The sequence below is a fragment of the uncultured Psychroserpens sp. genome (assembly GCF_947494225.1).
Lineage (GTDB): Bacteria > Bacteroidota > Bacteroidia > Flavobacteriales > Flavobacteriaceae > Psychroserpens.
On sequence record NZ_CANLUG010000006.1, the window covers coordinates 173014 to 230684 of the forward strand.

General features: G+C 34.9%; 50 protein-coding genes (2 of these 50 only partly in view). 32 read left to right on the forward strand and 18 right to left on the reverse strand.

The window, feature by feature from the left end; translation table 11 throughout:
• The 15 genes from Q0893_RS14290 to Q0893_RS14360 all read left to right on the forward strand — a co-directional run.
• Nucleotides 1-866: the final stretch of a LuxR C-terminal-related transcriptional regulator gene (locus Q0893_RS14290; protein ID WP_299276862.1), read on the forward strand. 1936 nt of this gene lie to the left of the window's left edge; 866 of the gene's 2802 nt are visible here — the last part of the coding sequence; the start codon falls outside the window, past its left edge; its stop codon occupies nucleotides 864-866.
• Nucleotides 867-1192: 326 nt separating this feature from the next.
• Nucleotides 1193-4375: a glycosidase gene (locus Q0893_RS14295; RefSeq protein ID WP_299277087.1), complete on the forward strand. Its 3183-nt coding sequence runs from the start codon at nucleotides 1193-1195 to the stop codon at nucleotides 4373-4375.
• Between the two features lie 11 nt (nucleotides 4376-4386).
• Entirely contained in the window at nucleotides 4387-6306 is a 1920-nt protein-coding gene (locus Q0893_RS14300; RefSeq protein ID WP_299276865.1) for a carbohydrate-binding protein, read from the forward strand.
• Nucleotides 6307-6350: 44 nt separating this feature from the next.
• A complete protein-coding gene (locus Q0893_RS14305; protein ID WP_298902886.1) occupies nucleotides 6351-7166 on the forward strand; it encodes a glycoside hydrolase family 16 protein in 816 nt (271 codons plus the stop codon).
• A 113-nt stretch (nucleotides 7167-7279) separates the two neighbouring features.
• A complete protein-coding gene (locus Q0893_RS14310) occupies nucleotides 7280-10750 on the forward strand; it encodes a hypothetical protein (protein WP_299276869.1) in 3471 nt (1156 codons plus the stop codon).
• 11 nt (nucleotides 10751-10761) lie between these two features.
• On the forward strand, nucleotides 10762-12048 hold the full coding sequence (locus Q0893_RS14315) for a glycosyl hydrolase family 17 protein (protein ID WP_299276872.1): 1287 nt from the start codon (nucleotides 10762-10764) through the stop codon (nucleotides 12046-12048).
• 24 nt (nucleotides 12049-12072) lie between these two features.
• Nucleotides 12073-13578 (forward strand): glycoside hydrolase family 30 protein, encoded by a 1506-nt coding sequence (locus tag Q0893_RS14320; protein WP_298902883.1) that lies wholly within the window; start codon nucleotides 12073-12075, stop codon nucleotides 13576-13578.
• A 30-nt stretch (nucleotides 13579-13608) separates the two neighbouring features.
• Nucleotides 13609-15249, forward strand: coding sequence for an MFS transporter (locus Q0893_RS14325; protein ID WP_298902881.1), 1641 nt, complete (start codon nucleotides 13609-13611; stop codon nucleotides 15247-15249).
• Between the two features lie 20 nt (nucleotides 15250-15269).
• Nucleotides 15270-16178 carry a glycosyl hydrolase family 17 protein gene (locus Q0893_RS14330; protein WP_299276877.1) on the forward strand — a complete coding sequence of 303 codons (909 nt, stop codon included), beginning with the start codon at nucleotides 15270-15272 and terminating at the stop codon, nucleotides 16176-16178.
• 334 nt (nucleotides 16179-16512) lie between these two features.
• A complete protein-coding gene (locus Q0893_RS14335; protein WP_299276881.1) occupies nucleotides 16513-18015 on the forward strand; it encodes a T9SS type A sorting domain-containing protein in 1503 nt (500 codons plus the stop codon).
• A 165-nt stretch (nucleotides 18016-18180) separates the two neighbouring features.
• Nucleotides 18181-19188: a LacI family DNA-binding transcriptional regulator gene (locus Q0893_RS14340; RefSeq protein WP_367180670.1), complete on the forward strand. Its 1008-nt coding sequence runs from the start codon at nucleotides 18181-18183 to the stop codon at nucleotides 19186-19188.
• A gap of 63 nt (nucleotides 19189-19251) precedes the next feature.
• On the forward strand, nucleotides 19252-20052 hold the full coding sequence (locus Q0893_RS14345) for a sulfite exporter TauE/SafE family protein (protein WP_298902877.1): 801 nt from the start codon (nucleotides 19252-19254) through the stop codon (nucleotides 20050-20052).
• A gap of 1 nt (nucleotide 20053) precedes the next feature.
• Nucleotides 20054-20638, forward strand: a complete 585-nt coding sequence (locus tag Q0893_RS14350) for a methyltransferase domain-containing protein (RefSeq protein ID WP_299276886.1) — start codon at nucleotides 20054-20056, stop codon at nucleotides 20636-20638.
• A gap of 91 nt (nucleotides 20639-20729) precedes the next feature.
• Nucleotides 20730-21065: a DUF4870 domain-containing protein gene (locus Q0893_RS14355; protein WP_298902875.1), complete on the forward strand. Its 336-nt coding sequence runs from the start codon at nucleotides 20730-20732 to the stop codon at nucleotides 21063-21065.
• 155 nt (nucleotides 21066-21220) lie between these two features.
• Nucleotides 21221-21991, forward strand: coding sequence for a hypothetical protein (locus Q0893_RS14360; RefSeq protein WP_298902873.1), 771 nt, complete (start codon nucleotides 21221-21223; stop codon nucleotides 21989-21991).
• Nucleotides 21992-22001: 10 nt separating this feature from the next.
• Here Q0893_RS14360 and Q0893_RS14365 read toward each other — a convergent pair whose 3' ends face one another.
• The 9 genes from Q0893_RS14365 to Q0893_RS14405 form a co-directional block, all read right to left on the reverse strand.
• On the reverse strand, nucleotides 22002-22367 hold the full coding sequence (locus Q0893_RS14365) for a nuclear transport factor 2 family protein (RefSeq protein ID WP_298902872.1): 366 nt from the start codon (nucleotides 22365-22367) through the stop codon (nucleotides 22002-22004).
• A gap of 70 nt (nucleotides 22368-22437) precedes the next feature.
• Nucleotides 22438-23556 carry a DNA polymerase III subunit beta gene (gene dnaN, locus Q0893_RS14370; protein ID WP_298902870.1) on the reverse strand — a complete coding sequence of 373 codons (1119 nt, stop codon included), beginning with the start codon at nucleotides 23554-23556 and terminating at the stop codon, nucleotides 22438-22440.
• A 117-nt stretch (nucleotides 23557-23673) separates the two neighbouring features.
• The gene (gene gldG, locus Q0893_RS14375) at nucleotides 23674-25347 is read right to left on the reverse strand and encodes a gliding motility-associated ABC transporter substrate-binding protein GldG (protein WP_298902869.1); all 1674 of its coding nucleotides are present in this window, start codon (nucleotides 25345-25347) and stop codon (nucleotides 23674-23676) included.
• Nucleotides 25334-25828, reverse strand: a complete 495-nt coding sequence (locus tag Q0893_RS14380; protein WP_299276893.1) for a hypothetical protein — start codon at nucleotides 25826-25828, stop codon at nucleotides 25334-25336. Before Q0893_RS14380 ends, gldG begins: the two co-directional genes overlap by 14 nt.
• A complete protein-coding gene (gldF, locus tag Q0893_RS14385; protein ID WP_298902866.1) occupies nucleotides 25825-26553 on the reverse strand; it encodes a gliding motility-associated ABC transporter permease subunit GldF in 729 nt (242 codons plus the stop codon). Before gldF ends, Q0893_RS14380 begins: the two co-directional genes overlap by 4 nt.
• Nucleotides 26554-26555: 2 nt before the next feature.
• A complete protein-coding gene (locus Q0893_RS14390) occupies nucleotides 26556-26966 on the reverse strand; it encodes a hypothetical protein (RefSeq protein ID WP_298902864.1) in 411 nt (136 codons plus the stop codon).
• A 7-nt stretch (nucleotides 26967-26973) separates the two neighbouring features.
• Nucleotides 26974-27603 (reverse strand): GldM family protein, encoded by a 630-nt coding sequence (locus tag Q0893_RS14395; RefSeq protein ID WP_299276898.1) that lies wholly within the window; start codon nucleotides 27601-27603, stop codon nucleotides 26974-26976.
• Nucleotides 27604-27613: 10 nt separating this feature from the next.
• Nucleotides 27614-27910 carry a putative quinol monooxygenase gene (locus Q0893_RS14400; protein WP_299276901.1) on the reverse strand — a complete coding sequence of 99 codons (297 nt, stop codon included), beginning with the start codon at nucleotides 27908-27910 and terminating at the stop codon, nucleotides 27614-27616.
• A gap of 3 nt (nucleotides 27911-27913) precedes the next feature.
• The gene (locus Q0893_RS14405) at nucleotides 27914-28750 is read right to left on the reverse strand and encodes an SAM-dependent chlorinase/fluorinase (RefSeq protein ID WP_299276904.1); all 837 of its coding nucleotides are present in this window, start codon (nucleotides 28748-28750) and stop codon (nucleotides 27914-27916) included.
• A gap of 209 nt (nucleotides 28751-28959) precedes the next feature.
• On the opposite strand from Q0893_RS14405, the gene Q0893_RS14410 reads away from it, so the two are divergent.
• The 3 genes from Q0893_RS14410 to Q0893_RS14420 are packed head-to-tail and all read left to right on the forward strand — an operon-like array spanning nucleotide 28960 to nucleotide 31634.
• Entirely contained in the window at nucleotides 28960-29913 is a 954-nt protein-coding gene (locus tag Q0893_RS14410) for a PhoH family protein (RefSeq protein ID WP_298902858.1), read from the forward strand.
• A 42-nt stretch (nucleotides 29914-29955) separates the two neighbouring features.
• Nucleotides 29956-30660, forward strand: a complete 705-nt coding sequence (locus Q0893_RS14415; RefSeq protein WP_299276908.1) for a hypothetical protein — start codon at nucleotides 29956-29958, stop codon at nucleotides 30658-30660.
• A 23-nt stretch (nucleotides 30661-30683) separates the two neighbouring features.
• Nucleotides 30684-31634, forward strand: coding sequence for a phosphoribosylaminoimidazolesuccinocarboxamide synthase (locus tag Q0893_RS14420; protein WP_299276911.1), 951 nt, complete (start codon nucleotides 30684-30686; stop codon nucleotides 31632-31634).
• A 6-nt stretch (nucleotides 31635-31640) separates the two neighbouring features.
• Here Q0893_RS14420 and Q0893_RS14425 read toward each other — a convergent pair whose 3' ends face one another.
• From Q0893_RS14425 to Q0893_RS14440, 4 genes are all read right to left on the reverse strand, one after another.
• Nucleotides 31641-32348 carry a hypothetical protein gene (locus Q0893_RS14425; RefSeq protein ID WP_299276915.1) on the reverse strand — a complete coding sequence of 236 codons (708 nt, stop codon included), beginning with the start codon at nucleotides 32346-32348 and terminating at the stop codon, nucleotides 31641-31643.
• A gap of 123 nt (nucleotides 32349-32471) precedes the next feature.
• Nucleotides 32472-34784: a proprotein convertase P-domain-containing protein gene (locus tag Q0893_RS14430; protein WP_298902854.1), complete on the reverse strand. Its 2313-nt coding sequence runs from the start codon at nucleotides 34782-34784 to the stop codon at nucleotides 32472-32474.
• Nucleotides 34785-34956: 172 nt separating this feature from the next.
• Nucleotides 34957-35334, reverse strand: coding sequence for a nuclear transport factor 2 family protein (locus Q0893_RS14435; protein ID WP_298902853.1), 378 nt, complete (start codon nucleotides 35332-35334; stop codon nucleotides 34957-34959).
• Nucleotides 35335-35337: 3 nt separating this feature from the next.
• Nucleotides 35338-36426 carry a heparan-alpha-glucosaminide N-acetyltransferase domain-containing protein gene (locus Q0893_RS14440; RefSeq protein WP_298902852.1) on the reverse strand — a complete coding sequence of 363 codons (1089 nt, stop codon included), beginning with the start codon at nucleotides 36424-36426 and terminating at the stop codon, nucleotides 35338-35340.
• An 89-nt stretch (nucleotides 36427-36515) separates the two neighbouring features.
• Between Q0893_RS14440 and Q0893_RS14445 the strand changes: the two genes are divergently transcribed.
• The 9 genes from Q0893_RS14445 (at nucleotide 36516) to Q0893_RS14485 (ending at nucleotide 48241) form a co-directional block, all read left to right on the forward strand.
• Complete coding sequence (locus Q0893_RS14445; RefSeq protein WP_299276920.1) at nucleotides 36516-37913, forward strand: sodium:alanine symporter family protein; 1398 nt, start codon at nucleotides 36516-36518, stop codon at nucleotides 37911-37913.
• Nucleotides 37903-38178, forward strand: coding sequence for a DUF4212 domain-containing protein (locus Q0893_RS14450; RefSeq protein ID WP_299276923.1), 276 nt, complete (start codon nucleotides 37903-37905; stop codon nucleotides 38176-38178). The genes Q0893_RS14445 and Q0893_RS14450 overlap by 11 nt, the downstream gene beginning before the upstream one ends.
• Entirely contained in the window at nucleotides 38168-39898 is a 1731-nt protein-coding gene (locus Q0893_RS14455) for a sodium:solute symporter family protein (RefSeq protein ID WP_298902847.1), read from the forward strand. The genes Q0893_RS14450 and Q0893_RS14455 overlap by 11 nt, the downstream gene beginning before the upstream one ends.
• A gap of 5 nt (nucleotides 39899-39903) precedes the next feature.
• Nucleotides 39904-41811: an acetate--CoA ligase gene (acs, locus tag Q0893_RS14460; RefSeq protein WP_298902846.1), complete on the forward strand. Its 1908-nt coding sequence runs from the start codon at nucleotides 39904-39906 to the stop codon at nucleotides 41809-41811.
• Nucleotides 41812-41858: 47 nt separating this feature from the next.
• A complete protein-coding gene (locus tag Q0893_RS14465; protein ID WP_298902845.1) occupies nucleotides 41859-42011 on the forward strand; it encodes a hypothetical protein in 153 nt (50 codons plus the stop codon).
• A gap of 56 nt (nucleotides 42012-42067) precedes the next feature.
• Nucleotides 42068-43771, forward strand: a complete 1704-nt coding sequence (locus Q0893_RS14470; RefSeq protein ID WP_299276928.1) for a DUF6794 domain-containing protein — start codon at nucleotides 42068-42070, stop codon at nucleotides 43769-43771.
• A 79-nt stretch (nucleotides 43772-43850) separates the two neighbouring features.
• The gene (locus tag Q0893_RS14475; RefSeq protein ID WP_298902842.1) at nucleotides 43851-45335 is read left to right on the forward strand and encodes a metallophosphoesterase; all 1485 of its coding nucleotides are present in this window, start codon (nucleotides 43851-43853) and stop codon (nucleotides 45333-45335) included.
• Between the two features lie 38 nt (nucleotides 45336-45373).
• Nucleotides 45374-45835, forward strand: coding sequence for a phage tail protein (locus tag Q0893_RS14480; protein WP_299276931.1), 462 nt, complete (start codon nucleotides 45374-45376; stop codon nucleotides 45833-45835).
• Nucleotides 45836-45850: 15 nt separating this feature from the next.
• A complete protein-coding gene (locus Q0893_RS14485) occupies nucleotides 45851-48241 on the forward strand; it encodes a hypothetical protein (RefSeq protein ID WP_299276934.1) in 2391 nt (796 codons plus the stop codon).
• A 2-nt stretch (nucleotides 48242-48243) separates the two neighbouring features.
• On the opposite strand, the gene Q0893_RS14490 is transcribed toward Q0893_RS14485, so the two are convergent.
• The gene (locus Q0893_RS14490; RefSeq protein WP_298902839.1) at nucleotides 48244-49449 is read right to left on the reverse strand and encodes a multidrug effflux MFS transporter; all 1206 of its coding nucleotides are present in this window, start codon (nucleotides 49447-49449) and stop codon (nucleotides 48244-48246) included.
• Between the two features lie 72 nt (nucleotides 49450-49521).
• On the opposite strand from Q0893_RS14490, the gene Q0893_RS14495 reads away from it, so the two are divergent.
• The 4 genes from Q0893_RS14495 to Q0893_RS14510 all read left to right on the forward strand — a co-directional run bounded on the left by Q0893_RS14495 (nucleotide 49522) and on the right by Q0893_RS14510 (nucleotide 52687).
• The gene (locus Q0893_RS14495; protein ID WP_298902837.1) at nucleotides 49522-49968 is read left to right on the forward strand and encodes a DUF1572 family protein; all 447 of its coding nucleotides are present in this window, start codon (nucleotides 49522-49524) and stop codon (nucleotides 49966-49968) included.
• A gap of 18 nt (nucleotides 49969-49986) precedes the next feature.
• Nucleotides 49987-50988: a S41 family peptidase gene (locus tag Q0893_RS14500; protein ID WP_299276939.1), complete on the forward strand. Its 1002-nt coding sequence runs from the start codon at nucleotides 49987-49989 to the stop codon at nucleotides 50986-50988.
• Nucleotides 50989-51026: 38 nt separating this feature from the next.
• Nucleotides 51027-51527, forward strand: a complete 501-nt coding sequence (locus Q0893_RS14505; protein ID WP_298902835.1) for a GNAT family protein — start codon at nucleotides 51027-51029, stop codon at nucleotides 51525-51527.
• 71 nt (nucleotides 51528-51598) lie between these two features.
• Nucleotides 51599-52687, forward strand: coding sequence for an amidohydrolase family protein (locus Q0893_RS14510; RefSeq protein ID WP_299276943.1), 1089 nt, complete (start codon nucleotides 51599-51601; stop codon nucleotides 52685-52687).
• A 5-nt stretch (nucleotides 52688-52692) separates the two neighbouring features.
• Here Q0893_RS14510 and Q0893_RS14515 read toward each other — a convergent pair whose 3' ends face one another.
• Together Q0893_RS14515 and Q0893_RS14520 are read right to left on the reverse strand one after the other, a co-directional pair.
• Entirely contained in the window at nucleotides 52693-53568 is an 876-nt protein-coding gene (locus tag Q0893_RS14515) for a VOC family protein (protein WP_299276946.1), read from the reverse strand.
• 20 nt (nucleotides 53569-53588) lie between these two features.
• Nucleotides 53589-54140, reverse strand: coding sequence for an SRPBCC family protein (locus Q0893_RS14520; RefSeq protein WP_299276949.1), 552 nt, complete (start codon nucleotides 54138-54140; stop codon nucleotides 53589-53591).
• Nucleotides 54141-54296: 156 nt separating this feature from the next.
• On the opposite strand from Q0893_RS14520, the gene Q0893_RS14525 reads away from it, so the two are divergent.
• Complete coding sequence (locus tag Q0893_RS14525) at nucleotides 54297-55406, forward strand: helix-turn-helix domain-containing protein (RefSeq protein ID WP_299276951.1); 1110 nt, start codon at nucleotides 54297-54299, stop codon at nucleotides 55404-55406.
• A 12-nt stretch (nucleotides 55407-55418) separates the two neighbouring features.
• Here the strand turns inward: Q0893_RS14525 and Q0893_RS14530 are convergent, their stop codons facing one another.
• Nucleotides 55419-56960: an acyl-CoA carboxylase subunit beta gene (locus Q0893_RS14530; protein ID WP_299276954.1), complete on the reverse strand. Its 1542-nt coding sequence runs from the start codon at nucleotides 56958-56960 to the stop codon at nucleotides 55419-55421.
• Between the two features lie 30 nt (nucleotides 56961-56990).
• On the reverse strand, nucleotides 56991-57671 hold the final stretch of the coding sequence (accC, locus tag Q0893_RS14535; protein WP_299276957.1) for an acetyl-CoA carboxylase biotin carboxylase subunit. It continues 762 nt past the right edge of the window; 681 of the gene's 1443 nt are visible here — the last part of the coding sequence; its start codon lies beyond the right edge, outside the window — the gene reads right to left on this strand; it ends in the stop codon at nucleotides 56991-56993.

Consider the following 57671-nt stretch of genomic DNA (forward strand, 5'->3'; position numbering starts at 1 on the left):
ATAAGGAATTTCATAATAAAAGCAACAATTTCGAATTCACTTATAGTATTGCGGAATTCGATAAATATTTAGAGTCTGAATATCAATACAAGCTAGACGGAGATTATGATAAATGGAGCTCATGGTCTAAGTCCTCATCAGAGCTGTTTAAGAATTTGCCTTTTGGAGATTACACGTTTTATGTTCGAGGTCGCGTTGGAAATCAAATAACCGAAAACACTGCCGAATATTCGTTCTCTATTAAAAAACCATGGTATTTGTCAAATCTATTGGTGCTTATTTATGCGTTGTCGCTGATAGCTTTCGCAATTATTACTCATAATATTTACAAAAGAAATTACAAGAAACAGAAAGATAAACTAATTATAGAGGCAGAACGTGAATTAGAACTTAAAGAATTAGAAAATGAACAACAGCTCATGTCGCTAAGAAACGAACAGTTAAAGCAAGATATTGATAATAAAAATAGAGAACTTGCAATTTCGACGATGAGCCTTATTAAAAAGAATGAATTCCTAAATAGCATTAAAGAAGAGCTCAAAGGTGTTAATAAAACGGAAGGTCTTAACTCGGTTATAAAAATTATTGATAAAAACCTAAACAATACAGACGATTGGAAGTTCTTTGAAGAGGCTTTCAATAATGCAGATAAGGATTTTCTTAAAAAAGTAAAGGCTAAACATCCGTCCTTAACACCAAACGATCTTAGACTTTGCGCTTATCTTAGACTAAATTTATCTTCAAAAGAGATTGCTCCATTGTTAAATATTTCCTCTCGTAGCGTCGAAGTGAAACGCTATAGACTTCGCAAAAAAATGGATTTACCACATGAATCTAGCTTAACAAATTATATTTTGGAAATTTAGACACTATACATGGGCTGTTTTTGCCTATACATTACCTATACACATTTCCTTTCTTGTCAATTTACATCGTTATAGTTAAATTGTTTAAGGTAGCTGTAATAAGCATTAAACAAACGAAAAACTGAGTATTTCTCAAAAAAAGAGCGTTTTTTTTGCGATGTATGTTTTTTGTTGAGGTCATTTTTGGCTTTTTCTTAATGTATAGGAGTAAATTTACCTATCAAGTATTCAAAATAGATTTTGGAGTTTTATTAAACTTAAATCTAAGTCATTAATTAAACTTAGAGGTTCCAACTCTTAATTACTAATTTAAAAACAACTAAATGATGAAGAACAACATTCTTGTAATCTTTCTTTTCTTCGCCACATTTTTAACTTTTTCACAGTCCAATAAGGTCTATGTAGATAGTGCCAGTGATGGGATGAGATTAAAAGTAGATGGGAAAGATTTTATGATCAATGGTATGAATTGGGATTATATTCCTATTGGTAATGATGTCGTAGATGCCAACTTATTTAAAAAGTCTGATGATATTATTAAATCTGCTCTTGATAGAGAAATGGCACTCTTAAAAAATATGGGTGTTAACGTAATACGTCAATATACTGGTGTGCCAGCCAAATGGATTCAGTATATCTATGAAAATTATGGTATTTATACGATGTTAAACCATTCTTTTGGACGATATGGCTTAACTATAGATGGTGTTTGGACTCCTGTAACAATATATGATGACGAAGCAACACAAACACTTTTAATGAATGAATTAACAAGTCTTGTAGAGGAGTATAAAGATACCCCTGGTTTATTAATGTATTTATTAGGTAACGAGAATAACTACGGTTTATTCTGGGCTGGTGCCGAGACAGAAGATTTTCCTGAAGGAGATGAACAAAAAAGAGCAGTGGGAGAAAATCGAGGAAGGCCAATGTATAGATTAATGAATGAAGTCACCAAAGCTATGAAGTCTATTGATGGTAATCACCCTGTAGCCATTTGTAACGGTGATGTCTTGTTTATTGATATCATTGCTGAGGAATGTCCAGATATTGACATCTATGGTACAAATACCTATAGAGGTGTTTCTTTCCGAGATATGTTTCAAACCGTAAAAGATGAATTAAACATTCCTGTAATGTTTACAGAATTTGGTGCAGACGCATTTAGTGCTAAAGATAATAAAGAGGATCAATACTCTCAAGCCTATTATATGGTAGGAAATTGGAAAGAGATTTACGAAAATGCCGCCGGATTAGGTGAAACTGGAAATTCAATTGGAGGTTTTACTTTTCAATTTAGTGATGGTTGGTGGAAATTTGGTTTTGACGACAGAAAAAATGCGGATGTACATGATAATAATGCATCTTGGGCAAATGGAGGATACTCCAGAGATCAAATTGCCGAAGGTGATAACAATATGAATGAAGAATGGTTCGGAATTTGTGCAAAAGGACCAACGGATCCAAGAGGGCTTTATGAATTATATCCAAGAGCCGCATATTATGCCTTGAAAGAGGCGCATCAGCTAAACCCATATGCCGAGGGGATGACAGCTGAGGCTGTACGCACATATTTTGATAATATTCAATTAATGGATGCTGTTTTGAGAGCTAGAGGTGATAAAGCTGCACTTGAAGGAGGAGGAGATCAGAAAATAAGGATTAGCAATTTACAAGCAAAGTTTACAACATTTAGCACTGGTGGTTCTTTGATTACAACACCAGATAATGAAGATCCAAATGTGAATGCATTTCCTAACCAATTAGGGTTTGACCATATGCAATCTTACTTTATTGGTGTTGAAGGGAATCCTGCTCCAAATATGAGGGCAAAGGTTAATCTTAATATATTAGGAAACGTAGCAGAAAATCCTATTGATGAAATATTCTATGAAAACGCAGGACGACCAATTACAGTTACTGGCGTCGATGGCGGAAATAATACAGATGTAGAAATTGCAGATTTTAATAGATTAAGAGTTTACCAAGCGGAATTCGAATGGAATGCTAAAGACTTCGATTTAAGAGGATTCTATCGTACGGGTCATTATCACTGGGGATATGAAGGTGATTTCTTTGGCTTGTATCCAGAGGCTAATTATGGGCCCAACTTAGATATTTATGGTGGTGAAATATTAGGGCTCGAAATAGATGGTAAGGGAGTAATAGATGGCCTTAAAGCGGCCTTCGGACCACAATTATGGTGGGGAGCTAACCCAACGACTTTATTAAAATACCAACGAAAAGTTGGACATTACGATATTACAGGAATCTATCATAGAGATCTTGATACCGACATTGAATTTGATCAAAACGGTCGACGTATTTTAGATGCTAATCAGGTGCGAAGTGGTGTAATTCCAGCATGGCCAACTGAGCGTGCTACACTTGTTGTTGAAAGAGAATTTGGTAAAGTTGATGTCACTCTAGGCGGTTTCTGGGGTGGAAGTCCGCTTAATGGTAGTTCTTTTCAAGCAATGAGAGGTGGTGTAGTTGTAGAAGATAAAATTGAAGGAAGAGATAATTGGGGAGGAAAAGCGAAGATTGCCTATGCAGGTGGCAGATTTAATTGGTATGCACAAGGTTCTGTAATGGGATTAGTTGCCAATGGAGGAGCCGACCAAACTTTAACATTTACTGGATGGAAACTAAAAGATTCTGGTAGTGGTAACATGTCCAATTTCCTTACAGGTTTCACGTACTCTGTTGGTGATTTTCAAATTGCGCCAAATTTTATGTGGCAAAAGCCTTTGATTGATGCAATGCCAGACGGTGTAGAAGCACCTGGTAGATTAAGAAATATTATAGATGATCCATTTGCTGTAAGGGGAGGTAATCGTGAAACAACGGCAGGTGAAATTTTAATCACCTATGACCCTGAACCAGGAACATGGTTCTATGAATGGAATAACGACCGAGCTGAAGATGCGAAATTTGCTATGAATTTAGGCTTTGTATTTCGCCATCTTCCAACAACACAAGATGCTCATATAGGTTTCTTAGCTAATCGTACATTTTTTGCTTTTCCAACATCTGTACCAGCAGAAGATTTATGGGAGTTGCACTCAAGAATGGTGTCAAAACTTGGACCTGATCTAGGGATCATTGGTAATTTTTATTATGGAAATGGGCAAGCTAATGGTGACAGTCAGAGAACAATTGATCGTTTCGGGGGAGATATCAGAATGATATATAAGAAAATGAAATTCGAGACTCACGTTAAAATTAATGATTGGGGACCATTTGATTACCACAGAGATTTTAACTTAACATTTCCGCTACAGTTAATGTTAGATGTGTCTACATCTTTAGGTAAACCAGATTGGTTTATTCTTCCTAGTACCACAGTTGGTATTAGAGGTACATGGAGATCTTTAGATCAATTCTCTCCAAGATATTTACCAAACCAAGCACCAGAATTTGGAGTACCTCCTGTTAGCCCAGTTGGATTCCCAGATGGTTCTGAATGGGAAATTAGAACATATGTACATATTAATATAGGAAAATAAAAATTAGAAAAATGAAAAATATAAAGTTTATTAATTCAAAGGTTTTACTATTGCTAGCGTGTATTTCGATGGCTATAGTAGGCTGTGATAGAGATATTTCTGATGATGCAATAGAAGCTGGATTTCCACAAAACGGAGATGTTTTTATTGATGGGTTTAGTGCAGGGTTAGATTACTTTCCTTTTGGAGATTCGTTTTTCGAAGCGTTTTCTGTTGATACCGAAACCACTTTCGGTGGTAGCGATGCTTCAATGCGATTTGATGTACCTAATGAAGGTAATCCTGATGGTGGTTATGCTGGTGCTATTTTCCGCACATCTTCTGGACGTGACTTATCAGAATTTGATGCCTTAACATTTTATGCAAAAGGTTCTGAAGCTAGAACGATAAATGATATTGGATTCGGACAAGATTTTGGTGAGAATAAGTTTCAAGCTGAAATTACAGGATCGCTTCAACTTACGACAAACTGGAAAAAATATATTATACCTATTCCAGACCCTTCAAAATTAACTGAAGAAAGAGGATTACTATGGTATGCCGAAGGACCTGAGGGTGGTACAGGATTCTCGTTTTGGCTAGATGATGTAAAATTTGAAAAGTTGGGTACTATTGCACAGCCAAGACCTGCTATTCTTGAAGGAAATGATTTAAACGAAACTACCTTTATAGGTTCTCAACGTCCGCTAACTGGTTTAAGACAAACATTTAATTTAGGAACAGGTATTGATGAAATCGTAAAAGCGGCACCTGGATATTTTAATTTTACATCTTCAAATCCTAGTGTAGCAACTGTAAATGAACTAGGCGTTGTAAATGTTGTTGGAATGGGAACTACCGTAATTACTGCCACGCTTGGTGGTATTGATGCTGCAGGATCCTTAACATTAGAATCCTTAGGAGAGTTTACTCAAGCGCCAATTCCAGATAGAGATCCTGAAAACGTGATATCTTTGTTTAGTGATGCTTACACGAATATACCAGTAGATTATTATAACGGCTTTTTTGCGCCATTTCAAACGACACTAGGAGGTGCACCTCCATTAAATATTGGTGGTGAGGAAGTTATTAATTATACAGATTTAAATTTCGTAGGTGTCGGTACATTTTTAAACGTATCTCCAATAGATGCAACGCAAATGACACACCTCCATGTTGATATTAATGTACAAGAAGCAATAGATGCAGGGGATTTTATAAGATTAGAAATACTCAATGGTGTTCAAACTCCAGATGAAATATCTGGATCGGTGACATTAAATAGTTCACAACTCGTGTCAAATGGGTGGGCGAGTTTTGATATTGCATTAGGTGACTTTACAGGTTTAAGTGTTAGGGATCAATTAGGTCTTTTGTTCTTCGTTTCAGATGCAACAGTTTCAAATATCTATGTTGATAATATTTATTATTACAAAGAGGTTATAGATCCTTCGCCCAATGTAGATGATTCTGGTGCAACTCAAGTAGAATTGCCAATAGGTTGGGAGTCTACAACATTAACATATGACTTTTTAGGTTTTGCAGGTTCTGATCCTGCAATTGAAGCCAATCCAGATCCAACTGGAATTAATCCTACGGCTAATGTTATGCGAACTACAAAAACGGTTGGAGCCGATTTCTTTGCAGGAACTTTTGTCAATCTCGATGCACCAATTGATTTTTCAACATCTCAAAAATTACGAATGAAAGTTTGGTCACCTAAACTAGGTATACCAATTAGAGTAAGGCTAGAAAATGCTGATAATTCTGTTGGTATCGAATTAGATGCGAATACAACAACAAGTAATGAATGGGAAGAATTAGAGTGGGATTTTTCAGGAATGAATACTGCTCCAGATTATGTTAGAGTTGTTGTTTTCTTTGAATTTATTCCTGGCGTGCCAGGAGATGGAAGCACTTACTATTATGATGATATACAAATAATTAACTAAAGTTAAAGGTTATGCTAATTAGAACAGATAAAAAATATTTTAAAATGAAAAATGTCTCTCTTATAACTTGTTTATTACTAATAGTGTTTGTTTTTACAAATTGTAACACAGATGAGACTCAAACAGTAACGACCTTGAATAATTTAACATTGTCTCAAGAGTTTGATGTCAACGGAGCTCCTGATCCAACAATTTGGACTTATGACATAGGAGATGGCTCAGATATCGGATTGCCAGGTTGGGGTAATAACGAATTGCAATACTATACAGATCGTCCCGAGAATGTAGTCATTGAAAACGGAATGCTGAGAATAACGGCTAGACAAGAATCTTTTGAAGGGTCTGGTTATACGTCAGCTAGAATACAAACAAAAGATAAATTCGAACAACAATACGGGCGTTTCGAAGCAAGAATCCAATTACCATGGAGTCAGGGGCTTTGGCCAGCGTTCTGGATGTTGGGATCGGATTCTGATGAAGTAGTTTGGCCATTAACAGGAGAAATTGATATTATGGAAAACAGAGGTCAAGAACCTACATTAATTAATGGTAGTGTTCATGGCCCAGGATATTCTGCTGGCGAAGCAATTACAAAATCATTCGAATTGGAAAACGATCGCTTTGATACAGGGTTTCACATTTTCGGTATCGAATGGGGTCCAAATTATATCAACTACTACGTAGATGACGTATTGTACAATCAAATTACACCAGAGGATGTTACTGGAGAATGGGTGTTTAACAAGCCATTTTATATTATTATGAATGTTGCGGTTGGAGGTAATTATCCAGGTCCTCCAAACGAAAATTCTGTTTTCCCACAATCCATGTTGGTAGATTACATAAGGGTATACCAATAGTAATTTTTGAAATTTTAACTATCAAACGATTTATAGTAAAGGTTGAATGTATTCATATCATGGATACTCAGCTTTAAGAAAAAAGACATGCACTTTTATTAAGCATATAGATAATGATAAACGACACAACTTTAATGAGAAATAATACTATTTCTGAAGAAAAACGAATCAGGTTAACTGATTTGGTCATAGATAATGAGTCTTATTATAAGATATCAAATAGTGATGAAATTCGTCCATTTTTTATGAGTATCGTGAGTGATTCCAATCACTGGATGTTTATATCAAGTAATGGAGGACTAACGGCGGGACGTAAAAACTCTGAATATGCACTCTTTCCATATTATACAGATGATAAGATTACAGAGTCGGCAGATATTACTGGTAATAAGTCGATTTTTAAAGTTGTTAAGAATAACCAAGAATTCATGTGGGAACCTTTAGCCATAAGGTCTTTGGGTAGGTATTCTACAACTCAAAATTTGTATAAAAACAGGTTTGGGAACAAAATCATTTTTGAAGAGATTAATCATGATCTAGAACTCATTTTTAGATACCAATGGAGTTCTAGTAATATGTTCGGTTTTATAAAAAAATCTAAACTCATTAATGTAGGAGCAGATACTGTTCAAGTAACACTCTTAGATGGTATTCAAAATATTATGCCAGCCAGCATTGGTAGTGATATCCAAAACCAATCGAGCAACCTTGTGGATGCATACAAGCGAAATGAACTGGAGGAAGCCACTGGCCTTGGAATTTACGCTCTAAGCGCAATTCTTGTTGATAAGGCCGAGGCTAGCGAAGCCTTAAGAGCCAATGTTGTTTGGTCGTTAGGATTAGATAACCCTAAACACTTGTTATCTGCTCTACAGCTTAACAATTTCAGATCAGGCGAAGACATTGTACAGGAAGTCGATATTAAAGCCGAAAAGGGAGCCTATTTAGTGTCTTCAGAAATTGAACTGTCGGCAAACGATTATAAAGAATGGATGATTGTTGCTAACGTTAATCAAAACCATTCTGACATAGCTTTATTGTCAAAACAAATTAGAGATAATGATGCTCTAATTGATCAAATTAATGCCAATATCGATGCAGGTACGAAACGTTTGGTTGAACTAAATGCGGCTTCAGATGCTATTCAAGTTTCAGCAGATAGTTTAAGGGATACGCGTCATTTTGCCAATACGTTGTTCAATATTATGCGTGGTGGAATTTTTGACAATGGATATCAAATTGAAAAATGGGATTTTAGTAATTACTTATTCAATGCAAACAAGAAAGTTGCGCGCACGTCAGAAAAGACTTTAGAAAATCTTCCAGATGTATTTTCTTTGTCAGAAATCCAAAAAATTGCATACGCTAGTGACGACAAAAACTTCAGACGTCTTTGTCTGGAATACATGCCATTAAAGTTTAGTCGCCGACATGGAGATCCGAGTCGCCCTTGGAATAAATTTTCAATTAATACAAGAAGTGAAGTTGATGGATCTAAAATATTAGATTATGAAGGGAATTGGCGTGATATTTTTCAAAACTGGGAGGCCTTAGCACATTCTTATCCAGAATTTATTGAGAGCATGATTCATAAGTTTTTGAATGCTACAACTTTTGATGGTTACAATCCCTATAGAGTAACAAAAGGGGGCTTTGATTGGGAAACAATTGAACCAGATGATCCTTGGTCTTATATTGGGTATTGGGGTGATCACCAAATCATTTATTTACTTAAATTTTTAGAATTCATTAATAATCACAAGCCTGGTAGATTAGAGCGTTTTTTTACGAAAGACCTTTTCGTTTATGCGAATGTTCCTTATAAAATAAAGCCTTATAAAGCCTTATTAAAAGATCCAAAAGACACTATCATTTTTGATGAAGACTTAGATCGTAAAATCCAAGAAGAACGCTCACAATTAGGAGCTGATGGAGCTTTGTTGAGAGATGAAAACAGGTTTATTGTTAAGGCCAATTTTATTGAAAAAATCTTGGCGACATCTTTAGCAAAGTTATCTAACTTCATCCCAGAGGGTGGTATATGGATGAATACACAACGCCCAGAATGGAATGACGCAAATAATGCTTTGGTAGGTAATGGCGTGTCTATGGTTACGCTATATTATCTGCGCAGATTTTTTAACTTTTTCGAAGAATTACTTGACACCACAAATGTTAATGAAACCGAAATCTCTGTCGAATTATTTGACTTTCTTAATAAGGTTTTGGATACATTTGAAAATCATAAATCCTTATTATCTGCGAGCATTTCTGATATCGATAAAAAATCAATCTTAGATCAATTAGGAGAAGCAGGAAGTGATTTTAGAACGCATATTTATAATCATGCATTTTCAGGAAGAAAAAGAACACTTTCACTAGATAGACTGAAAGATTTTATAGCAATTAGCAAATCCTATTTAGAACATTCTATTAAGGCAAATAAGCGGGCAGATGATTTATATCATGCGTACAACTTAATGACTGTAAATACAGATAATTCGATTTCTATTTCTTATTTAAGCGAAATGCTAGAAGGACAAGTAGCCGTTTTAAGTTCGGGCTATTTAAATGCAACAGAAGCTCTGAACGTTCTAAATGCTTTAAAGCAAAGTAAACTTTTTAGGGAAGATCAATACAGCTACATGCTGTATCCTAATAAAGAACTAAAAGGGTTCTTAGATAAGAATACAATTTCAGAAGACGCCATTTTTTCATCAAAATTACTTCAGGACTTATTGAATGATGGCAATACTCAAATTATAGAACGTGATGTAAATGGGGAATACCATTTCAACGGAAACTTTAAAAATGCGAATGATGTTTCTGCAGCATTAGAAGCACTTTCTGAAACAAAGTATAAATCATTATTGGCATCCGATACGCCAAAAGTATTGCAGGCCTTTGAAGACGTGTTTAACCATAAGGCATTTACGGGAAGGTCTGGAACATTTTATGGATATGAAGGTTTAGGGTCCATTTATTGGCATATGGTTTCTAAGTTATTATTAGCGGTCCAAGAATGTTGTATTAAAGCAGTTACCGAAAAGGAGAACGACATAGTAATAGGACATTTATTGGAGCACTTTTATGAGATTAACGAAGGAATTGGGGTACATAAATCTCCGTCGTTGTATGGGGCGTTTCCAACAGATCCCTATTCTCATACGCCTGGAGGAAAAGGAGCTCAGCAGCCCGGAATGACAGGCCAAGTAAAAGAAGATATTTTAAGTCGTTTTGGGGAGTTAGGAATATTTGTGACACAAGGCAGATTATTTTTTAACCCTTGTTTGTTGAGAGAAGAAGAATTCTTAACCGAACCTAAAACGTTTAAGTATGTCGATGTAAATATGAAATGGAAGGAAATAGAGCTGGAGGCTCATTCTATGGCATTTACTTACTGCCAAGTTCCTATAATTTACAAAATGGGTTATGAAGATTGGATAGAAATTGAAACAACCCAAAGTTCACTAAAAACACTCAATAGTTTAGCCCTTGATACTATTATTAGTAAAGAAATTTTTGAACGATCAGGTTTGGTTGAGAAAGTTGTTGTGAGTATTAATAAATCTGTTTTAAAGTAAAACCAATAGGCATGAAATTGAAAACAAACATAATATGTATTGCTATTGTTTCAATAATCATGTGTGCCTGTAATCAAAACCCAAAATCAAAAAAACACATGCAAACAGCAAAACAAGTGACTGCTAAAGATATCTTAGGGAATCCTAATTATCTGGCAATATCTTATGGAGGTTATCGTAAAAAATCAAGAGATAGCCAACCAACACTAGAGGAGCTTAAGGATGATATGAAATTATTGTCGGCAATGGGTGTTAAAGTATTGCGCACATATAATGTGCAATTGCCTCACGCTTCTAATATTTTAAAAGCAATTACAGAACTTAAAGAAGATGATGATAATTTTGAGATGTATGTGATGCTTGGTGCGTGGATCGATTGTCTAAATGCATGGACAGATCAACCTATAGATCATGATGTTGAGAGTCCTAACAATACTGCGGAAATTGAAAGAGTGGTGGCACTGGCCAATCAATATCCAGATGTCGTTAAAGTTTTAGCTGTTGGTAATGAAGCAATGGTTAAATGGGCAGAAAGTTATTACGTCCAACCTAGCGTTATTTTAAAATGGGTTACATATCTGCAAGAACTAAAAGAAAACGGAAAACTACCAAAAGATATATGGATAACTAGTTCGGATGATTTTGCGTCATGGGGTGGAGGCGAAGAGCAATACCATGTTGAAGATCTAGAAAAGCTAATTAAAGCAGTTGATTACATTTCAATGCACAGCTACCCATATCATAACTCACATTATAATCCAGAATTTTGGGGTGTGCCCGAAGCTGAAAATGATTTGTCTGATATAGATAAAATTGATGCTGCCATAAAGCGCGCTATCCAATTTTCAAAACGCCAATATGATAGTGTAACCAATTATATGAAAAGCATTGGTGTTAATAAACCAATCCATATTGGTGAAACAGGCTGGGCAACTGTATCTAAAGGATTTTATGGACCAAATGGTTCTAAGGCGACAGATGAATATAAGCAGGGATTGTATTATAAACTTATGCGAGAATGGACCAATTCTGCCGGAATCTCATGTTTCTATTTTGAAGCCTTTAATGAGCAATGGAAAGATGCACAGCATCCAAATGGTTCTGAAAATCATTTCGGATTATTTACAATTGACGGAAAAGCTAAATACCCAATATGGGATTTAGTAGATACAAATGTTTTTGACGGATTAACAAGAAATGGTAATCCCATATCTAAAACATATAATGGAGACAAAGCAGCACTAATGAAAGATGTATTAGTACCACCAGCTTTAAATGAAATAATGGCCAATCGATAGACAGGATCAAGAAAACAGTCGAGTATGAAAACAGTAAACTACATTTTTTATTCCCTTTTAATAGTACTTATGATAAGTTGTAATGAAAAAAAAGAAACAGGACAGACATTACTTGAAGTAGAAGTTTATGAGACATCCGCAGATGGAAATCAGCTTACAAAAATTGATGAATTTCCAATTTCAGATTCATTAACGGTTTTAAAGCTAAATCCAGATAAAAAATTTCAAACTATAACTGGGTTTGGAGGAGCATTCACTGAATCTTCAGCCTATTTATTAAATCAACTCAGTGAAGCTAACCGAACTAAAATATTAAAAGCCTATTTCAGCAGAGAAGGAGCTAATTATTCATTAACACGTACTCATATGAATTCTTGTGACTTCTCACTAAGCCAGTACTCTTATGCGCCTGTTGAAAATGATATGACTTTAGACCATTTCACCATAAAAGATGATATGGATGACTTAATTCCAATGATAAAAGATGCGATGAAAGTCTCTGAAGATGGCTTTGATATTTTTGCATCTCCATGGACAGCACCACCTTGGATGAAAGATAATAACGAATGGGTAGGTGGGAAATTGCTCCCAAAATATTATGATACTTGGGCATTGTTCTTTTCAAAATATTTAGATGCTTATAAAGCAGAAGGTATTGATATTTGGGGATTCACCGTAGAAAATGAACCTCACGGAAATGGAAATAACTGGGAGAGTATGCACTTTACACCAGAAGAAATGACCGAATTTGTTCAACATCATTTAGGACCAAAATTGGAAAGCGATGGCAAAGGTGATAAAATCATTCTAGGCTATGATCAAAATAGAGCAGGGCTTAAAGAATGGGTAGATGTCATGTATGCCACAGAAGCGTCTTCAAAATATTATGACGGAACTGCTATTCATTGGTATGAGAGTACCTATGATTATTTCCCAGAAGCGCTACAATATGCGCATAATAAGGCTCCTAACAAATATCTGATTGAGACTGAAGGTTGTGTAGACTCTGAAGTACCGAAATGGAAAGATGATGCATGGTACTGGAAAAAAGAAGCTACAGATTGGGGCTGGGATTGGGCAGCCGAAGACCAAAAATATTTGCATCCGAAATATGCGCCTGTTAACCGCTATGCGAGAGATATTATTGGATGTTTGAACAACTGGGTTGATGGCTGGGTAGACTGGAACATGGTTTTGGACAGACAAGGAGGACCTAACTGGTTTAAAAATTGGTGTGTGGCTCCAATTATTGTTGATCCAGAAGCCGATGAAGTCTATTTCACACCTATTTACTACACCATGGCTCATTTTAGTAAATATATGAGACCTGGAGCGGTGGTAATTGATGTTGAAAATCCAGACAAAGATTTAATGGTAACTGCGGTAAAAAACCCTGACGATTCTATAGCTGTAGTTCTTTTTAATGAGGGAAAAACAGCAAAGAATTTCACTTTGAATTTAAACAATAGCAATGTAGATATTAAAATTAGCGCACAGGCCATTCAAACGATTGTTGTGCCAAAAGTATAAATCACTAATAACTAACTAAACTAAATCACTATGTCAAAAATTAAAACAGCTGCAAAAGATAAAGTTCCGTTTGTACAAAAAACAGCCTTCGGTTCAGGACATTTGGTGTTAAATCTACTGCCAGGAGCCTTAGCCGTCTTTATGTTTTTCTTGGTTACGGCATTTGGTATGGATCCATTTTTAGCTGGTTTATTAGGAGGATTACCTAGAATATTTGATGCTTTAACAGATCCTTTGATGGGTTTTATTTCCGATAATACTAAGTCAAAATGGGGGAGACGCCGACCGTATATTTTAGTTGGCGCAGTATTGAGTGGAATATTGTTTGCACTTTTATTTCAGTTGAGTGAAAACAATTCAGTCATGTTTAACTTCTGGTATTTCCTACTAATGTCTCTATTCTTCCTTATTGGAAATACCATGTTCGCGACACCATTGGTTGGTTTAGGATATGAAATGACTTCCGATTATAATGAGCGAACACGATTAATGGCATTTGCTAATACAATTGGTCAAATAGCATGGATGTTAGTGCCATGGTTTTGGGTTGTCATTGCAGACCCTACTGTATTCCCGCTTAGTGAAGAGACTTTAAGGGCGATTGGTGAAATGGGACTTACAGGTGATGAATTGCAGAAGATAACAGATGAAAAATTACAGGCTAATGGCGTAAGACAATTATCACTATTGGTTGGGCTAGGATGTGCTATTCTTGGGGTTTTACCTGCTCTATTTTGCAAAGGTATGGATCCTGGTAAAATGGAAAATAGAAAGAAAATTAGTTTTAAAACATTATCATCAAATTTTAAGGAATTATTTGATGGTATAAAAACAGTATCAAAGAACAAACCTTTTATGAAATTGTGTGGCGCTACCTTTTTGGTGTTTAATGGATTTCAAATGGTAGCTTCATTTAGCTTTTTTATAATTGTCTTTTATATTTATAATGGTGATTACGGTCAAGCTGGTACTTGGCCTGCGTGGTTTGCTTCTTTAACAGCAGTAGTAACAGCCTTTATGGTTATTCCTATTATTTCTAGAATAGCAAATAAATGGGGAAAACGAAAAGCCTTTATTATTTCAACTGTTATTTCTATTGCTGGATATATTCTAAAATGGTGGGGATTTGATAATTCCTTAAATGCCGAATTCAACCAATCGAGCTACGGTCAGAGTTTAAATAGTTTTGTGGCTTCCATATTCGAAACAATTAATCCTTTTTTAGATAGTATAGGAATGTCCTGGTTTAGCATGGATACAAGTCAAGGAGGACCATGGTTAATGTTCTTGCCTATTCCACTTATGGCTTTTGGTTTAGGAGGGCTGTTCACATTAATGATGAGTATGACAGCGGATGTTTGTGATTTAGATGAATTAGAGAATGGGATGCCTAGAAAAGAAGGAACTTTTGGAGCAATATATTGGTGGATGGTGAAACTAGGACAAGCCATAGCTTTGGTGCTTGGAGGTGCCATATTAACCTTAGTGGGGTTTGACGAAGGAGCTGTGTCTCAAACTGCTGAAACCATGACACGGTTGCGGATAGCCGACATTGTAATACCAGCCATAACAGCAGCTATTGCTATTTGGATTATGTGGAAATACAACTTAAATGAAGATAGAGCTAGAGAAATAAAGAAAGAACTCATTGAACGAAGAGGAGAATTATAACTATAAATTAAAGATTTTAAATGTCATATAGAGACGAAGAATATCACGCTTACAACGGCATCAGTTTTACAGAACATTCTGGGATTGATTTCGGTTCATATTCGATTGAAGAATTAAAAACGCTTTGGAGAGCAACGCTCAAAAAAGGAATGCACGGCATATGTTTTAGTATGTATGAGGATGGTCAGGAACCAGGCGATGTTATTACCGAAGCACAGGTAGAACGACGTGTTAAAATTTTAAAACCATATTCGAAATGGATACGTTCATTTTCTTGTATTGAAGGAAATGAACATATACCACGTATGGCGCACAAACACGGAATGAAAACTTTGGTTGGTGCTTGGCTTGGCGATGATAAAGATGAAAATGAAAAGGAAATAGAAGGACTCATTCAGCTGGCTAAAGAAGGAGTGGTTGATATCGCCGCAGTGGGTAACGAAGTACTTTACAGAAACGATTTGACTTTAGATGAATTATTAGGATATATCCGAAGAGTAAAAGAAGCTCTACCTGGTATTCCAATTGGCTATGTCGATGCGTATTATGAATTTTCAGTGCATCCAGAGCTTGTAGAAATTAGTGATGTCATTTTAAGTAATTGTTATCCATATTGGGAAGGGTGCCATATCGATGGCGCTTTACACCATATGCAGCAAATGTTTGGTCAGGCGTCAGATGCAGGACGTGGAAAAAAAGTAATCATTACAGAGACAGGTTGGCCAAGTCAAGGAGGTAGTTTAAAAGGTGCATTTTCCTCTGAGGAAAATGCAATGAAGTACTTTATTAATACGCAAGTTTGGGCTACCAAAGCTAATATAGATGTGTTCTATTTTTCGTCATTTGATGAGTCTTGGAAAACAGGAGATGAAGGTGATGTTGGTGCATATTGGGGACTCTGGGATAAGCATGAAAAACTCAAGTTTTAAGATTGAATTTAGGTCAATTTAACGCATACCGAGATTTGTATGCTACAACATAACAAATAATGAACAATACAACTGTAAAGATTAGCACAACATTACCACAACACATCAATTAAAATTGTGTTAAAGATTGGTTATGTTAATAATTAAAAACGCTTGAATTGCCTTTGTTTATTGGTTTTGTCGAAATAGTTAAACAGAAATAAAATTATTTGATTCTGTATGTTTTTTGTAGCGGTGCGTTTTGCGATAATCTCAAAATAGAGTGCTTAAATTTATAGAAATGAAAATATATTAATGTCTAATTTAAATAATTACTAATCTAATACATATAACTATGAAAAAAATTACACTAATTACTTTTTTATTGGCAACGGCTATGGTTTTTAGCCAAGCATTGCCACTTGATTATGAAGATACAACTACGACTGCAACATTTGAGTTTGGTGGTCTAGGTTTTGGTAATGTTGTTAATCCTGATATGACAGCTCCGAACACGTCAATGCGTGCATTAGAGGTGAATAAGCCAATGGGAGCAGAATGGTTTGGAGGATTTGGTTATGGAGCTCCTGATGGACCAATTTTAGCCGATATGGCCAACGGTACGTCATTTACATTAAAAGTAAGATCTTCAAAGGCTAATTTGCCTATTAGATTTGAAGTGCAAAGACCAGGAGAGGTATCTTATAATGTGATCCAAACGGTAACGACTGCAGATACTTGGACTGAGTTAACGTTTGATTTTACGAGCCAAGTTAATGGATCAGAACAATACAGTGTGATCGTAATTCAACCAGACTACGATATCTCTTGTGAAGGTGGAAGCTGCCCAACTATAGCAGTAGGCGGTGTATACTACTTTGATGACATTATACAAGTAGGAGCACCTGACCCAACATGTGATGATGGTATTCAAAATGGAGATGAAACAGGAGTTGACTGTGGTGGAGCTTCGTGCCCAACGTGTCCAGAGACTTGCGATGATGGTATTCAAAATCAAGATGAAACAGGAGTTGATTGTGGCGGCGCTTCTTGCCCTGCATGTCCTGCAGCAGATCCAACATCTGGACCTGTGAATAATGGATCTACAGGAACTGATTTTTATATCTATAGTGAATTAAGCGGAAATATGAACTCATCAGATTTTGCAGGATTTAATTTAGTTGACTTTGCAGGTGGTGCTCAAATTTCGCAACCTGATCTTGGTGGTGATACAGTTCTTAGAGTAGATAATTTAGATTTCTTTGGAAGTGGATTAGGTGAAAACTTTGACGCCACAGGAACATATAGCTATGTGCATTTAAATTATTATGCTACAACGGCGACAGCGTTTAATTTTTCTTTAGTAGATGATTCATTGAGCGCTACTATTTGTTGTGGAAATCCGGAAGAACCATTTTTTAGGTTTGGTGTGGATGCTCCTTTGTTAACAGGAGAATGGGTTAGTGTATTTATTCCATTATCTCATTTTGCGAATTATCCACCATTAGTAAGTGGTACATGGGATGGAACAGATATCAAGCAAACATTGATTACTGGAAATGGAACAGTTTTTATTGACAACATTTTCTTTAGTACAACAAATACGTTAGGAGTTGATGACGTTACGAGAAACGAGTTTTCTGTATTCCCTAATCCAACAACAAATAATTGGACAGTTATTGGAACTCAAACTATAGAATCTGTTCAAGTATATGATGTTTTAGGAAAGCAGGTGGTTAATGTAACACCAAATGCAAATGAAGTAGCGATTGATGCATCTAGTTTAAGAACTGGGTTATACTTTGCAAAAGTTTCTTCGGCAACAGGAAGCAAAACAATCAAATTGATAAAAAAATAATGCATAACTAACTAATATGTTAAAAGCCACATTTGCTATATGCAATGTGGCTTTTTTTTGTTAGTATCAAAACCGTTCAATGAGTAAAACTTTTGATATAACTTTCTAATCCTAACGAAAGCATTTACTTTTACATTAAAATACATCCTTTTATCTTTTGCACTTATGGTAACACTAAAACAATTAGCCGAACAATTAAATGTGTCTGTATCTACAGTATCTAAGGCCTTACATGATAGTGATGAAATTAGCCCAGAGACCATTGAACGTGTCAAGGATTTGGCAGCATTTTTAAACTATAAACCAAATAAGCTAGCGTTGAGCCTTAAAAATAGTAAGACCAATACAATAGGTGTTATTATTCCAAATATTCTAAATCATTTTTTTGCTAAGGCTTTATATGCTATTGAAATGGAGGCTAGTAAGCACGGTTATAATATTATAACCTGTGTGTCTAATGAGTTACAATCTAAAGAAATTAATAGCCTTCAACTATTATCAAATGGTAGTGTAGACGGCTTTATTTTGTCTTTAGCTGAAGAAACGCAGGTTGCAAATAATGTGAGTCATATTAATGACATATTACAACAAAATATTCCAGTAGTATTGTTTGATAGAGTGTCAGATGATATACATAGTGATAAGGTGATTATCGATGATTTCGGTGCGGCCTATGAAACCACTAAACATTTGCTTTCTGAAGGAAGAACTCATATTGTACTCATTAGTAATATAGATGAACTAAGTGTAGGAAAGCTGCGTGTAAATGGATATTTGGCTGCTTTAGAAGAGGCTTCAAATTATGAAAATGAACCTATTGTTATTACAATCGAAAAAGACAATTCTGTAGAAGATGGCGTACAGCAACTCTTTGAAAAACACCAATCGGTTGATGGCATTATTTCAATCGACAATACCTCTGGTGTTGTTGCGCTTCAAAAAGCGTTAAAACTCAATTATAACATTCCTAATGATCTTTCTATTATTGGTTTTTCAGATGAAAATGTGCTTCAGTTTACTGACCCTAAATTATCAACTGTTTCTCAACACACTGTAGATATTGGTAGGGCCTCTGTAGAATTACTTATAAACCGCTTAAAGGATAAAGGTAGTACTGCTAAAATCACAAAAACGATTAAAACCAATTTAATCTTAAGAGAAACTACCAAATAGAATTTCTAAGGAAATGTGATATTTACGTTTCACGAGTTATAATTTATAATTAGATTTGTGTACATGGATATCTCACAGGTTTTCGGATACTTTGGTGCACTTTTAATAGGTCTGGTTTTAGGCTTAATTGGCGGAGGGGGTTCTATACTTACGGTTCCTATTTTGGTATACTTAATGTCTGTAAATCCAATTACGGCAACAGCATATTCACTTTTTGTTGTTGGAGTGTCTTCGGTTTTTGGAACCATTCAAAATATAAAAAAAGGATTAGTTGACTTTAAAACGGCCCTTGTTTTTGCAATTCCTGCTTTTATTGCGGTATATCTCGCAAGAAAACTTATAGTACCAGCCATTCCAGAAACAATTTTTACAGTCGGTGATTTTATCTTAACAAAAGACATTGGTATTATGGTGTTTTTTGCGATTATTATGTTATTGGCTTCTATATCAATGATTAAAGAGAGAAAAGTAACGCCAAAATCATCTCCAACCAACGTAAAATTTAATTACCCTGTTATTATTATTGAAGGCCTTGCGGTTGGTGTACTCACCGGAATAGTAGGCGCGGGAGGCGGATTTTTAATAATTCCAGCCTTGGTGTTATTAGCAAAACTTCCAATGAAAAAAGCAGTTGGGACGTCATTATTAATTATTGCTGTTAAGTCGTTAATTGGATTTATTGGGGATATAGAAAATCTTGAAATTGATTGGTCGTTTTTACTAGTATTTACAGCAATTTCTGTAGTTGGGATTTTTATTGGAAGCTACCTTTCTAATTTTATTGACGGTAAAAAACTAAAGAAGAGTTTTGGATGGTTTGTTTTGATCATGGGCATTTATATAATTTTAAAAGAGTTATTATAATTTGGAAAACTTAGATGCGTCTTATTGGAACAATCGCTATGATAAGAATGATGATCCTTGGGACTTAGGAGAGGTGTCTCCTCCAATAAAGGCCTTTATAGATCAACTTAATAATCTTGAGACACGTATTTTAATTCCTGGAGGAGGTAATTCTTATGAAGCAGAATATTTGTTTAGCAAAGGGTTTAAAAATGTCTATGTTGTTGACGTGTCTAGAACAGCTCTTGATAATATAAAAAAACGAGTTCCAAATTTTCCTGAAACACAACTAATACATTTAGATTTTTTTAAATTAGACATGGTTTTTGATCTCATTTTGGAGCAAACCTTCTTTTGCGCCCTTCATCCAAACCTTAGAACAAAGTATGTCTTAAAAATGAATGAGCTCTTAGTTGAAAATGGCAGTTTAGTCGGATTACTATTTAATCTACCACTCTATAAAGACAAGCCACCTTTTGGAGGAGATAAAGCGCTTTATGTATCTTATTTTGAAAAAAGTTTTCATATTGAAACTATGGAAAAATGCTATAATTCAATCTCTCAAAGAGAGGGTAATGAGCTCTTTTTTAGGTTGATAAAAGAATAATCTTCACTTCTCTTCGTTTAAAAGTAAATACGTGGTGTAACATTTTATGACTTTTGACGTCCAATAGATGTTCAATCAAAATAATAATACAATGCGACAAGATAATCAACTTATAGTATTAACACATTTGAGTCAGTTACTCACGTTCATTACTGGATTTGGCGGACTTATTGTGCCCTTAGTTATTTGGGCTACTCAAAAAGAAAATGTGTATCGCATGGACCAAGAAGGTAAGAATATTGTCAACTTTCAGCTAAGTTTATTAGTTTATGCTTTAATATGTGTTCCTCTGGTATTTGTTTTAATAGGCATATTTGGATTAATAGCATTATGTATATTATCGTTTATTTTTCCAATTATAAATGCTATTAGAGCAAGCCATGGCGAAACTCCAAGATATCCTTTATCTCTTAATTTTATTAGTTAGTTATTTTACATAGGGATAAATGAAAACGCTCACTACTAAGTGAGCGTTTTTTAGATATATATAGTATATCCACGCACTCTATTAATTGGGTGTTTTTACGTGGTTTTTTGTGTGTGTTATAAGGTATTTTAGATGTACTTTAAATATAAGACGTTATGGCCAAAACTGTATCAGACTCTAATACAAAAACACCTAAAGATAGTAACACATCAAAGGTTGTAAAACCTGGAATTTCTCAAGAAATCATTAACGAATTAAGTTCCGAAATAAATAACATGTTGTCGTATGCTGTATTTAATGGTATTACAATAAATACAGAGGTGAATGCTCTTATTCAAAACAGTAGTGTTGATGACTTAATTAACGCTCATAATTTGTTGTGCAAAAATGTAGCTCCAGCTACACCAAAATCTATTCAGTTTACTAAGAAACTGCATTCTAAAGACAACACCAAACTCGTTTTGAGCAGACTTCCTTTGGTTAGAAATCTTGTTATTTTGGCCTTAGTATTTTTAACTATTTTTATTGTAACAGGTATTTCGTCTGATGTGAATAATGATTCTCTAGATAAAGGAATTATGAATAATCATGGCAAACAGTTACTTCTCAATATTGGTTACTTATGCTCTATTTCTGGTTTAGGAGTGGTTTTTTACTTACTTAAAAATGTGAGTAATTCTTTAAAGAAAGGAACGTTGTTACCTGAAGAGTCTATTGAGTATATGGCTCAAATTGTACTTGGAATCATTGCTGGTCTTGTATTGTCTGAAATCTTATCGGTTTATATAACCAATCCGGATAATGTCAATTTATTCAATAAAAGCGTACTCGCACTTATTGGAGGTTTTTCATCGGATGCCTTGTTTAGTATGCTGCAAGGTGTTATAGACCGAATAAAATCTATATTTATTCCTGCTAATTCGTAAAATAGTATTATTAAGAAATGAGGTTTCTACTAACGACAGTATCATAGATAATTTGTAGATGTTTTATTTTTAGAGTATCATCAAATGCTATAATGTCTACAACGTCGAAGTTCACTTCTTTGGCTGTTTTTAAAGTCCAATGATAGTTAAAGTGAAGCGCTAGAGTATTAGTGTCGTTGTTATCATAAATCCCCTTCAATTTTAATTTAGAAGCGTTAGTGTCATTCTGTAAAAGTCTATAAAATTCTGAAGCAAGTTTATTTCCGTAGAGAGGAGAGGCTACTGTTCCTGTTTCAGAAAAAAGAGCAATAACAGCTTCCATGTCTCCGTCTTCAAGGTGTTTTAAGTACTGTCTGGCAATTGCTGAGCGACTCATATGTATAGAAAAATTAAAAAAGCCAAGAACAGTACGTTATTGGCTTAGTTTATATAAGGTTTAATTTTGACTAGCTATTTAGCATCACTGGCATTACCAACATGGTCACATGCTCACCCGCGTCTAAACCATCAATAGGTGTTAATATTCCAGCTCTGTTTGGTAGGCTCATTTCTAGTTGCACTTCATCAGAATTGAGGTTGTTCAACATTTCAGTAAGAAAACGTGAGTTAAAACCAATTTGCATATCATCACCTTGGTAGTCACATGTTAAACGTTCTTCTGCTTTATTTGAGTAATCAATATCCTCTGCTGAAATATTCAATTCGGCACCTGCAATTTTTAATCGAATTTGATGCGTTGTTTTATTTGAAAAAATACTCACACGACGCACAGAGTTTAAGAACTGCGTTCTGTCTATGGTTAATTTATTCGGATTTTCTTTAGGAATTACGGCTTCATAATTTGGATACTTCCCATCAATCAATCGACATACAAGCACAGAATTCTCAAAAGTGAATTTAGCGTTAGAATCATTATATTCAATAGTAACGGCGTCATCATTAGCAGCCAATATTCCTTTTAAAAGATTTAAAGGTTTCTTAGGCATAATAAACTCGGCTACTTGATTAGCCTTTACATCTTCTCGTGTATATTTTACAAGTTTGTGAGCATCAGTAGCAACAAAGGTGAGACCTTCAGTTGAAAATTGAAAAAAGACACCACTCATTACAGGACGCAGATCATCATTACCAGCGGCAAAAATAGTTTTTCCTATTGCAGTTGCCAAAATATCTCCAGCTATAGTTGTAGTGCTAGGATTATCTAGTTCAACAGCTTTAGGAAACTCATTGCCATCGGCATAAGCCAATGCATATTTACCATGATTAGAGCTAATTTCTACGGTGTTGTTATCTTCAACAACAAAGGTGAGAGGTTGCTCTGGGAATGTTTTTAAAGTGTCTAACAATAAACGCGCAGGTAATGCAATACTACCATCTTTATCGCTTTCTACATCAAGAGTGGAAGACATCGTTGTTTCTAAATCGCTAGCAGAAACAGTTAATTTAGAATCTTTCAATTCGAATAAGAAATTATCTAAAATAGGTAGCGTGTTCGAACTGTTGATAACACCTCCTAAAACCTGTAATTGTTTAAGTAAATATGTACTGGATACTATAAATTTCATACGTTCTTATAAAAATTTTTTCAAAATTATCACAACTAATTGTGCATTACAAATATATCTTAAAGCTATTGTTTTATAAAACAAACTTATTAACAACTTCTGGCGTCTAAAAAGGGACTATTTGGTGTAGTGTTTTCTTCTGAAATAATTAAAGACAAAACCAAAAACTCCTAATATAACAAGTGGTAAGACAATATTTATAATTTGCCACTTCGATTTTTGATCTTCAATTTTTGCTGTATCCAAGAATGCCAATTTCACCTCTTTGGTACGAATGTTTATAAGTCCGTCATCATTAAGAAGGTAGTTCACGGCATTTTCAAGAAACTCTTTATTTCCAAATTTACGTTTGGTTAAGAACTCAAAACCTAACTCTTGAGGTCTGTTTTTTATAACTTCATTCTTAATCACATCGCCATCTGCAATTACAATCATTTTGGTTGGCTTGCTTATCGTTTTGTCATCTGAAATTTTAAAAGGCTTTACACGTTTGTCATACACAGAAGTAAACTCGCCCTCCAACAAAACTGCGAGGGTTTGAAAAGGTTCTTTATAGGTTTCTGGATCAGGTTCTTGAGTGACCACATCTAGGCTAATTTCACGCGGAATACTTTGTAGTTTTGACAGTTGAGAACTTCTTAACAAAATGGTTTTGTCTATATCATTCTTTAAGGTGTCTATCTGACTGGCAAAGTCAAATTTTACTGGATCTAAGTTTGCTGTAATAGAATGGTTGGGATTACTTGCAGCTAATGGAGAATATGGCCATTGCACAGGTTGAAATTGAGCGTTGTTACCTTCGCCAATGGCTAAAGGAATAGGGGCCGAATACAAATCATTTACAATAACAGGATTAATACGAACACCATATTTAAAGAAGAAATCATTAAGATTCAAGTCTTTCATAATAGCAACAGCAGTTCCTGCACGATTATTTAAACTATCTCTATCCATAATTATGCTTTCGGTGAGCCAGAGACTCTTTCCGCCATTCATAGTGTATTGATCTAAAACATATTTTTCTTCTTCGGAAAAAGCCACACTAGGTTTTGCAGAAATAATTAAGTCATAATTCGAAATGTCCTGAAGTGTCTTTTTCGGGTTACTAGAAACACTATCTAAAGTGAAAGGAGCAAGAAAATAATGTTCTCCTAATGTTTTGAGAATGTCTGCAATATAGATGTCACCTAATTGTCCGTTACCTTTCAATATTGCAATCTTATTTTGCTTTGGTTTTACCAATTTTTTAAATGCTTCAGCAAAGGCATATTCTAAATTTTGAATAGATCCATTAACTAATTCTTGGTCTGTAGCTCCAATTTTATTTTTAATTAATGGAATTATTACTGTTTGTTCGTTGTAACTAGCCAAGGCCCAAGGAATAATTAACTCTTGAGATGTCTTTCCATTTTCTTTTATGTTAATTTGAAAAGGCTGTAAACCTCGTTTAGCCAGTTGTTGCAAGTTTTGGTTCCGTGTTTTTTCATCAGCCAAAGGATTTATAAAACCAAATTTTACGTTGCTGTTGTATAATGAAAATTCTTCAAGCAATTGTTGAGTTTCATCCCGCAAACGTCTAAATTCAGATGGAAAATCACCTTCTAAAAATACGTCAATGATTAAGGGAGAATCAACATCTTCAACAGTTTGTAGTGCTTCATTAGATAAGGTGTAGCGTTTATCTTTAGTAAGATCAAAACGCTTATAAACCTTACTCGATATTAAATTAACAGCAATAAGTGCCACGAGTGTTATGGCTATGGCAATGATATTTTTTTTAGTCTTTAGCATCAAATGTTATGGCTTCTTTGTAAATATTAATGTCTACAACTGTATCGTTTTTAAATGTGATTTGTGCACATTCTTTTTCAGTATTAAAAGCACCAGGTTCAATACCTAAGGCGTAATTCCACTTGTTTGCATTATGATCTTTTAGTGCCTCGCTCCATGACATCCATTCGGCAGTTCCTAGTAGTGATTCAACCTCTTGCTTTGACTTTCCAAGTAAAATTTCAGAAGCTATCATATCATCAGATAATTCATAACGTAATGCAGGTTTGTTCTTCCATAATTCTGAAGAAAAATATTTCTGATGATGATAATTGCTAAAAATATTTATCATTGGATATACGCCATAAAAATAAGCAAATGGTGTAATGGCTAAACTTACTAATGCCGTAAGCCATTTCCGTCTATCTATGGTTTTCACAAATAAAAACACGAGTACAAATATAATGCACATCATAACCACTAAAGGCGTCGTAATAATCATGTGTTTGCGCGTTTAATAGTTAATTTTGTTAAGACAATAAATAATACTGTAATGCTTAAAAAGTATATAATATCTCGTGTATCTAAAACGCCGCGACTCATACTTTTGAAATGCGATTCCATGCCTAGTTTTTCAACATAAAAGGTGTCCCCAAATAAGTTGTAGTTTGATAGACCTTCAAAACCAAAATAAAAAAAGAAACAAATAAATACTGCGATGATAAATGCTACAATTTGGTTATCTGTTAGACTTGATGCAAATACGCCAATGGCGGCATAAGCCGCAACAAGAAATAGCAGTCCGAAATACGACCCCATGATACTACCAATATCGAGGTTTCCTTCAGGGTTTCCTAACTTAGAAATGGTAAAGACATATAAAAGTGTTGGAATTAAAGCTATAATTATAAGGACGAGAGCTCCAAGATATTTTCCTAAAACAATATGTAAATGACTTATTGGTTTTGTAAGTAATAACTCTAGAGTACCTTGTTTTTTCTCATCGGCAAAACTCCGCATTGTCACCGCTGGAACTAGAAATATGAGAATCCATGGAGCTAACAAAAAGAAGGTAGACAAATCTGCAAACCCATTATCTAGAACATTAAAATCACCTTTAAAGAGCCATAAAAATAACCCATTGAGTAATAAAAATACCGCAATCACTAAGTAACCAATAGGAGAGGAAAAGAAGCTGTTTATTTCTTTTTTGAGAATTGCTAACATTACTAATTTTTAGGGTTTTCGATTTTATTTTTCACCAAAGATATTAAACCATGTATAGTTACACCAAAAAATACTACATAAAGACTTAAACGTGTTAGTGGTCTTTCTATATCATCAGTTGGAAGTTCAGTAAAAAAAGCATAGATCACAAGGCAGCTTGCAATAATAATGGATACAGAACCAAGCCACTGAATCTTATTTAAAAGATGGTGTTTTATGGGGTTAAAATACGCCCCGAGTGCTACATTAATTAAACCAAACAACAAAATATAGAGGTGTCCTGCTCGAAATAACGCTCTATTCATCAATTCCATATCTTTTAAATGATCATATCTATGATGCATATATTGACCTGTCAAAATAAATGTGATTACGATAGCAATGCCAAAAAAAAGATGGAACTTCCCGAGCATGTCTAATTTATTTTATATCAAATTTCATTTCATTTAGTTCTCTTTCCTTATTAAGAACTTTACATTTTAAATTGGTAATGTACACTTGATCTCCAGGTTTCACCAATGCAATTAGCTTCTTGGTCTCTTCAGAAGCTCTATTGCCAATGTTTTTTGAAATTCCAACAGCAGTTGTATCTCTAATGACCATCATGGTATATTCTGTCATTTTAAAATCCATGCACACATACTCGCTATAGGCATTGAGTCTAGCAATACCAAAATACGATTTAAATGTTTCCTCGGAAATGTCTCCTTCACGAAATCCTGCGATATTGGGAATAGGGTCAGGAAAATCAATAACCCGATACACTCTCTTATCAACAAATACAGAGTCTTTCCCTGTTTTTTTATAGAAATTTACAACGAGTTCTCTACTTTCAGACAAAGTAACCAGACTAAAACTGCAATCTTTATAACGTTCTATTTTAGCTGCTTTACTGGTGATAATAACATCATTACAGTCAGTGTTTTCAATACTTGCTCTAATGGGGTTTGTAATACCCCTTATGACAATATTTTGCAAAGACAATTCTAATACAACTTCTTGGGCAAAAGATAGTTGTACACAAAGAATTAAAAACCAAATTTTTCTCATAAAAGATAATTTACTCAAGAGAAGCTAACTTATCTACACTCCATGCTTCGGGCTTTGCATTAAACAGAGGTTTCGTTTTTGCCCAAACACCTTTAAATAAATCTGAATGTCTATAAAGTTCTAAATCAGCTTCAGTTTGCCAATAACTATACGTAAAAAAAACGTTTGTATTGTGTTTGTCGCGATAGAGTTCTAAAAACTCACAGCCCTCAAATGCTCTGATAAGCTCTTTTTTGGCTTCAAAATTTGCAAGGAATTCTTCAACTTTAGAAGGTACAAAACTCATTTTTACAATACGTACAAACATACTTTATGTTTTTGAAAAATTAATGGTCACAGTATCCATGACCTTAAGTCCCATAAGACTTGAGGCACTTCCAACCGTAGCGTTGTCACTTTTGTAAACAGCAATTTCTAAATAGCCAGATGAATTAAACACCACCAAGCCTTTTCCTGCATCGTAGCGTTTGTCCTCTGGAATTTCGAAATTAATGGCATCACTATATTTATCATGTATTTTTTTAAACTTGTAACTCCTTGCCGAGATTTCATAAGCTCGTGTTTTTTGAACGCCTTCAAAAAATTTACGCTTTATATTGGTAATTACATTGCCATAGTTATCAATATAAATGACGCTTCCTATAATTTGATTTTTATCATCATTAACAAACGGAATCAAATTTTTAATAGGCTTAATTGTATTAATAAGTTTGCCAATAACTTCTAAGGTGCCGCCACGAGCAATATGGCAAGCCACATTTACAAACACATCTAGAACTGGAAAACTAGTAGCAACACGATCATGAATGTTAATTTCAACAATTTTTTGAGGTGCAATATCAGAGCATATCATACTCATGATACCATTATTAGCACAAATAAAATAATGATCGTCTAATTTTACGGCAATATGTTTGTTTTCTGGATTGAGCTCAGAATCGATGCCAATCATATGTATTGTGCCTTTAGGAAAACTGCTATAGGCGTTCTGGATAATATAAGCTGCTTCAGGAACATTAAATGGCGCAACAGAATGTGAGATATCAACAATTCGTACATCTGGCAATTCACTATAAATAGCTCCTTTAATGGCTCCTGCAAAGTGATCTTTTTCGCCAAAATCGGTTGTTAATGTGATAATTGCCATGCGCTAGCTATAAATAAAGTTTAATTAATGGGCCTCTTTCTTTATCTTAAACAAAACTGTTAAAAACTAATCATATTTTAACCTTGGCTAAACCTACAGAATAAAATAGTTTAATTATTTTTGATTGAGATGTTATCAAAATGAGACTCATTTTGTCTCATCACAAAACTAATAAAACAAAACAGATTAATTTATAATTCCCATCGCTTTTGAATGAACTTATTTTAGAACTAGAAGAAATTACACCCAAAGAATTTTTTGGAGCTCAAAATGCCAACATCGTACTTCTTAAAAAATACTTTCCAAAACTTAAAATTGTAGCCCGAGGCAATAAAATTAAGGCTTATGGAGATGAAGATTTGCTCGAAGAGTTTGATCGTCGTATGAACATGCTTATGAAACATTTTGGTAAGTATAATAAAATTGATGAGAATGTTATCGAACGTGTACTAACGAGCCAAAGTAGCGATGACTACACAACCTCTGAACAGAGTGGCGAAACTATTGTTCATGGTGTTAACGGTAAGATTATAAAGGCGCAAACGGTTAACCAACGTAAGTTAGTGGAGAGCATGCGCAAAAATGATATGGTTTTTGCTATTGGTCCTGCAGGAACAGGTAAAACCTATACAGGAGTTGCGCTGGCAGTACGAGCCTTAAAGGCAAAAGAAGTTAAACGCATTATTTTAACGCGTCCAGCTGTAGAAGCAGGAGAGAACCTAGGTTTCTTGCCAGGAGATTTAAAGGAGAAATTAGATCCTTACATGCAACCGTTGTATGATGCACTTCGTGATATGATTCCAGCTGAGAAATTAGCTAGTTTTATTGAAAATGGCACCATACAAATTGCACCTTTAGCGTTTATGCGCGGACGAACATTAGACAATGCATTTGTGATTTTGGATGAAGGTCAAAATACAACGCATGCTCAAATGAAAATGTTTTTAACTCGTATGGGAAAAAACGCAAAGTTTCTTCTTACAGGTGATCCTGGTCAAGTTGATTTACCAAGACGAACTATTTCTGGGTTAAAAGAGGCATTACTTGTGCTTAAAAATGTAGATGGAATTGGTATGATATACCTGGATGACAAGGATGTTATTCGTCATAAACTGGTTAAGAAAGTTATCGCAGCCTATAAAAGTATAGAAAATAGAGATTAAGCTAAGAATTTGAAGGTTTAGTTTGAAAGTAAAAGTTAACAGATGAAATTTTTCTTTGGCACCTATGCTATTAAACTGAAGACTTTTAATGAGGAGGACTTGAATTTGGATGAGAAAAAGTATTCAAATTATACTTTTCTAGTATATGTCAAAGTTTTTCATATACTCTTAATTCCATTTTTTCCGTTGGAAAAGTTTTGGGTTATAAAAGATGAATATTCTAATGACTTCGTTAACACAGATGCATCATTAAGACATCAATTGACCTTAAAACAATTAAAGATAAAAAATCCGTTTTGGTCTTTTTCAGGTTGTATTATATTTTGTATTCCAATATTATTTTGGCTTTTCAATATTTTAGGAGGTTTGTTTACAGTAAATAAACCGCAAACAGATTATGAGTTTTACGTAGCAAAGAAGGAGAGGATAATAAATAAAATACATCATCCTAGTTTAAACCATATGTATTCCATAGAAGTCCATAGAAGTGGATACAAAGATTTTTTAGAATATGATGTCATTAGTTTTACTCAAGATACAATAGTATTGAAATTAGAAGAAAAGGTATTAAGAGTATCTCCAAATTTGAATTATTCTGATACCATAAGCATCTCAAAAATGGAATTATTTAATACATTGAACACTGATAATTTAATAATGGATTGCTTTTTTCCGATAAAACACCTTTGTCAAGATTCTATATCTAATAACTTTAAACCCTTTTATACCATAGAATCTATATATTAAACATATTTACAGCAATATTTAAAATGAAAAATACCATAACAGCATCAAATTTTAATTTTCCAAATCAAAAAAGTGTCTATAAAGGAAAGGTAAGAGAAGTTTATAATATAAATGACAACGAGCTTGTCATGATAGCAACAGATCGCTTATCGGCTTTTGATGTAGTGATGCCAAAAGGAATTCCGTATAAAGGGCAAATCCTAAATCAGATTGCAACCAGTATGATGAAGGCAACCGAAGATTTAGTACCTAATTGGTTAACGGCAACGCCAGATCCTAACGTGGCAGTTGGACATTTATGTGATCCTTTTAAAGTTGAAATGGTTATTCGTGGATACATGTCTGGTCATGCAGCTCGTGAATATAAAGCAGGACGACGCTTACTTTGTGGTGTTGAAATGCCTGAAGGTATGAAAGAAAATGACAAATTCCCTGAACCTATTATCACACCTGCAACTAAAGCAGAAATGGGAGATCATGATGAAGATATTTCTCGTGAAGACATTTTAAAGCGTGGTATTGTTTCCGAAGAAGATTATATCATTCTAGAAGATTACACGGGTAAGTTGTTCCAACGCGGAACAGAAATTGCAGCGTCGCGAGGACTGATTTTGGTGGATACCAAATATGAGTTTGGCAAAACTAAAGAAGGGAAAATTGTCCTTATTGATGAGATTCATACGCCAGATTCTTCACGTTATTTTTATGCGGATGGTTATCAAGACCGCCAAGACAATAATGAAGCTCAAAAACAACTATCCAAGGAGTTTGTGCGTCAATGGCTTATTTCTAATAATTTTCAAGGTTTGGAAGGACAAACTGTTCCTGAAATGAGTGATGCATATATTGAAACGGTAAGTAACCGTTATATCGAACTCTATGAGAATATTATGGGAGAGACTTTTATTAAAGCCGATGTAAGTGATATCCAAAGTAGGATAGAAGCCAATGTTTTAGACTATTTGAAACATTAAGCGCGGTTAATCATGGTTAACAGCAGCGTTTATTTCATTTGAGTAAATATCTTGTTCATTATAAAGCTCAAACCTAATTCTTAATTTGGTGTACTGTTTGGCGCAACCTTTTTTAATCGATGTCAAAGCAATTTCGTTTGGAGCCAGAACTATTGATGGAACCCCAGTGCCACACATGTATATAAAACGCTCTTGAATTGGAATCCACAGTCCTGTAGAATCTTTGGCTTCAGTAATCATTGGAAAATAGTCTCCAAAACCTATTCTGAGTGTGTCTTTTGAATGATTTCTAATAAATATTGGATAGGACAAAGCTCTGTGTGGAGCAATTGATGATATTTCACGCCAGGACGTGTAATCAGTTGGACTTCCAATGTGTTTTGTCGTGTCAATATAAATGGAGAGTTCATCTTTACTTGGTGTTCTATGTTTTTCCCATACTCTTACGAGATGATTTTGATCGGCATTTCTGTAATTAATCACAATAGAGTCACTTAGTGACCCCATATACAATGCCGAAAAATTTGCTGTTTTAGACGAGCTTAATGTATCTAGAACCAACTCATCTTTAAATTTATCAATAAGGGTGACATTAGAAAAAGATAAGGGAGTTTGTGGTTTTTCTTGAGTCAAAGTAAGGGGCTTTTGCGATTCTGAATCTTGGCAAGATAAAAATGTTGTCAAAGACAGAAATAATAGTACAAATTGCTTCATTCCAATATGATTTTGGTTATGTCTACATAGGCCACTATAATCGTGCCATCAATTGTAATAAAAAAAAAGGCACCAAATTTGGTGCCTTTTCATGATTAATTATTTAATATGAGCAAATACGTACTATTCTATAATAATGCGTTTGTTTACGACTTGACCATCATTCTCAATGCTCAAAATGTAAACGGCACTTTCTAGGTTCCCAAAATGTAAACGTTGATTAAATAATCCACCATTGTTTGTGTAGGTATATTTATTTATCACACGACCTCTTAAGTCGTATAATTTTATATTAACATCTTTATTGTTTAATGTACTAAACGATACGTTAAGTTCTTCTTTTGCTGGGTTTGGCCAGATTGCTAAAGAGTCAGATAAATTTGAATCTTCAACACTTAAACTTGATGTACCACATATTTCTAAATTAAAACTTTGGAATGTACCACCATCCTCAGCTGGGAAACCATCTGTCATGGTTAAAACCCAATCACCAGATGCACTTTCATTGTTAAATGCAGATAATACTTCGGCTGGTTGAATTGTGCCTCCAACAGCTGGAGCAGAAGTACTGCATGCTACAGGACCAGCAGCTTGATCATCAAACGTAACGTTTATGTCATTTGTACCATCATCACATGTACTATTTGCTAATAATACTACTGAAGTTCCATTAGGAGAGGTTAGAACTAATTCCATGTCTCCAGCCCAAGTGTGATCAATATCTATAGTAATATTAATATCAGAAATTGTAATATCATCGGTAATGTTTAAAGTAGATGTTACAACATGTTCTGCAGCGCCAGCGCTTGGTATGTTTAAATTATTTTGGGTTGAATTAAACGTTGTACAAAGGACATCGGCCGTTGTAAACCTTCTAATTGATGAATATGAAGAATCACCACAACTGTTTTCTGCTTTTACACGCCAAAAATATTGAGTATTAGATGTTAGTTCTGGAGTTGTAAATGTTGTATTAGCAGATGTGTTAGATGCAACAATGGCAGAAAAACCAACATTGGTAGAAAGCTCAATTGTATAACTTGTAGCTTCTGCTGAAGCTGCCCAAACTAAATCAGAAATTAAAGCAATATCCGTTGCATTATTCGCAGGACTTGTTAATCCAGGAGCGTTTGGTGCCGCACCTTCTATTATTAAATCGACGTCAATAGATTTTGTTACAACACCTGTACCTGTGACAGAAATAGTATAACTTCCCGAAGAAACGCCACCCAAATTATTTAGAGTTAATGTTGTTGTTCCAGAATCGTTTAAAGATGTAGGGCTAAATGTAGCCGTAACTCCTGATGGCAAATTAGATGCTGAAAACGTTGTTGGATCCGTATTTCCACCTGTAGCGGTATAATTTATTGTATAACTGGTTGAGTTTGTTGATTCACAGCTATATTCTGTGGCATTTTCTGCTGCAATCACGAAATCTGGAGAAGCACTACAACTTACAACGTTTGGCTTAAATGTAGATTGTATAGACATCACGTAGGCTTCGGCAACGGTTGTTTGCCCATTACTAAACATAATCATACAAGCATCATCCGTATAGTCCATAAAACTTTGAAATAATCTTTGTTCACCATTAACACAGGCAGGCGATGCACCTAAAGTTGGGCATCCACCACTTGGATTACTTTGATTTGGTGTATCTGCTATACCATCATCAGTAGCACAACTTCCTGTAAATACGTGATCTAAATTGTAGAAATGACCCAATTCGTGAGTAACAGTTCTACCTAAATTAAAAGGTGCTCCAGGAACAATGCCAGAATTTGGGCAACCAGCACCAGAACCAAAAGCACCTAAGTTCATTGTAACAGAATCTCCATTGGCAATACTACCTCCTAACGGAGAAAAGCCTAATAATCCTGCTCCAATATCTTTGACTAAGAAATTCATATAACCACTCCAATTAGCATCTGTTTCTCCACCATTACCAAAATTGTATCCAATAGTTACAGCAGGACCACCTTCTACCATTTCAGCGTCTAATCCTGTAGGATGATTCATTGTAGCAATACAGAATAAAAAGTTTGCATTACCTGTGGTTGTATTTGTACTTGTATAAAATGGCGCAGCAGCAGTCCAACCTGAAATATCTGCATTGGCACCATTAAAATCTTCATTTAAAATGTCAATTTGATTTTGAGCTAAGGCTTCCAAACATGCGCGGTCAGATTCTTGACCTGAAGGGAAGTGAACAGCTACGGGAATTATAATAGGTTCCATTCTTCGCTGAGCTTGATTTATTTGCAAGTTTTGCGTCAGCTGGGCTTTAAATTTAGCCTGCGTCAGCTTATACTGGCGAGCATATTCTGGATCTTGCATTTTTTCTTGCATAAGCTCCACCATGCCACATGAACGTTGCGCATGAACTAAAGTTCCTATAAATAGGAACAGCACTAAAAGGGGTAGTTTTGGATTCATCAATAGTTAAATTTTTAGGTTTATACTATTATTAACATGTATAATTGAATTTACCCTAAAAAAACTTTTAATATTTAATCACATTGCTATTTAAAATGCGAAAATCATGCGTAGTTATGAAATTGCACGCGGCTTTGTAGCTTGTTGTAAATTGAAGATTTTACTCTAGAATTTAGTACATAGTATTGGGGTTAGCCGACGTCTTAGGAATCTGTTGAATAGCATCCCAATGTTCGCAGATCTTTCCATTGAGATCAAACCTAAAAAAATCCATAGTCACATATTGATCGTTTCCAGGCCATATCTGATGTGTATGTAATGCAACCAGATTGTCTTCAGCAATGCACCTAACAAATGAAATAGATTTGTTAGGATATTCATTTTGCATACGGTCAAAATAATCAACAAAGCCTTGTAACCCATCGGCAACATCTGGATTGTGTTGAATGTATTCTTTTCCTACATAAGTGTCGATTGCCTTTTGTGGTTTACCTTCATATGCCATTCTGTAAAATGCGATAGCGTTGCTTTTGTTTTGTTCTAAATTCATAATTTAATTTTTAATGGTCCTTATTAGTTTCCTAACCCCTTTATAGATAAATGCGTTTGTTTTTACATAATGAAATGATATAAAACAGACCACAAGTATAAAGACAATTGCTCCTAGTATGGCTTGAGTTGGATTTAAAGATTTGTAATAAAAATGTTTAAGCCCTAATCCAGTAAAACTTCCAAAGATGATAATAAAGTGTATAACATAAATGGACAAGGTTTTTTGTCCGATTTTCCCAATCAAAAAACCTTTTAAATAAGGCTCAGCCGCATAAAAAACACCAAATAATAGAAGCACATTTCCGAAGCGCGTAAAGAGGTAATTAAAATAGGCAGACGATTTAAATAACTGAATATCGGTCCAGTAATGTAAGCGCATTAAAAACCATGAAGAGTATTCAATAAGCAGGAATCCGGTTATAAAGAAAGAAATAACCGTGACCAATCTAAACTTTTCTTTGTGGGCTTGAGAGAAGAATATTGTAGCAAGAAAGCCTCCAAAAGCTGTGTAACCAAACCAAGGTAAAATAGTAAAGATAGAACCATAACTTCTAGTCATGTAATTGGCAAATGCTATTGGAACATCGCTTAAATCAAGTGATTGATACAAGGGTTCAGTTAAGAAACTTAAACAGCCCAATGTTAAGAATAAAGCTGCTAAAAGTTTTATATGCTTCCGCAATAGTACATAACAACCTATTAATAAAATGAGTGATAGTCCAATGCATTGCAAAACATCTACAACAAAGAAATATGTTTTAAATTCGCCTCGAAACCATCCAAAGATATCAACTCGCAGTAAGTAGCCAATTAGTATGAGTAATAACCCTCTATATAATCCCTTCCTTATTCTAAATCGGTCATCTCCTTTATGTCTGGCTCGTAATAATAAATATAAAAACACAAGACCTGAGATAGTAAAGAAAGTTGGAGCAGTGATACCTCTAAAATAATGCCATATTTGATAAATAAGACTAGATTGATTTCTATAAATTGGATTGAGAAGTGTATCAATAAAATGCCCTTGTAGCATCATTAAAATTGCGAAGGCACGAACGGCATCAATAAAAAAGAGTCGTTTGATTTTCAAGAGTTGGTTGGTTTGTATAAATATACCTTTAATTTTTAAGCTTCACTAAATAGAAAGTAATATCTTAGGTGACGAATTCGTAAGTATCGATGGAACAATTAAATACAATTTCAGAAAAATTTTCTTCGCTAGCTTGGGGCATCCCGCTTCTTATTTTACTAATTGGTGGCGGACTGTATTTATTGGTATTTTCCCGTTTTTTGCCATTCAGATATTTTGGACATGCCATAAAAGTATTACGCGGAAAATACGACGATCCAAATGATCCTGGAGAAATTAGTCATTTTAAGGCATTAACGACTGCTTTGTCTTCAACCATTGGTATGGGTAATATTTCTGGTGTTGCTCTGGCAATAGCTATTGGTGGACCTGGAGCCATGTTCTGGATGTGGGTAAGTGCTATTGTTGGAATGAGTACCAAATTTTTTACGTCTACGCTTGCCATTATGTATCGAGGAAAAGATAGCAATGGCGATTTACAAGGTGGCCCAATGTATTTTATAAGAGAGGGACTAGGCAAACATTGGAAGTTTTTGGCTATTATGTTTTCTTTCTTCGGAATGTTAGGAGCTTTACCTGTTGTTAATGTGAATCAATTAAAGCAAGCAATAAACGATATTATACTTATCCCAAATGGAGTAGACGTTAGCTTTTCGACGAACCTTATTATAGCCGCTATTTTAGTTGTTGTAACTTCTGTGGTCATTTTAGGAGGTTTAAAACGGATAAGCAATATTGCCTCTAAGATGGTACCTTCTATGGTGATATTATATTTCATATTAGTATTAATCATACTTTGTTTAAACTATACTGAAGTGCCTAAATATTTCTTTATGATTTTTTCTGATGCTTTTGAGCCTAGTCATTTAAAAGAAGAAAATTATAGAGATGTGCTAGGAGGTGTTTTAGGTGCTCTAATCCTTTTAGGGATTAAACGTGGAGCGTTTTCAAATGAAGCAGGTATTGGTACGGCTCCAATGGCACATGGAGCAGCAAAAACAGATGAACCAGTACGTGAAGGATTAGTGGCTATGTTAGGACCAGTGATTGACACGCTAATCGTTTGTACACTTACAGCTTTGGCTATATTGGTAACAGGAGTATGGAAAACTGGAGACCTTAACGGGGTAAGTTTGACAGCGTCCGCTTTTCAAAACGCAATGCCGGGATTTGGGCAATATTTACTCATGATATGTGTATTTATTTTTAGTATTTCTTCCCTTTTCTCTTATGCCTATTATGGTAAAAAATGCATGTCGTTTTTAGCAGGAGCTCATAATAAACATTATTATAATTACATCTATATTTTGAGCATTATATTGGCAGCTACAACGAAGTTTGAAGTCATGATTAATTTTATTGATGGTATATTTGCTTTTATGGCCATTCCTACAATGATTGCCACAATTATCTTAGCTCCTAAAGTTGTTAAAGAATTAAAAGTTTATACACATAAATTAAAAACTAAAAAATCTAATGGACGATAATAAAAATGTCAAAAAACCTAATAAAGCTAAAGCGTATTGGAGAGAAAACATAAAGTATGTTAGTATTCTCTTAGCTATATGGGCCTTAGTTTCTTACGGCGCAGCAATTGTTTTTAAAGATGAATTAAATACGATTAAAATTGGCGGATTTAAACTGGGGTTTTGGTTTGCCCAACAGGGAGCGATGTACGTTTTCGTAGTACTCATTTTTGTTTACGTAAGAATCATGAATAAACTTGATAAAAAATATGGTTATGACGAGTAAGCTTTCTATGCTATTGCTTTTAGATGTCCAAAACTGGACTTATATATTGGTAGGGTTAACTTTTGCACTTTACATTGGAATTGCCATCTGGTCTAGAGCTAGTTCAACAAAAGATTTTTATGTTGCTGGAGGTGGTGTGTCTCCTTTAGCAAATGGAATGGCAACTGCCGCCGATTGGATGAGCGCAGCTTCATTTATATCCATGGCAGGAATTATTTCGTTTGCAGGATATGATGGTGCAGTTTACCTCATGGGATGGACTGGCGGATACGTACTCCTTGCCTTATTATTAGCACCATACTTAAGAAAGTTTGGAAAATTTACAGTTCCAGATTTTATTGGAGACCGATACTATTCTAACACGGCTCGAATTGTCGCTGTTGTTTGCGCATTATTAGTGTCTTTTACTTATGTAGCGGGACAAATGAGAGGCGTTGGTATTGTGTTTTCCCGATTTTTAGAAGTAGATATTACAACAGGTGTTATTATTGGAATGCTTATCGTTTTGTTTTATGCTGTTTTAGGAGGAATGAAAGGAATTACTTATACGCAAGTTGCACAATATTGTGTTCTCATTTTTGCGTTTATGGTGCCAGCAATTTTTATCTCGATTCAAATGACTGGGAATCCAATACCACAATTAGGATTTGGAGCAGAGTTAAATGATGGCTCTGGGATGTATTTATTAGATAAATTAGACGGTTTAAGTACTGAGCTCGGTTTTTCAGAATATACAGAAGGCACAAAATCAACAATTGATGTATTTGCAATTACTTTGGCATTAATGGTTGGTACTGCAGGATTACCTCATGTTATTGTTCGGTTCTTTACTGTGAAAAAAGTTAAGGATGCTCGAAAATCGGCTGGAATTGCACTATTGTTAATTGTAATTTTATATAGTACAGCTCCCGCTGTTTCTGTTTTTGCAAGAACAAATATGATTGAAACTATATCTGATAAGCCATATGCCGAAATGCCTCAATGGTTTAAAAAATGGGAAACAACCGGACTAATTTCATTTACTGATAAAAATAACGATGGAAAAGTTCAATATTTAGCAAATGAAGCGAAAAACGAACTTGTTGTTGATAGGGACATTATGGTTCTTGCAAACCCAGAAATTGCAAAACTACCTAATTGGGTAATCGCTCTAGTCGCAGCTGGAGGCTTGGCAGCGGCCTTGTCTACTGCTGCTGGTTTGTTATTAGTGATTTCGGCATCTGTATCTCATGATCTTATCAAAAAAGTAATCAATCCAAAAATAACAGAAAAAGGAGAATTACGAGCAGCGAGACTATCTGCCATAGGAGCAGTTTGTGTTGCTGGGTATTTCGGTATTAATCCACCTGGTTTTGTAGCGGCTGTTGTGGCACTTGCCTTTGGTCTTGCTGCCGCCTCGTTTTTTCCAGCAATTATATTAGGTATATTTTATAAAAAAATGAATAAAGAAGGCGCAATATCAGGAATGATAGTTGGTATCGTCACCATGTTGTTGTATATGATGAAATACAAACTAGGCTGGTTTGATGAGGTATTGCCAGATAAAAGCGAGTGGTGGTTTGGAATTTCACCTGAAGGTTTTGGTAGTATAGCAATGTTGCTTAATTTTATTGTATCAATTAGTGTTATGAAATTTACAAAAGCCCCTCCTGGTCATGTTCAAAAAATTGTTGAGGATATTAGGATCCCTTCAGAAGCAGGAGCGCCCATAAATCATTAAAATATATGAGTAATTACCATATTAAAAATTTAGAAGAATATTTTCAAGTCTATCGTAAATCTGTTAGAAATCCTGAAGTGTTTTGGGAAGAAATTGCTGAAGAACATTTCATGTGGCGTAAAAAATGGAATAGGGTTTTAAGCTGGGATTTCTCTAAACCTGAGGTGAAATGGTTTGAAGGCGGTCAATTGAATATTACCGAAAATTGCATTGATAGACACTTATATACTCGTGGAGATAAAACGGCGATTCTCTTCGAACCTAACAATCCTGACGAAGAAGCACTACATATTACATATAAGCAATTGCATGAACGTGTGTGCCGATTTGCAAATGTTCTTAAAGAGCATGGTATTAATAAAGGAGATCGCGTATGTATATATTTACCAATGATTCCTGAATTGGCAGTTTCTGTATTAGCTTGTGCTCGTATAGGTGCAATTCATTCGGTCGTTTTTGCAGGCTTTTCTGCCCACGCTTTGGCAACAAGAATCAATGATGCAGATTGCAAAATGGTTATTACGAGTGATGGGTCTTACAGAGGAGCTAAGACCATAGACCTCAAAGGAATTGTCGATGATGCCTTAGAAAATTGCGAATCAGTTGATACCGTTTTAGTTGTTAAGCGTATTGATTCTGATGTTACGATGAAAGAAGGTAGAGATCTGTGGCTACAACCACTATTAGATGAGGCTTATGTCGATTTTTCACCAGAAGTAATGAATGCTGAAGATCCATTATTTATTTTATATACTTCAGGATCAACAGGGCAACCTAAAGGTATGGTACATTCTACAGCTGGTTATATGATTTATAGTGCTTATACGTTTAAAAATGTATTTCAATATAAAGAAAATGATGTGTACTGGTGTACTGCTGATATAGGATGGATAACTGGACATAGTTATATCGTTTATGGCCCATTAGCAAATGGGGCTACGACTGTAATGTTTGAGGGCGTACCAAGTTATCCCGATTTTGGGAGGTTTTGGGAAATTGTAGAGAAACATAAAATTACTCAGTTTTATACAGCGCCCACTGCCATTAGAGCTTTAGCTAAAGAAGGAGTTGAACATTTAGAAAAATATGATCTATCATCGTTAAAAGTTTTAGGTACGGTTGGAGAACCTATTAACGAAGAGGCATGGCATTGGTACGATGATAATGTTGGTAAAAAGAAAGCTCCTATTGTAGATACTTGGTGGCAAACCGAAACGGGCGGCATTATGATTACTCCGATTCCCTTTTCGACACCAACAAAACCAACCTATGCAACATTGCCATTCCCTGGTATTCAACCAGCATTAATGGATGAAAATGGCGAGGAAATTCAAGGTAATCAAGTTGATGGTCGTTTGTGTATAAAATACCCTTGGCCTAGTATGGCTCGTACTATTTGGGGAAATCATCAGCGCTATAAAGACACGTATTTTACAGCGTTTAATCAGATGTATTTTACGGGAGATGGTGCCTTGCGTGATGAAGTAGGCTATTATAGAATTACTGGACGCGTAGATGATGTTATTATTGTCTCTGGTCATAATCTAGGAACAGCTCCTATTGAAGATGCGATTAATGAGCATCCTGCGGTGGCTGAAAGTGCAATTGTAGGATTTCCTCACGATATAAAAGGGAATGCCTTGTATGGTTATGTCACTCTAAAGGATATTGGAGAAGGAAGAAAACACGATAATGTTCGAAATGAGATAAATCAAATTATTACCGAACAAATTGGTCCAATTGCTAAGTTAGATAAAATACAGTTTACTAATGGGCTACCAAAAACAAGAAGTGGGAAAATTATGCGTCGAATTCTTCGAAAAATAGCACATAAAGACACCGATAATTTAGGAGATATTAGCACATTATTAAATCCGGAAGTTGTTCAAAGTATTATGGATAATGCACTGTAAGATAATAAGATTTAAATAACACCTAAGCACACATTCAATTTGGTATTATGCCTAAACCTAAAGGACAAAAGAACGGGAAAAATAAAGCAAAGCATTCAAAACTGATTGCTCAAAAAAAGAATAGAATTAAGGCCGAAAAAGAACTTCGAAAAACACGCTTAAAGTCTATTATTATAAAATCTAAAGAAGAAAAGAAATAAGAATTCAATAAGAAAGCAATGTTTTTATCGTTTAGCTTAAAGAAGCTAGCCATACTATGAAATTCAAATGTGTTCTATTTCTTCATATTTCTTTTGTTTTTAATTATTCATGTTCGGCATTACCATCAAATGTCCCTACTCAACAACCAGAAACTTATTTGGAAGCTGTTACTTACATCTATAATTTAATGGATGAAGACAATAGGGTATATGTTAAAAATGTTCCATTTAACGACTTAATAATATTCCATAGACATTGGGGGGCAAAAATTAGAGCTAGTCTTAATCTTTGGGGAGGTAACAGAGAACTACTAAAATCATGTGCCGAAAACCTTGGTTCAGATTCTATTCATCCAGAAAGTGCATCTCAATTTATTATTGAAGGGGTTTGGAAAAAACTTAACGCAGATATTAATAGCATTGATTTTTCAAAATTAGATGCAAACGTTTATTTCATAAGAATACTTGAAACGATACAATTGGCTAAGAAAAATAATGATAATAGATTGATGTTGAGTTTGCCATCATGGGTTTATAAACAATGGGAATATTGGGATAATGAAGAGCGATGGTTTAATCTAAATAATGAAGCCAAGAAAATCATAAAAGGGGAAAACGAATTGAATAGTTTGGCTTTACTATTTTTATCTCAAACCAAAGAAAACCTCGATATTGTTGATGACAAATTGCAACAAAAACTAACACATTTGGAGTATGATGATATACACTTACCTGAATTTGTTGTTAATTCAGAAGAAAAAAGAACAGTATCTAAATTGAGATCATTAACATCTCAAGAATTGGCTTTAAATTGCTATGGGATGTTATATCAACGAGAATTTTTATCTCTTGACGATTATAACCAATGGATGCAACTTCGAGATAGCAATTACCTTATACGTTGGAAATATGCCAGCGAAATGAATACCGATGATTTTGAGCGTTTATTAAAAATGCCTCGAAAATTTTTAGAAATTCTTATTCTCACAAATCAGTATTATGACATTGATGAGCATAATAGCGGCTTAGCTTATCGTTACAATTCTTATGACGGCATTGTTGATAGTTTAATGGCTTTTACAGCGTTCAATAATAAAGACTTTGATAAGGAACCTTATGATGAATCCATCAAAAAAAGAGCCTATAATTCGTTAGATTCAGAATACAATAAAAATGTGATGAGAGCGCTTCATATGCTTTCTGATATCGCAGATCATATACCTGCTGCCGATTTATATGATATGTTAAGTCCTTCAACAATTATTAAGTATGAAACCACTTTGAAAACCGAAGATTTATTGGATTATAAATACGTTGTGGGCTTTCTACTAGCTACACAAAAGGAGAGGATCTTGGCACATCCCAATAGCGACGAAATTTTCAATATAGTCAAGTACTATTGGGATAATCGTTTTATCTCATGGGCAATGCAATATTATATAGCTGAACTTTTGGTGCAAATCGACTTAGATAGTGCAAAAACTGTGTTTTCACCAGAATTTGAAAAAATACCAGATCATGGCTCTTTTACAAGAAATGCCATTATTGAAGCCTTAATAAAATACAATTTTGATCAGGATAAGGTCTTTCTTTATAATTGGTACTGGAAAATTCAGGAAAAAGAATTCTTAACAGTTCCTAGAGAATGGAGTCTAATGTTATCATTGCTTAGAGACACTAATAACGAGACAAATGCGCTTTATAAATCTATTATAAATGATTCGCGTTTTTCGAGACAAGAGTTCTTTGAAGACAATTAATAATTACAAAACACGTAAATATACCTATTGTTTTGTGTTGATTTTATTTAGACCTTGATAGTCTAAAAATCAATAAGTTATGAGTCTGTTCACCTTCTCCAAAGAGGATCTTGAAAAGTTAGAAGAAGTTAACGCTTTGTTCAATTCTACAAAATCAACCAATGTAAATTCAGCTTTAGATAAAAGTTTAAAAGACTTTTGGTCGTATTTACAGAAATGCGAAAGTTATCATTTAAATGAAACCTATAAAACTGAAGGCTATATCCATGACATGGAGAATATGCTGTCTTTGTTTATTATTAACTTCCTAATTGATGAAGGGTATTTAACGTCTAACATTAGGGCATTAGGTTTACCGCAGAGTAAAATAAACTTGCCGTTAACAGATGACAAGACCTCTCTAGAGTCCATTTTTAATTCTATCTTAGACTTTTTAGTTGCTGAAGACGGTACACTCTATTTTATGTCAAAATATTGCCAATTAGATGTCATGTGGACGGTGGTGTTATTGTATTATGCGTTTTATAAATACATCGATCCATATGGCGTACATTCATTTGTTGTAAAACCTAACCCTCAGATTAAGAATAATAAAACTCCGGTCTTACCTCCTTTAAATGCTAAAATAGCCATTATTGGAGATTGGGGAACAGGGGCTTGGAAAGATGGAGATTTACCTAAAGCACCTGCTCAATTGGTTATAGAGGGCGTTGAGGCTTTGAAGCCAGATTATGTTATTCATTTAGGAGACGTTTACTATGCAGGAACTTCAAATGAAGAACGCAATAATCTTTTAGGTCTTCTCAAAGGGAAATCACTTGGGAAGTTGTATACCATGAATAGCAATCATGAGATGTATGACGGAGCCAATGGATTGTACGATGTGGCTTTAGAAAGTCAGCTCTTTTCAGAGCAACTTGGGCGCACTTTTTTTTCAATAGATATTGGTGATTGGATTCTTGTTGGGTTGGATTCTGCCTATTTTGATGATAGTGCCTTGTATATGGAAGGCTCTCTATACAAAGATAAAAAGACGAGCTATCAGTATAAATTTTTAAACGATCTCTCAAAGCAAGGAAAACCAATTTTCTTAATGACGCATCATAATGGTATTGGTATTAAGGATCATAACTTCACTGTAAATACCAAGTTATGGGACCAGGTTAAAGAGTGTTTAGATGGAAATATGCCAGACATGTGGTATTGGGGACATGTTCATAATGGCATTGTTTATAACACAGATAAATTAAGTTTTCCAAATACTAAAATACCAAAGTCAACTACAGGAAAAACACCTCAATTCCGATGCTGTGGCCATGCGTCAATTCCATTTGGCAACGGTTCAGGGTTTTATACCAAAAAGGGAGGACAGAAAATAATGAGAGACGAGTTAGAATATTATTCGCACACACCTTTAGACGCTAGCCATCCTACATTATCACAAAGAGAGCGCGTACTCAATGGCTTTGCAGTTATCGATATAAATGGCTCCGATATTAAAGAAACCTTCTACGAAGTGTCTAACGCTAACCCTAAACCTAAAGCGGTTTGGTGGTCTAAATAGTGTTTAGTAACTTAAATGAATAAATTTTAGATAGAATTATGGCACAACAAAGGAGTACCGAAAGTGATTTATGGCCATTGCCAAAATTTAGGTTTGAAGTCGATTTAGGAACAAAATTAAAAGGCGTTGCCTTTCAGGAAGTTTCTGGAATGGATGTTGAAAATCAAATCATCGAATATCGAAAAAGTAATAGTAAATTGTTTTCGACTGAAAAAATGCCAGGAATTGTTAAATATGGCAATGTCACCATGAAACGTGGCGTTGTTCTAAATGATCGTACGTTTTGGGATTGGCACGCAGAGATTGCTATGAATACGATTAAGCGTCGGACAGTCACTATAAAATTACTAGATGAAAAGGGGAGCGTTACAATGAAATGGACGCTTCATAATGCATGGCCTACAAAGATTACCAGTACCGACTTAAAATCTGATGGGAATGAAGTCGCAATTGATTCGCTCGAAATTGCACATGAAAAACTCGTCATTTCAAATAAATAACCAAATCAATGTACTATGAAATATATTTCAGCTCCTACAGAAAAAATTAGTTCGTGGTTTGTATTTCTGATTAAGGAAATGCAAAACCGAATGATGTCCATCATTTTTATAATGTTGATTTTTATAATGTTATGGTATGTTCCTCAAATAAATGATCTCATTTTGGTTTTAAATCAAACCTGTAATCATTGGTTGGCTGTTCCAATGTTCTTTACATCATTAATAGTATTTGCATTTTTTATAAGCGCTACAGGAGATTATTTTTCACCACCCGATATTTTATATACTAAAAAGGGTGCGTTTCCTATGTATCAAAACAAAAGATCTAAATATTTACAATTGCCAAAAGATGCTAAAGAAGTATTTGTTGATGCGCAACGAAATGGCCATGAACTCGCTCAAACCAGTGAATTTAAAGAAGGTCGAGGACAGTATATAAGACGCGTGTTTCCCAAAGTTTTGGGTTCCATTCTAATCCTAGTCGCCGCTTTTGCCATTAATCATACATTTTCCGAAGTCTATAATGGCGAAAGTATTGTAATTGGTGGCGACTGGAGTTTTATCGTTGTCCTTGTTTTGATGTTATTAATGCTCAATCAAAGTATTTCAAAATGGGTTCTATCTCTAATTTCGCAGGTTCCTAAAGTTGCCAAATATGGTCCCATTGTTATTACTGTTATATCGTTTATTCTCATTGTTATTCTTGGGTTTTTGAATAGAGGAGGAACAAAAGGGGATTCTTATCGATTATTCTATGCTCTTGTGTTACTCGCTGTTTTATTTCTTACAATAAGTTTGTCCTATAACAGCTACATTCTCTATATAAAACGAAAAATTGGAGGCAAACTTATTATTGCATTTATAGGTATTATATTAATTTCCTATTTCATTTTATTCTTTAACCCTATGGGCTTAAAAGTCTTTACGCCGATATCAATTATAATGATATGCGTTATAGGTATTTATGCTACGTTCAACATTCTTAAAATAATAGGAAGTCGTTTAGAATTACCAGTTCTTGGTTTGGTATTATTGATTGCTGTTTGTTTGGCGATTTATAACGCCAACAAAGAGAATTTTAATCATTACGAAGCCTCGTCAACAGATGTCATAAAGCATAAACCATCTGAACGTCTTAGTCTCAATGCTTATAGTGCGAGATGGGTTCAAGATCGAATGGAACTTATAAAGGCACAAGATTCAACGCAACCGTTTCCTATTATTATCGTATCTGCTGAAGGCGGTGGTTCTAGAGCCGGGCTTTGGTCGTTCTTAGTGCAGAGCTATCTATTTGATAATAATCCAGATTATTTTGAAAAACATCTATTTGGAATGAGTGGAGCTTCTGGAGGAGGAGTTGGAAACAATATGTTTTACACACAGGCTTATGAGCTGTTAGAAAACTCTAGTGCCAAACCGTTAAGATATTCTAGTTGGTCTCAAGGTTATAATTGTGATGATGATGACTCTGGTTTTGAATATCGTGCGAGTACGATTTATAACCAAGATTATTTGTCGAGTTCTGTGGCTAGTGTTATGGGAAGAGATTTGTTTAAAAATATTACAGATATTGGTGTGTTTTATGATCGAGGAGCGTTATTGGAATTTCAGTGGGAAGATCAGTTTAAAGAGACATTCGAACGTGATGGTAATCCACTTGGAGCGGCCTATCTAGATCTAATGCCAAAGGTAGGAGAACATAGATATATTCGTCCGCTAATTATCACCAATGTCACCGAATTGCAATCTGGTGAACGCGTTGTGATTAGCCCAGTTTCAGTAGCGTCAGACACCCATAATATGGGCGTTTTTAAAGACCTTTTATCGGTCTATCCTAATCAGGATAGGATGATTAAACGTTCAACTGCGATGTCAATGAATGCGCGTTTTCCTTATGTAAGTCCGTCTGCGAGAATTACTGATGTTGGGCAGTTTGGAGATGCAGGCTATTACAATAATGTAGGAGGAGAGGTTGCAGAGCGTCTTAGGGTTGCATTGGTTAGGGCTTTAGATTCTGTAAGCCGTATAGACAGTACGTTTAGTAAGAAGTATGTCATTAAGAATTTAGTCCTTTCTAATTATACCGAACAACCAGATAAAGTTGTGTATAGTAGTCAGTTGTTAGCACCTTTATCTACGATTGCTAACGCCACCTTTGCACACCCAAAACAAAGTGAAAAAACCTATACAAATGTCATTACCATACAATCAAAACGTGTGGAGATTCCGGTAGATAACACGTCTATTACTAGAATGATTCAAACCTTATCGGAGAGTGATGGCACTATAGAACCTGTTATTCCATTAGGACGTTATTTATCTAGAGCCGCTGTACGTTCCTTAGAGTTTAGGCTCAATCAGGAAGAGGTTAAAAAGCAATTAGATAGCGTATTAATGTATCATTGATTTTATGTATTTATCAATCTACGTCTGCGTTTTACCACTAAAAATACAACTAAAGACAAGATGCCAAAAATCGAAAACCCAATAAAGAGGGGAAGTACAGACGTTTTTACAAAACTCCCGATGTAGTTGGCTATTGGAACAGCCATAACTGTGGATACAAAACCATTAATTGCAGCACCAATACCTGCAATATGACCCAAAGGCTCCATGGCTAATGAACGCAAATTTCCGAAGAGAAAACCAACAGCAAAGAATTGCAACAAGAAAAAGGTAATGAGTACACCAACACTAGGATTGTGTCCTGAATAAAATAAGACCACATATAAAATAGAAATGGCGGCATAAGCTATGGTCGCCATATAAGCAATATTGAATGAACCAAATCGAATTACTAAACGGCTATTTGTAAACGTAGCAAAACCAACTGAGAACGCTGTACTTGCAAAAATATATGGAAATACATCACCTAATTGATACTGCTCCTGAAAGATTTGCTGAGATGTACTTAGATACACCATAAACGACCCAGTAATAAATCCAGAAACTAATGTAAAGGCTATAGCTTCTTTAAATTTTAAGAATTCTTTTGTACCTGAAATAAATATGGAAGGAGAGAATTTGATTCTATTTGTGGTTTCTAAAGTTTCTGGTTGTCGCTTCCAAAACCAAAGAATGATAATAAGACCAATGATTAAGTTGGCGTTAAAAATAGCTTTCCAATTAAAGTAATCTAAAAGTAATTGCCCGAACGCTGGTGCAACAATTGGAACTAATATAAAAAACATCACGATAATGGATAATATTTTAGCCATAAAATCACCGCTATAAGTATCTCGTGTCATCGCAATAGCAATGGTTCTAGGTGAAGACAGACCAACACCTTGCAAAATGCGGCCTACAATCATCATTTCTAAACTTTCGGTCGTTACACAAATAATACTGGCTATTACAAAAACGGCAAATCCGAAATACACCATAGGCTTTCTTCCGAAGCTATCCGATAATGGCCCAAATACCAATTGACCAAATCCTAAGCCTAAAAAGATCATTGTGATTAGCAATTGATTATCACTAGGGTTAGTTACGTTTAAAGCGTTACCTATTTCAGGCAATGCAGGTAATAAAGCATCAATAGACAAAGCGACGATAGACATCAACGACGCCATAAGCGCAATAAATTCAATTTTAAAGGTTGGTTTATTTTGCATGCAGCAAAAGTAAGTCAATTATTGACTATTTTTATAGTGTAATTATAGTATTATTTTATAACTGAATTGAAAATGCTTACAAACACATTAGTCAAACTATTTACGAGAGATTTAAACGCTTTAAAAAAAGAGATAAACACCTATCAGGATGAGAAAAACCTATGGTTGGTTACCAAAGGGATTTCCAATTGTTCGGGAAATTTATGTTTACACCTTGTTGGAAACCTCAATCATTTTATTGGTGCAACTTTAGGGAATTCTGGATATGTGAGACAGCGGGAATTGGAGTTTTCTCTCAAAAACGTTCCTCGAGCAACACTAATCAAACAAGTTGATGATACAATCGTTGTTGTTTCGGAGGTACTAAAAACATTAACCGAAGCTGATTTGCAAAAGGAGTATAAAAGACGTATATCTGAAGATACGATGACCACAGAGTATTTTCTTGTCCACTTAACCATGCATTTATCTTACCATTTAGGGCAGATCAATTACCACAGACGGTTATTGGATGTCTAACTATTGAAATGTAAAATGATGAGTAAAATTAGAGTTTGTTTTTTGCTAATTGCCGTAATGTTCTCGTGCAGTGACAATGAAATTACAGCAGGAGCAACAGGTACATCGGCTGAAACGGATAACACCAACAACATATCATTGGTGGCGAGAAATTACCTTAACGAGGTCATTGCTGTTATGCAAAATAATTCAATTAATAAATATACCATCGATTGGAACCAGTTGCGTCACGAAGCGTTTGGGGAATTAGATGTGAATGCCCAAACAATAGAGGATACTTATCCAGGAATTTCTAAGGCTATTGCCTTATTAGGTGATAATCACAGTTTATTTATTACGTCTACAGGAAGCTACATCAATCCGCATAGTAATATGTGTGAAGGTGTGTCATTTTCAAATGTAGATGTACCTGATAATATAGGTTACGTTAAAATTTCAAACTTTAATGGTTCTAGCAATCTTGATGGGATGACGTTTGCTCAAAATATTCAAGATGATATTATAGCGCAGGATCACTCTAATGTTGAAGGTTGGATTGTTGATTTGAGAGCAAATACGGGAGGTAATATGTGGCCAATGCTTACTGGAGTTGGCCCAATTTTAGGTAACGGAACATCTGGATATTTTGTTGATGCCGACGACGTTGAAGTGTCTTTTGGTTTTGATAATGGGATGTCGATACTAGATGGTAATGTAGTTATGGAATTAACAAACTCATACACACTCATAAATCCAAATCCAAAAGTGGCTGTATTATTAGATAATGGTGTAGCGAGTTCTGGAGAGGCCATTGCTGTGAGTTTTATTAATAGGCCAAATACAAGAACTTTTGGAAACGCAACTTGTGGTTTATCAACGGCAAATACACCTTTTGTATTAAGTGATGGAGGTAAATTAGTACTTACTACGGCATATTTTGCCGACAGAGATTTAAATCTATTTGGAGAACAAATTGATCCTGAAATAGAGACTTCGGTAGAGAATACTTTAGATACAGCTATAAATTGGATTGTGAATTAGAATGTATTATGGTTTTTGACGATTTTAAAATTTGCCTTTTGCAGGCTAATGAAGGAGAGGCCTTTTTCAATTTAATAGATAATAATAGAGTACGTCTCGAAGACTTCTTTGCAGGAACTGTTTCTAAAACTAGAACGTTAGATGATACTCTTGTTTATTGTAAAGAGATTGAAACACGTATCAAAAGCAAAACATATTTTCCTTATATGATTATAGACATCAATACCAACGCATTTGTTGGGCTCGTAGATGTTAAAAATATCGACTGGAATGTACCAAAGGCGGAATTAGGTTATTTTATAGATTCAAAATATTCGGGGAAAAATATTACCTCGAAAGCTGTAGGTATTGTCATTGATTATCTTACTGAAATTTATAAGTTTAGAAAATTGCTCTGTCGTGTAGGAAGTAAGAATACAGGAAGCATTCGTGTTGCCTTAAATAATAATTTCGATTTGGAGGGCACCATACGCAATGACTATAGAACAACTAAAGGCGACATTGTGGATTTAAATTATTACGGACGTGTCTTTATTTAAGATGTTAAACCAATGCCAAATCTATCTATCTGCCATTTATGATTAGTAACTTTAGAAGATACATTACAAATATGAAAACTAAAAAACACATACTTGCCGTTATGCTACTTGCTACATCATGTCTAACATTTTCGCAAGAAATGTCATTTGAAGCGTATAATCCAAAATCAACTCTTGTGGTTCCTGGTCAACCTATTAAAAAGGCAAAATTTCCTTTTATCGATGTTCATGGACATCAATATCAAATGCCAACTCAAAACCTAAGACCTGTAGTGGCTGCAATGGATACTCTAAACATGAAAATCATGGTTAATCTAAGCGGTCGTACAGGAGACGATCTCGTAAAATCTGTGGCAAATATTAAGAATAACTTCCCTAACCGCTTTGTGGTATTTTGTAATATTAATTTCGAAGGAGCAGGAGCAGAGGGATGGATTGAAGAAAAAGTTGCACAGTTAAAGCAAGATGTAAAAAATGGTGCTCGTGGTCTAAAAGTTTATAAAAGTTTAGGCCTGCGAAATAAAGATGTTAACGGTAAGCGTTTAGCTATTGACGACCCAAGATTGAACCCAATTTGGGAAACCTGCGGCACTCTTGGGATTCCTGTGTTAATTCATGCCGCAGACCCAAAGTCGTTTTGGGATGAATTTGATGGAGATAACGAGCGATGGTTAGAACTTAAAACTCATCCTCGCCGTAAGCGAGATGCTAATAATCCAGCACCTTGGGAACAGATTATTCAGGAGCAACATAATATGTTTAAAGCGCACCCTAAAACAACTTTTATTAATGCACATATGGGATGGTTTGCAAATAATTTAGGACATCTTGGTAAGTTGTTAGATGAGATGCCAAATATGAACGTAGGAATTGGTGCTATTATAGCTGAATTAGGGAGGCAACCTCGATTTGCCAAAGCATTTTTTATAAAATATCAAGATCGCATTTTGTTCGGAAAAGATAGTTGGAAACCCAATGAGTTTCCAACTTATTTTAGAGTTTTGGAAAGTGCGGACGAGTACTTTCCTTATCATAAGAAATATCATGCATTTTGGCCAATGTATGGCCTAGATCTGCCAGATGAAGTGCTTAAAAAAGTGTATTATAAAAATGCACTTCGCATTGTTCCAGGTTTGGATAAAAGCCTATTTCCTAAATAAAATAATTAATCGTGTTGGTCAATTAGTATAGGATTCCCATCAGGATCTGTAATCATAAAAGATGCCTTACCTTCTTTTTTATCCATTCCAGTTTTCATCACGATTTTTATATCAGTTTTATTAACTTTTGAATAAAGCTGCCTAACATTTTTCGGATTAAATGTAATGGTGTTATTAGGGAACATGCCCTGGAATAGTCCAATTTTAGAATGACCATCTGATAGTATAATCCAATTGTGATCTAGATTCCCATCAATTTTTTTAAAGCCTAGCGCCTTGTAAAAAGAATGTGATGTTTTAATATCCTTTACGTTTAGTGATAATGACAAGGCCCCTAATTCTGTAGATGCTTTCTTTTTAGCACGTTTCCAAGTGTATGATCTATCGGCAACCCATTTCCCATTCTCATTTATGTTAAAAGAGCTCGATGTAAAAGAGTTAAGACTTAACGTTGATCTGTGGCCATGAACATTTGATACACCAGAAGGACTGGTGAATTTTTGAGTTAATTCTGTTTCGTTTGAAGATATTTGTTTTAATGGGCCAATGCCAACGGTTCCATCCATCCCGTATTGTATGAGGATGCCTTGGTTTTTTTCGAAATCCCAATACTGTCTAAACTCCCAAAAAGGACCAACTTTTTTGTCTCCAATATATCCATATAGTTGTCCTGTTATTGAACTTTTTCCAACACCCCATTCCCAATCCATAGCATAACTGGTCATAGGTTCACTTTCATTTTTATAAGTTGCATTATCTGCAATCCAAGTTCCTATAGAACCTTCCATGTTCTTTTGAAACCATTTAGGTACAGTAGATGAATTTTGTGCCATTGTTTGTGATATAACAAACAATATCATGATTTTAATTGTGCGTTTCATAATGTTTGATTTTTAATTGATTAATTTGTTTCGGCCATTTTTTGCCAGTTATTCAATAGAATGTTAGAATCTATATGTGCTTGTTTTTCTCCTAGCTTTAAAAATAATCCTCCCAAGAATGCATTCTTAAATTCGTAGCTCATGTCGATAGTTATTTTAGTGATATTCGGACTTATACTGTCTAGTTTCCAAATAGCTGATAATGATTTAAACGGTAGAGGGTAATCTTCTTTTTGAGTGTTCACTTTAAAACTAAATTCCTGCTCAGGAATCCATGTTGTACAAGTTTCTTCCCAGCTATTACCATTTGGATCTGCGCATACACGTTTTAAACCAAGACCTTCGCCTTCTATGATTTTGACATCATCAATACCAGCGGCGGTTACTTTGTGGTAATTGCCAACGTCAGATATGATTGTCCAGACTTTATCTTTTGGAGCGTTTATAATTCGCTCAGAGATGAAATGGTTTACTCCTTTCGCCTTAGGGTATTGTGAACCACCATAAATTAAGATTATAGCAATTAAACTGCTTATAATAATTGAAGTCCATTTTAATAATTTACGTATCATTTTGAATATAATTTTGATCTAAAATTAGAGGATTGTGCTGGTCGTTCGGCATTAAATAAGACACGCTTAATTAATTGAAACCAATTCGTTAGAGTCAAAACACAAAAAGGTATTAGCAATTAATAAAGGCTTACTATATTGCATTAACTTTTTGATATGGATAATTTAGGAGCAACAGCGTTTGTACTTACTTTCTTGCTAGGAGGGACGATTTTAATAGGTCTCTTTGTAATTATGATTTTATTTAAAGCTAAGCCTCTTGGAGCTTCAAGGTGGTTTCTTGCCTTACTGCTTTTTTTTATGATCTTACATTTAGATACCTTTTTATTATTTACAACGGAAATCATAAAACAATACCCCAATTTACTAGGAGTTAGTTACCCAACGCTTTTTCTTTTGGGACCTGTATATTATTTTTTCGTTAGAAGTTTTAAAGTAAAACAGTTCAAGTTAAAGGCGATAGATCTACTTCATGCGATTCCTTTTTTAATTGCATTTATAGGACATTTTAAATACTTAATCAGTTCAAGAGCATACAAAACCCAAGTTATTACTTACTATTACGAACATCTGCCAGACGGAAATGTTTCTTTCATGACATGGCTTGCGGCCAATGCATTTATCATCTTATTTCTCGCGTATATCATGTTTTCATTACGACTAATCAAAGCTAGATATAATGGAAATAAGGTGGTTTTAAAACGAATTTCATGGACGCTTATTCTTTTGTGTGTAATGTATATGTTGTTTCAAACGGGGTTTTTAATAACAGGTGTTGCTGCAATAACTGCTGAAATTGTATTAGCAAGTTTATTGGCTATTACCTTATTACTTTTAAGCTATTCTATTGTAGATATTAAAGATGTATTTTCAAAAAATAAAGATAAATATGAAACGTCTCCTCTTAGTGTATCTGAACAAAATACAATTAAGGATCAGCTAATTAATGCCGTTCAGATTGAAAAGTTGCATCTCAAACACAATTTAAAAATAAAGGATTTATCTGTAGCAATTAACATCCCATCTCATCATATTTCACAGGTGTTAAGTGAGCGAATGGAAATGTCATTTTATGAATTTATAAATATGTATAGAGTCGAAGAAGCAAAACGTCTGTTTAAAAATGGAACGGCATCAAAGCTTTCCATACAAGCCATTGGGGAAGAATGTGGGTTTGGAAATAAAACAAGTTTTTACCGCGCATTTAAGAAATTCACAAATCAAACTCCTACTGCATATATGAATACAATTACCGAAAAGACTTAGTTGAAAACCAACTTAAAGCGGAATATTTCCATGCTTACGTTTAGGACGATCAACAGCCTTGTCTTCCAACATGGCAAATGCCTTTATAAGTTTGCGTCTTGTTTGGTTAGGAAGAATAACTTCGTCAACAAACCCGCGCTCTGCAGCACTATAAGGGTTAGCAAATAGTTCGGCATATTCGGCTTCTTTTTCTTTCCATTTAGCTTCTTTGTCATCGGCAGCTTTAATGTCTTTTTTAAAGATGATTTCCGCTGCACCTTTGGCTCCCATTACAGCAATTTCTGCGCTAGGCCAAGCAAAATTCATGTCGCTACCAATATGTTTAGAATTCATAACATCATAGGCGCCTCCATATGCTTTTCGAGTTATGACCGTTACTCTCGGAACTGTAGCTTCACTAAAGGCATATAATAATTTTGCACCATGTACAATGATGCCATTCCATTCTTGGTCTGTTCCTGGTAGAAAACCAGGGACATCTTCTAATACTAACAATGGAATATTAAAACAATCACAAAAGCGCACAAAACGGGCCGCTTTCTTAGAACTATTTACATCTAACACACCTGCTAAAAACATAGGTTGGTTAGCTACAATACCAATACTTCTTCCTCCTAAACGGGCAAAACCTACAATGATATTTTCGGCATGATCTTTATGAATTTCATAAAATGAATCTTCATCAATGATACCTTGGATAACATCGTGCATGTCATAAGGTTTATTTGCGTTATCAGGAACAATCGATGACAGACTATCTCTAATTTCGTCTTCCAAATTAAAAGGAAGTAAAGCAGGAGTTTCTGTATTGTTCTGTGGTAAATAACTCAACAACGTTTTAACATCTTCTAGACATGAAATATCATTTGATGACGTTTTATGGGCAACCCCAGATTTTGTTGAATGTGTACTAGCCCCTCCAAGTTCTTCACTAGTGACTTCTTCATTAGTTACCGTTTTTACAACGTTGGGTCCAGTAACAAACATATAACTTGTGTTTTCAACCATAATTGTAAAATCGGTCATAGCAGGAGAGTAAACGGCACCTCCAGCACAAGGCCCCATTATTGCTGAAATTTGTGGAATTACACCAGACGCCTGTACATTTCGATAGAAAATATCAGCATAACCTCCAAGTGAACGAACGCCTTCTTGAATTCTAGCGCCTCCAGAATCATTTAATCCAATTATAGGAGCACCCACTTTAACAGCGAGATCCATCACCTTGCAAATTTTTTCGGCATGTGTTTCTGAGAGTGAACCCCCAAACACGGTAAAATCCTGAGCAAAAACGTAGACTAATCTTCCGTCAATGGTACCATAGCCAGTAACAACTCCGTCCCCATAAAACTTTTGATTTTCCATACCGAAGTCTTTAGTTCTGTGTGTGACTAATGCTCCAATTTCCTCAAAAGAACCTTCATCTAGAACATACATAACACGTTCACGAGCAGTTAACTTTTTCTTTTCATGCTGCTTATCTATTCTACTCTGGCCGCCTCCTAAATAGGCTTGTTTAAGTTTGTCGTTAAGTGTTTGTATTTTAGAATCCATAAGATATGGTATGTTGTTGAATAATTTAGTTTAATGTTTTGGTGTACGTAGTACTTTTTGCGCTTCTAAATAGTGTTTAACGGCTAATAGCGCTGCGATTTCTGCCTCGGTCTTTTGCTGATTTAATAAATCTTCTGGCGCATAGTATCGCTTAACAAAATGGGTGTCAAAATTCCCGCTTCTAAAGGCATCATGTTGACAAACATAAGTTCCAAAAGGTAATGTTGTTTGTATGCCTTCTATGTCATAATTTTCAATGGCTTTTAGCATTAAAGAAATGGCCTCGTCTCTTGTTTTTCCGTATGTAATGAGTTTAGAGATCATTGGATCATAGTAAATAGGAATTTCCATACCTTCTTCAAACCCGTTGTCTACACGAATTCCATCGCCTTCTGGAAGTTTATAAGTATTCAGCGTGCCTACACTCGGTAGGAAATCATTTAGAGGATCTTCTGCATAGACTCTTAATTCTAAGGCGTGACCATGAATTTTAAGATCGTCTTGCTTTATAGGTAATGTTTCACCTCTGGCTACACGAATTTGTAGTTCAACCAAATCAGTATTAGTGATAATTTCCGTAACTGGATGCTCAACTTGTAAGCGCGTATTCATTTCTAGGAAATAGAAATTGTGATCATCATCTAATAAAAACTCAACGGTTCCAGCGCCAACATAGTCGCATGCTCTTGCCACTCTAACGGCAGCTTCTCC

Excerpts from the sequence above, each read along its gene's own strand:
- Q0893_RS14295 (WP_299277087.1), top strand. The coding sequence starts at position 1,193 with ATGAAGAACAACATTCTTGTAATCTTTCTTTTCTTCGCCACATTTTTA.
- Q0893_RS14300 (WP_299276865.1), top strand. The coding sequence starts at position 4,387 with ATGAAAAATATAAAGTTTATTAATTCAAAGGTTTTACTATTGCTAGCG.
- Q0893_RS14305 (WP_298902886.1), top strand. The coding sequence starts at position 6,351 with ATGAAAAATGTCTCTCTTATAACTTGTTTATTACTAATAGTGTTTGTT.
- Q0893_RS14310 (WP_299276869.1), top strand. The coding sequence starts at position 7,280 with ATGATAAACGACACAACTTTAATGAGAAATAATACTATTTCTGAAGAA.
- Q0893_RS14315 (WP_299276872.1), top strand. The coding sequence starts at position 10,762 with ATGAAATTGAAAACAAACATAATATGTATTGCTATTGTTTCAATAATC.
- Q0893_RS14320 (WP_298902883.1), top strand. The coding sequence starts at position 12,073 with ATGAAAACAGTAAACTACATTTTTTATTCCCTTTTAATAGTACTTATG.
- Q0893_RS14325 (WP_298902881.1), top strand. The coding sequence starts at position 13,609 with ATGTCAAAAATTAAAACAGCTGCAAAAGATAAAGTTCCGTTTGTACAA.
- Q0893_RS14330 (WP_299276877.1), top strand. The coding sequence starts at position 15,270 with ATGTCATATAGAGACGAAGAATATCACGCTTACAACGGCATCAGTTTT.
- Q0893_RS14335 (WP_299276881.1), top strand. The coding sequence starts at position 16,513 with ATGAAAAAAATTACACTAATTACTTTTTTATTGGCAACGGCTATGGTT.
- Q0893_RS14340 (WP_367180670.1), top strand. The coding sequence starts at position 18,181 with ATGGTAACACTAAAACAATTAGCCGAACAATTAAATGTGTCTGTATCT.
- Q0893_RS14345 (WP_298902877.1), top strand. The coding sequence starts at position 19,252 with ATGGATATCTCACAGGTTTTCGGATACTTTGGTGCACTTTTAATAGGT.
- Q0893_RS14355 (WP_298902875.1), top strand. The coding sequence starts at position 20,730 with ATGCGACAAGATAATCAACTTATAGTATTAACACATTTGAGTCAGTTA.
- Q0893_RS14360 (WP_298902873.1), top strand. The coding sequence starts at position 21,221 with ATGGCCAAAACTGTATCAGACTCTAATACAAAAACACCTAAAGATAGT.
- Q0893_RS14365 (WP_298902872.1), bottom strand. The coding sequence starts at position 22,367 with ATGAGTCGCTCAGCAATTGCCAGACAGTACTTAAAACACCTTGAAGAC.
- dnaN (WP_298902870.1), bottom strand. The coding sequence starts at position 23,556 with ATGAAATTTATAGTATCCAGTACATATTTACTTAAACAATTACAGGTT.
- gldG (WP_298902869.1), bottom strand. The coding sequence starts at position 25,347 with ATGCTAAAGACTAAAAAAAATATCATTGCCATAGCCATAACACTCGTG.
- Q0893_RS14380 (WP_299276893.1), bottom strand. The coding sequence starts at position 25,828 with ATGATTATTACGACGCCTTTAGTGGTTATGATGTGCATTATATTTGTA.
- gldF (WP_298902866.1), bottom strand. The coding sequence starts at position 26,553 with ATGTTAGCAATTCTCAAAAAAGAAATAAACAGCTTCTTTTCCTCTCCT.
- Q0893_RS14390 (WP_298902864.1), bottom strand. The coding sequence starts at position 26,966 with ATGCTCGGGAAGTTCCATCTTTTTTTTGGCATTGCTATCGTAATCACA.
- Q0893_RS14395 (WP_299276898.1), bottom strand. The coding sequence starts at position 27,603 with ATGAGAAAAATTTGGTTTTTAATTCTTTGTGTACAACTATCTTTTGCC.
- Q0893_RS14400 (WP_299276901.1), bottom strand. The coding sequence starts at position 27,910 with ATGTTTGTACGTATTGTAAAAATGAGTTTTGTACCTTCTAAAGTTGAA.
- Q0893_RS14405 (WP_299276904.1), bottom strand. The coding sequence starts at position 28,750 with ATGGCAATTATCACATTAACAACCGATTTTGGCGAAAAAGATCACTTT.
- Q0893_RS14415 (WP_299276908.1), top strand. The coding sequence starts at position 29,956 with ATGAAATTTTTCTTTGGCACCTATGCTATTAAACTGAAGACTTTTAAT.
- Q0893_RS14420 (WP_299276911.1), top strand. The coding sequence starts at position 30,684 with ATGAAAAATACCATAACAGCATCAAATTTTAATTTTCCAAATCAAAAA.
- Q0893_RS14425 (WP_299276915.1), bottom strand. The coding sequence starts at position 32,348 with ATGAAGCAATTTGTACTATTATTTCTGTCTTTGACAACATTTTTATCT.
- Q0893_RS14430 (WP_298902854.1), bottom strand. The coding sequence starts at position 34,784 with ATGAATCCAAAACTACCCCTTTTAGTGCTGTTCCTATTTATAGGAACT.
- Q0893_RS14435 (WP_298902853.1), bottom strand. The coding sequence starts at position 35,334 with ATGAATTTAGAACAAAACAAAAGCAACGCTATCGCATTTTACAGAATG.
- Q0893_RS14445 (WP_299276920.1), top strand. The coding sequence starts at position 36,516 with ATGGAACAATTAAATACAATTTCAGAAAAATTTTCTTCGCTAGCTTGG.
- Q0893_RS14450 (WP_299276923.1), top strand. The coding sequence starts at position 37,903 with ATGGACGATAATAAAAATGTCAAAAAACCTAATAAAGCTAAAGCGTAT.
- Q0893_RS14455 (WP_298902847.1), top strand. The coding sequence starts at position 38,168 with ATGACGAGTAAGCTTTCTATGCTATTGCTTTTAGATGTCCAAAACTGG.
- acs (WP_298902846.1), top strand. The coding sequence starts at position 39,904 with ATGAGTAATTACCATATTAAAAATTTAGAAGAATATTTTCAAGTCTAT.
- Q0893_RS14465 (WP_298902845.1), top strand. The coding sequence starts at position 41,859 with ATGCCTAAACCTAAAGGACAAAAGAACGGGAAAAATAAAGCAAAGCAT.
- Q0893_RS14470 (WP_299276928.1), top strand. The coding sequence starts at position 42,068 with ATGAAATTCAAATGTGTTCTATTTCTTCATATTTCTTTTGTTTTTAAT.
- Q0893_RS14475 (WP_298902842.1), top strand. The coding sequence starts at position 43,851 with ATGAGTCTGTTCACCTTCTCCAAAGAGGATCTTGAAAAGTTAGAAGAA.
- Q0893_RS14480 (WP_299276931.1), top strand. The coding sequence starts at position 45,374 with ATGGCACAACAAAGGAGTACCGAAAGTGATTTATGGCCATTGCCAAAA.
- Q0893_RS14485 (WP_299276934.1), top strand. The coding sequence starts at position 45,851 with ATGAAATATATTTCAGCTCCTACAGAAAAAATTAGTTCGTGGTTTGTA.
- Q0893_RS14490 (WP_298902839.1), bottom strand. The coding sequence starts at position 49,449 with ATGCAAAATAAACCAACCTTTAAAATTGAATTTATTGCGCTTATGGCG.
- Q0893_RS14495 (WP_298902837.1), top strand. The coding sequence starts at position 49,522 with ATGCTTACAAACACATTAGTCAAACTATTTACGAGAGATTTAAACGCT.
- Q0893_RS14500 (WP_299276939.1), top strand. The coding sequence starts at position 49,987 with ATGAGTAAAATTAGAGTTTGTTTTTTGCTAATTGCCGTAATGTTCTCG.
- Q0893_RS14510 (WP_299276943.1), top strand. The coding sequence starts at position 51,599 with ATGAAAACTAAAAAACACATACTTGCCGTTATGCTACTTGCTACATCA.
- Q0893_RS14515 (WP_299276946.1), bottom strand. The coding sequence starts at position 53,568 with ATGAAACGCACAATTAAAATCATGATATTGTTTGTTATATCACAAACA.
- Q0893_RS14520 (WP_299276949.1), bottom strand. The coding sequence starts at position 54,140 with ATGATACGTAAATTATTAAAATGGACTTCAATTATTATAAGCAGTTTA.
- Q0893_RS14525 (WP_299276951.1), top strand. The coding sequence starts at position 54,297 with ATGGATAATTTAGGAGCAACAGCGTTTGTACTTACTTTCTTGCTAGGA.
- Q0893_RS14530 (WP_299276954.1), bottom strand. The coding sequence starts at position 56,960 with ATGGATTCTAAAATACAAACACTTAACGACAAACTTAAACAAGCCTAT.